Origin of the sequence: Streptomyces sp. JJ38 (assembly GCF_019303475.1) — a bacterium.
In the GTDB taxonomy this organism is placed as follows: Bacteria; Actinomycetota; Actinomycetes; order Streptomycetales; family Streptomycetaceae; genus Streptomyces.
This window is the reverse complement of sequence record NZ_JABLSI010000043.1, coordinates 1-43858: the sequence shown is the minus strand read 5'-3', so window position 1 is coordinate 43858 and position 43858 is coordinate 1. Positions and strand designations below refer to the sequence as shown.

The 43858-nt window shown below is 73.9% G+C and carries 37 protein-coding genes; 13 read left to right on the top strand and 24 right to left on the bottom strand.

The window, feature by feature from the left end:
- Positions 1-75: 75 nt before the first annotated feature.
- The 13 genes from HPT28_RS21260 to HPT28_RS21200 all read right to left on the bottom strand — a co-directional run bounded on the left by HPT28_RS21260 (position 76) and on the right by HPT28_RS21200 (position 19127).
- On the bottom strand, positions 76-1455 hold the full coding sequence (locus HPT28_RS21260; protein WP_219092775.1) for a lysine N(6)-hydroxylase/L-ornithine N(5)-oxygenase family protein: 1380 nt from the start codon (positions 1453-1455) through the stop codon (positions 76-78).
- On the bottom strand, positions 1452-3269 hold the full coding sequence (locus HPT28_RS21255) for an IucA/IucC family siderophore biosynthesis protein (protein WP_219092774.1): 1818 nt from the start codon (positions 3267-3269) through the stop codon (positions 1452-1454). The genes HPT28_RS21260 and HPT28_RS21255 overlap by 4 nt, the downstream gene beginning before the upstream one ends.
- Before the next feature lie 32 nt (positions 3270-3301).
- A complete protein-coding gene (locus HPT28_RS21250) occupies positions 3302-4570 on the bottom strand; it encodes an alanine racemase (RefSeq protein WP_219092773.1) in 1269 nt (422 codons plus the stop codon).
- Positions 4571-4711: 141 nt separating this feature from the next.
- Positions 4712-5305, bottom strand: a complete 594-nt coding sequence (locus HPT28_RS21245; RefSeq protein ID WP_219092772.1) for a GNAT family N-acetyltransferase — start codon at positions 5303-5305, stop codon at positions 4712-4714.
- Positions 5306-5371: 66 nt separating this feature from the next.
- Positions 5372-6886: a pyridoxal-dependent decarboxylase gene (locus tag HPT28_RS21240; protein ID WP_219092771.1), complete on the bottom strand. Its 1515-nt coding sequence runs from the start codon at positions 6884-6886 to the stop codon at positions 5372-5374.
- Positions 6883-8226 (bottom strand): diaminobutyrate--2-oxoglutarate transaminase family protein, encoded by a 1344-nt coding sequence (locus tag HPT28_RS21235; protein ID WP_219092770.1) that lies wholly within the window; start codon positions 8224-8226, stop codon positions 6883-6885. Before HPT28_RS21235 ends, HPT28_RS21240 begins: the two co-directional genes overlap by 4 nt.
- Positions 8227-8438: 212 nt before the next feature.
- Complete coding sequence (locus tag HPT28_RS21230; RefSeq protein ID WP_219092769.1) at positions 8439-12266, bottom strand: SAV_2336 N-terminal domain-related protein; 3828 nt, start codon at positions 12264-12266, stop codon at positions 8439-8441.
- 2 nt (positions 12267-12268) lie between these two features.
- Entirely contained in the window at positions 12269-13177 is a 909-nt protein-coding gene (locus tag HPT28_RS21225; protein WP_257579095.1) for a MoxR family ATPase, read from the bottom strand.
- Between the two features lie 125 nt (positions 13178-13302).
- Positions 13303-15507 carry a trypsin-like peptidase domain-containing protein gene (locus HPT28_RS21220; RefSeq protein ID WP_219092767.1) on the bottom strand — a complete coding sequence of 735 codons (2205 nt, stop codon included), beginning with the start codon at positions 15505-15507 and terminating at the stop codon, positions 13303-13305.
- A complete protein-coding gene (locus HPT28_RS21215) occupies positions 15494-15922 on the bottom strand; it encodes a CU044_2847 family protein (RefSeq protein ID WP_219092766.1) in 429 nt (142 codons plus the stop codon). Before HPT28_RS21215 ends, HPT28_RS21220 begins: the two co-directional genes overlap by 14 nt.
- A 54-nt stretch (positions 15923-15976) precedes the next feature.
- Positions 15977-16831 carry an ABC transporter ATP-binding protein gene (locus HPT28_RS21210; protein ID WP_219092780.1) on the bottom strand — a complete coding sequence of 285 codons (855 nt, stop codon included), beginning with the start codon at positions 16829-16831 and terminating at the stop codon, positions 15977-15979.
- A gap of 44 nt (positions 16832-16875) precedes the next feature.
- Positions 16876-17940 (bottom strand): iron chelate uptake ABC transporter family permease subunit, encoded by a 1065-nt coding sequence (locus HPT28_RS21205; protein ID WP_219092765.1) that lies wholly within the window; start codon positions 17938-17940, stop codon positions 16876-16878.
- A gap of 107 nt (positions 17941-18047) precedes the next feature.
- On the bottom strand, positions 18048-19127 hold the full coding sequence (locus tag HPT28_RS21200; RefSeq protein WP_219092764.1) for an iron ABC transporter permease: 1080 nt from the start codon (positions 19125-19127) through the stop codon (positions 18048-18050).
- A gap of 61 nt (positions 19128-19188) precedes the next feature.
- On the opposite strand from HPT28_RS21200, the gene HPT28_RS21195 reads away from it, so the two are divergent.
- Together HPT28_RS21195 and HPT28_RS21190 are read left to right on the top strand one after the other, a co-directional pair.
- The gene (locus tag HPT28_RS21195; RefSeq protein ID WP_219092763.1) at positions 19189-20205 is read left to right on the top strand and encodes an ABC transporter substrate-binding protein; all 1017 of its coding nucleotides are present in this window, start codon (positions 19189-19191) and stop codon (positions 20203-20205) included.
- Positions 20206-20463: 258 nt separating this feature from the next.
- Positions 20464-22110, top strand: a complete 1647-nt coding sequence (locus tag HPT28_RS21190) for a hypothetical protein (protein WP_257579080.1) — start codon at positions 20464-20466, stop codon at positions 22108-22110.
- Between the two features lie 51 nt (positions 22111-22161).
- Here HPT28_RS21190 and HPT28_RS21185 read toward each other — a convergent pair whose 3' ends face one another.
- Together HPT28_RS21185 and HPT28_RS21180 are read right to left on the bottom strand one after the other, a co-directional pair.
- Complete coding sequence (locus HPT28_RS21185; protein WP_219092762.1) at positions 22162-23346, bottom strand: hypothetical protein; 1185 nt, start codon at positions 23344-23346, stop codon at positions 22162-22164.
- A gap of 92 nt (positions 23347-23438) precedes the next feature.
- A complete protein-coding gene (locus HPT28_RS21180) occupies positions 23439-24218 on the bottom strand; it encodes a (2Fe-2S)-binding protein (protein ID WP_308119417.1) in 780 nt (259 codons plus the stop codon).
- Positions 24219-24380: 162 nt separating this feature from the next.
- On the opposite strand from HPT28_RS21180, the gene HPT28_RS21175 reads away from it, so the two are divergent.
- Together HPT28_RS21175 and HPT28_RS21170 are read left to right on the top strand one after the other, a co-directional pair.
- Complete coding sequence (locus HPT28_RS21175; RefSeq protein ID WP_308119416.1) at positions 24381-24800, top strand: hypothetical protein; 420 nt, start codon at positions 24381-24383, stop codon at positions 24798-24800.
- Complete coding sequence (locus HPT28_RS21170) at positions 24797-25042, top strand: hypothetical protein (RefSeq protein ID WP_219092761.1); 246 nt, start codon at positions 24797-24799, stop codon at positions 25040-25042. The genes HPT28_RS21175 and HPT28_RS21170 overlap by 4 nt, the downstream gene beginning before the upstream one ends.
- A gap of 740 nt (positions 25043-25782) precedes the next feature.
- Here the strand turns inward: HPT28_RS21170 and HPT28_RS21165 are convergent.
- The 3 genes from HPT28_RS21165 to HPT28_RS21155 all read right to left on the bottom strand — a co-directional run bounded on the left by HPT28_RS21165 (position 25783) and on the right by HPT28_RS21155 (position 27942).
- The gene (locus HPT28_RS21165; protein ID WP_219092760.1) at positions 25783-26748 is read right to left on the bottom strand and encodes an endonuclease/exonuclease/phosphatase family protein; all 966 of its coding nucleotides are present in this window, start codon (positions 26746-26748) and stop codon (positions 25783-25785) included.
- 209 nt (positions 26749-26957) lie between these two features.
- Complete coding sequence (locus tag HPT28_RS21160; protein ID WP_257579079.1) at positions 26958-27179, bottom strand: hypothetical protein; 222 nt, start codon at positions 27177-27179, stop codon at positions 26958-26960.
- On the bottom strand, positions 27154-27942 hold the full coding sequence (locus HPT28_RS21155; protein ID WP_219092758.1) for an SDR family NAD(P)-dependent oxidoreductase: 789 nt from the start codon (positions 27940-27942) through the stop codon (positions 27154-27156). Before HPT28_RS21155 ends, HPT28_RS21160 begins: the two co-directional genes overlap by 26 nt.
- A 218-nt stretch (positions 27943-28160) precedes the next feature.
- Here HPT28_RS21155 and HPT28_RS21150 point away from each other — a divergent pair, with 218 nt between their 5' ends.
- The 3 genes from HPT28_RS21150 to HPT28_RS21140 all read left to right on the top strand — a co-directional run bounded on the left by HPT28_RS21150 (position 28161) and on the right by HPT28_RS21140 (position 30174).
- Complete coding sequence (locus HPT28_RS21150) at positions 28161-28775, top strand: TetR/AcrR family transcriptional regulator (protein ID WP_219092757.1); 615 nt, start codon at positions 28161-28163, stop codon at positions 28773-28775.
- Between the two features lie 100 nt (positions 28776-28875).
- Complete coding sequence (locus HPT28_RS21145; RefSeq protein WP_219092756.1) at positions 28876-29457, top strand: TIGR03086 family metal-binding protein; 582 nt, start codon at positions 28876-28878, stop codon at positions 29455-29457.
- Between the two features lie 60 nt (positions 29458-29517).
- Positions 29518-30174, top strand: coding sequence for a class I SAM-dependent methyltransferase (locus HPT28_RS21140; protein ID WP_219092755.1), 657 nt, complete (start codon positions 29518-29520; stop codon positions 30172-30174).
- Positions 30175-30328: 154 nt separating this feature from the next.
- Here the strand turns inward: HPT28_RS21140 and HPT28_RS21135 are convergent, their stop codons facing one another.
- Entirely contained in the window at positions 30329-31252 is a 924-nt protein-coding gene (locus HPT28_RS21135) for an aminoglycoside phosphotransferase family protein (protein WP_219092754.1), read from the bottom strand.
- 139 nt (positions 31253-31391) lie between these two features.
- A complete protein-coding gene (gene pepN / locus HPT28_RS21130) occupies positions 31392-33911 on the bottom strand; it encodes an aminopeptidase N (RefSeq protein WP_219092753.1) in 2520 nt (839 codons plus the stop codon).
- Positions 33912-34082: 171 nt separating this feature from the next.
- Here pepN and HPT28_RS21125 point away from each other — a divergent pair, with 171 nt between their 5' ends.
- Positions 34083-35294 carry a macrolide family glycosyltransferase gene (locus HPT28_RS21125; RefSeq protein WP_219092752.1) on the top strand — a complete coding sequence of 404 codons (1212 nt, stop codon included), beginning with the start codon at positions 34083-34085 and terminating at the stop codon, positions 35292-35294.
- A 13-nt stretch (positions 35295-35307) separates the two neighbouring features.
- On the opposite strand, the gene HPT28_RS21120 is transcribed toward HPT28_RS21125, so the two are convergent.
- Positions 35308-35646, bottom strand: coding sequence for a chorismate mutase (locus HPT28_RS21120; protein WP_219092751.1), 339 nt, complete (start codon positions 35644-35646; stop codon positions 35308-35310).
- Between the two features lie 870 nt (positions 35647-36516).
- Here HPT28_RS21120 and HPT28_RS21115 point away from each other — a divergent pair.
- From HPT28_RS21115 to HPT28_RS21095, 5 genes are read left to right on the top strand one after another with little or no spacing between them, the layout of a single operon-like run.
- Entirely contained in the window at positions 36517-36627 is a 111-nt protein-coding gene (locus HPT28_RS21115; RefSeq protein WP_219092750.1) for a keywimysin-related RiPP, read from the top strand.
- A gap of 27 nt (positions 36628-36654) precedes the next feature.
- A complete protein-coding gene (locus HPT28_RS21110) occupies positions 36655-38520 on the top strand; it encodes a lasso peptide isopeptide bond-forming cyclase (protein WP_219092749.1) in 1866 nt (621 codons plus the stop codon).
- Positions 38521-38528: 8 nt separating this feature from the next.
- The gene (locus tag HPT28_RS21105; protein WP_219092748.1) at positions 38529-38783 is read left to right on the top strand and encodes a lasso peptide biosynthesis PqqD family chaperone; all 255 of its coding nucleotides are present in this window, start codon (positions 38529-38531) and stop codon (positions 38781-38783) included.
- The gene (locus HPT28_RS21100; protein WP_219092747.1) at positions 38780-39217 is read left to right on the top strand and encodes a lasso peptide biosynthesis B2 protein; all 438 of its coding nucleotides are present in this window, start codon (positions 38780-38782) and stop codon (positions 39215-39217) included. Before HPT28_RS21105 ends, HPT28_RS21100 begins: the two co-directional genes overlap by 4 nt.
- The gene (locus tag HPT28_RS21095) at positions 39214-41076 is read left to right on the top strand and encodes an ABC transporter ATP-binding protein (protein ID WP_219092746.1); all 1863 of its coding nucleotides are present in this window, start codon (positions 39214-39216) and stop codon (positions 41074-41076) included. The genes HPT28_RS21100 and HPT28_RS21095 overlap by 4 nt, the downstream gene beginning before the upstream one ends.
- 44 nt (positions 41077-41120) lie before the next feature.
- Here HPT28_RS21095 and HPT28_RS21090 read toward each other — a convergent pair whose 3' ends face one another.
- The 3 genes from HPT28_RS21090 to HPT28_RS21080 form a co-directional block, all read right to left on the bottom strand.
- On the bottom strand, positions 41121-41987 hold the full coding sequence (locus tag HPT28_RS21090; RefSeq protein ID WP_219092745.1) for a hypothetical protein: 867 nt from the start codon (positions 41985-41987) through the stop codon (positions 41121-41123).
- A 22-nt stretch (positions 41988-42009) separates the two neighbouring features.
- Positions 42010-42834, bottom strand: a complete 825-nt coding sequence (locus HPT28_RS21085) for a carbohydrate ABC transporter permease (protein WP_257579084.1) — start codon at positions 42832-42834, stop codon at positions 42010-42012.
- Between the two features lie 77 nt (positions 42835-42911).
- The coding region (locus HPT28_RS21080; RefSeq protein WP_219092744.1) for a carbohydrate ABC transporter permease at positions 42912-43858 on the bottom strand (947 nt) is incomplete at its 5' end.

The following is a 43858-nucleotide window of genomic DNA, read 5'->3' as shown; positions in this document are numbered from 1 at the left end:
GGGGGGGGGGGGGGGGGGGGGGGGGGGGGGGGGGGGGGGGGGGGGGGGGGGGGGCGCCGCCGCTGGTGTCGATGCTCATGGGCGGGTGGTGGTGACGGGGGCCGTCGGGGTCGTGGTGGGGGTGTGGGGGGTGGTGGGGGCGCCGAAGGTCGTCCAGGAGGTTTGCCGGGGTACGGGCAGGGTGGGGTGGCCGGTGGCGGCGTTGAGGATGGTGGCGGCCCGCCAGGCGCCGAGGGTGAGGTCGGGGGCGCCGACGCCGTGGGTGTGCATTTCGGCGTTCTGGACGTAGAGGGTGCCGGTGACGCGGGGGTCGAGGGCGACGCGGTAGTCGCCGTCGATCTGGTAGCGGCCCTGGGTGTCGAGGTCGATGAGGTCGAGGAGGGGGTCGAGGAGGGCGGGGCGCTGGGGGGTGTAGCCGGTGGCGGCGACGATGGCGTCGGTGTGGATGGTGAAGTCGCGCTGCTGTTCGGTGTGGTGGCAGGTGATGGTGTAGCGCTTGCCGTCGTGGTGCGCGGCGGTGATCTCGACGCCGGGGTGGAGGTCGGCGCGGGGGCGGCCGCCGCCGATGGTGCGTTCGTAGAGTTCGTCGTGGATCTCGCCGAGGGTTTCTTCGCTGACGCCCTTGTAGAGCTGCCACTGCTGGCGGGTGAGGCGCTTGCGGGTGGCGTCGGGGAGGGCGCGGAAGTAGTCGATGTAGTCGGGGGTGAAGTGCTCCAGGCCGATCTTGGAGTACTCCATGGGGGCGAAGGCGGGGGTGCGGGCGAGCCAGCGGGTGTGGGGGCCGCCGTGGCCGTTGCCGTCCTGGTGGCGGATGAGGTCGAGGGTGACCTCGGCTCCGGACTGGCCCGCGCCGATGACGGTGACGTCATCGAGGGTGGCGAGGGTGGTGCGGTGGGTGCGGTAGTCGGCGCTGTGCAGGACGCGGCCGGTGTGTTCGGGGGTGGTCAGGTGCTGGAGGGCGGGGGGCAGGGTGGGCTGGGTGCCGGTGCCCAGGACGAGCTGGCGGGCGGAGACGTGGCTGGTGGTGCCGTCGGCGGCCTGGTGGGTGACGGTGAAGGTGTGGTCGGTCTCGTTCCAGGTGACGGCGGTGACGTGGGCGTCGAAGCGGGTGTTGGGGAGGTTGTCGGCGACCCAGCGGCAGTAGTGGTCGTATTCGCGGCGCGGGATGTGGAAGCGCTCGGAGAAGAAGAAGGGGAACATCCGCTGGTGGTGGCGGAGGTAGTTGAGGTAGGACCAGGGGTTGGTGGGGTCGGCCATGGTCACGAGGTCGGCGAGGAAGGGCACTTGGAGGGTGGTGCCTTCCATGAGCAGGCCGGGGTGCCAGGAGAAGGCGGGTTTGCTGTCGAGGAAGAGGGTGCTGAGGGTGGGGACGCGGTCGGCGAGGGCGGCCAGTGACAGGTTGAACGGGCCGATGCCGATGCCGACCAGGTCGTGGGTGGGGTGCTGGGCTGTCACGGCTGGGCCTCCGCGAGGGGGTTGGGTAGGTCGACGTAGACGGACTGGGTGTGGACGTCGCCGACGAGTTCGTCGAGGCCGTCCACGCAGGTGAGGTAGTTGCCCTTGCAGCGCAGGGTGGGGGCGTCGAGGAGGAGGCCGAGGAGGCCTTCGGCGCCGGGGTGGGTGCGGCGGAGGGCGGTGAGGCGGGTGTGGAGGGTGGTGAGGAGGTCGGTTTCGTCGGCGAGGCCGAGGGCGCCGAAGGCGCCGACGAGGCCGAGGAGGTTGTTGATGCCGAGGTAGTAGGCGACGCGTTCGTCGACGAAGGCGTCGTCGAAGACGAGGTCGACGTCCTTGGTGGCGCCGGGCAGGAGGCGCTCGATGGTGTCCGCGTGGGAGGCGGCGAGGTAGTAGCCCTGGCTGTCGCGGTACCAGCCGGCGCGGGGCAGGCCGGTGTCGTCGAGGGCGACGAGGGTGTTCTGGTGGTGGGGTTCGAGGGCGATGCCGTAGTGGGCGTGGAGCGCGATGAGGGGGACGGCGAGCACGTCGAGGTAGCGGGTGAACCACAGGTCGGCGGCGCGCGCGGTGGTGAGGTGGTGGGCGCGGGCGGTGCGGTGGACGGCTTCGGCGAGCTGGGCGCGGTGGGCGGGCGGGGTGCCGTCGCCGGGGCCGGTGCGTTCGGCGAGGAGTCCGGCCACGCAGAGGGCGTCGTCGGGGCCGCCGTCGAAGGGGTTGTCGCGCAGGGCGGTTTCGAGGCCGGTTTCGGTGTCGCCCGGGCCGGCGGAGATCCAGCCGTGGTCGCGGAGGATGCCGAAGGCGGGGTGGTGGGCGGTGAGCCAGTCGGCGGGTCCGGCGGCCAGGAGGCGGGCGGCGCGGACGCCGAGGCGCATCTCGGAGCGCAGGTTGTTGCGGCGCGAGTTGGTGATGCGCATGCCGAGGGAGAGTTTGAGCTGGTAGGGGGCCTCGGGGCGGTGGACGGTGCGCACGGAGGAGGTGGGGTGCCAGGGGTCGCCGTGGGGGCCGAGGGGGGTGAGAAGGCCGGCGTCGATGAGCTGGCGGACGTCCGGGCGGTCGAGGATGTCGCGGGCCTGCCAGGGGTGGGCGGGGACGGGGAGGGTCCCGGCGGGGAGCCTGAGGCCGTGGGTGAGGGGGCGCAGGAGTTCGGCGGGGTGGGTGCCGTCGAGGGTTTCACCGGTGACGATGTCGGGGTGGGCGGCGAACCAGTGGAGGGGGAATGCGCCGCGCAGCTCGGGTGAGTAGGCGGCGAGCTCGGCGTCGGAGGCTTCTTCCCGGCTCTTGGGTGCGGGGTGGAAGGGGTGGCCGAGGAGAAGGGCCTGTTCGGCGTCGAGGAAGGGGGTGGGGCCGGTGGTGGCGGTGGGTTCGGCGCGTCGGGCGGTGAGATGGGCGGCGGTGCGCCGGGCGGAGCCGAGGACGCGGGCGGCGGCGTCGGCGCCGAGGTGGGGTGGCAGGCCGCGGCCGAGGGTGGTTTCGCGGATGGCGGCCGCGGCGACGAGGGCGGCGTCGGCGGGGAGCGCGGCGGTGCCGTCGGTGGTGTCGCCGTCGGCGAGGGTGGCGGGGCCGAAGCGGTGCCAGCCGGTGGCGGAGTGGTGGCGGACGGGCACGGTGAGGGTGATGCCGGTGGCGGGCAGCGGCAGGCGGAGTGCGTGCCCGGTGGGGGGTACGGGGGTGCCGGTTTCGCGGACGTAGGCGCGCAGGAGGGTCTCGGTGGCGGCGTGGTCGGCGGCCTGCTGGGCGTCCGGGGTGTCGAGGGGGTCGGGGGTGTCGAGGGGGTCGGGGGCTCCCGGGGTGTTCGGGGTGTTCGGGGTGGGCGGCATGGCGGGCTCCTGGGGGTCGGGGTGCTGCCTGGTCACAGGACGTGGCGTTCGGCCGCGGGGTGCCCGAGGAAGTTGGGCATGGCGAATTCCCAGCCGTAGGAGCCGGAGTTGGGGAAGACGACGAGGTCGCCGGCGCGGATGCGGTCGACGCGGACGTCGCGCAGGAGGGTGTCTTCGGGGGTGCACAGTTCGCCGACGACGGTGAGGGAGGCGTTTTCGGCGGTGGGGCGGGGAAGGCCGGCGGGCCAGGTGTCGACGGGCAGGACGGTGATGTTGTGGACGATGTCCCAGGAGGTGGGGAGCTGGAAGTGGTTGATGCCGCCGCGGAGCATGGCGAACCAGTGGCCGTAGGAGTTCTTGAGGTCGGTGACCTCGGCGGCGTACCAGCCGCAGTCGGCGGCGAGGTAGCGGCCGGGTTCGAGGATGACGCGGGCCCCGGCGGGGGGCGGGGTGTCGGCGATGAGGGCGCCGAAGCGTTCGACGTCGAAGGGCTTCTCGTCCTCGAAGGCGACGCCGATGCCGCCGCCGGTGTCGATCTGGCGGAGGTCGATGCCCGCCGCGCGGGCGGTGTCGGCGGCCCAGCCCACGCACCAGCGGACGTAGGCGGCGTGGGTGTCGGCGTCGAGGTTGCCGGAGGCGGCGTGGATGTGGAAGCCGACGATGTCGAGAGCGGGGAGGGTGGCGGCCTGGGCGAGGACGTCGGGGACGTCGGGTTCGGGGACGCCGAAGGCGGAGGGTGCGCCGCCCATCTGGAGGGACCCGGTGATGGGTATGTGGGCGGGGTTGACGCGCAGGGCGACGCGTGCGGTGGTGCCGAGGCGGGTGGCGATGGCGTTGATGCGGTGGAGTTCGAGGAGGCTTTCGGCGTTGATGGACTCGGCGTCGGCGCGTATGAGCTCGGTGAGGACGGAGGTGGTCTTGGCGGGTCCGGCGGCGAGAACGGAGGTGGGCGTGCCACCGGGGCGGTCCGGCCGGGCGGGGGCGGCGCCGTCGAGGGCGGTGCGGGCGAGGGCGAGTTCGCTGACGGAGGCGACCTCGAAGCCGTCGACGTGCTGGGCGAGTGCGGCCAGGACGGCCGGGTGGGAGTTGGCCTTGACGGCGTAGTAGACGGCGGCCCAGTCGGGCAGGGCGCCGCGCAGGTCGCGGGCGCGGGCGGCCGCGGTGCCCGGGTCGTAGAGGTAGCCGGACAGGGGCGCGTGCTGGTGGGCGAGTTCCGTGAGCCGGGCGCGGACGCGCTCGGGGAGCGTGGTGAGGGGGTAGGCGGCGCGGTGCTCGGCTGAGGGCGGGAGCTCGATGGACACGAATCTGCCTTGACTGGGTCGGGGGCGGGGCGGGCGGGGCCGCGCGGCGGGCGGGGTCGGCGGTGTGGCCGGGGACCGGGTCCGCGCACGGCTGTGCGGCCCGGACACGGCGGTGTGGCCGGGCGGGGGTGGTGCGTTCGTTCAGCGCAGGTCGGCGACGACCATCGTGTGGGGCCGCCAGCCGGGGTAGGGCTCGAGGGTGCCGACGCGGTGGAAGCCGTGGTCGGCGTAGCGGTCGAGGACGATGTCGTTACCGTCGGCTATGAGCGCGGCGGCGCGTTCCTCGGTGCGTTCGGCGAGGAACGCGGCGACGAGCGAGATCCCGATGTGGCCGCGGCGCCAGCGGGGTGCGACGAGGAGTTCGCACAGGCCGACGGTGCGGCCGGGGTGTTCGCGGGTGAACTCGGGGCTGGGTTCGGGGGTGAGGCCCTCCCACCAGAGGCTGTCGGTGGGGAGGGTGTAGCCGTAGAGATAGCCGGCGATCTCGTCGTCGGCTCGGGCGGCGACGAGGGCGAAGCCGGGTCGGCCCGCGTGTCGGGTGAGGCGTTCGGCGATCGGTGGGTCGCAGTGGTCGCTGAGGTCGATGGCGTCGGCGTAGACCTCCTCGTAGACGCGGGCCCAGGGGTGGGGGTCGGCGGCGACGGCCTCGCCGGTGTGGTGTTCGAGGCGCAGACCGTCGGGGAGTCGGGGGTGCTCGGGTCTGGACCTCGTCGCGGTGGCGGCGCGCAGGCTCATGCTGCCTCCTGGCTTCTGTCGTTGGACGTACCACGGAATGAATAAGTTAGGCGAGCCTAAGCTAATTCATAGTGCGGTGCTTTCCAAGCGGGCCTGCTGCGCGGGCAGCGTCACGACCGCCGCGGTGGGGGTGGGTTCGGCGCGTTCGGCGACGAGCTTGAGCAGGTCCTCCAGGTCGGCGGCGGCCGTCTGCGGGTGCAGGAGCGTGGCCTTGAGCCACAGCTTCGCCGTGCCGTCGTGGTCGGGCGCCTTGGCGCGGCCGAGGACGGCGAGGCCCTCGTTCAGGAGCTGGCGGCGGATGTCGGCGACGAGGGCGTCGCCTTCGTCGCCGGGCAGTCCGTCGGCGGCCAGCGGCCGGAACAGGACGGTGGAGATGCCGACGGGGCCGGGGCGGCGGCGCAGCGCCGGGTGGGCGTCGATCGTCTCGCCCAGCTGCCGGGCGGTGCGCACGCAGTGCTCGACGATGCCGCCGAGTCCGCTGCGGCCCAGAGCGCGCAGGGTGACGGCGATCTTGAGGGCGTCCGGGCGGCGGGAGGTGCGCAGGGAGCGGCCGAGGAGGTCGGGCAGGCCGGCTTCGGTGTCGTCGTCCGCGTTGAGGTAGTCGGCACGCAGGGACAGGGCGTTTAGGAGCTCGGCGTCGGGCACGGCGAGGACGCCGGCTGCGACGGGCTGCCAGCCCATCTTGTGGAGGTCGAAGGTGACGGAGACGGCGTGCTCGATGCCGCGCAGCGCTCCGGCGAGCTGCTCGCTGAAGAGGAGGGGGCCGCCGTAGGCCGCGTCGACGTGGAGCTCGGCGCCGTGGCGGCGGGCGGCGAGGGCGAGTTCGGGCAGCGGGTCGATGAGCCCGGCGTCGGTGGTACCGGCGGTGGCCACGACGAGGGCGCTTTCGGCGCGCTCCCCCAGTTCGGCCAGGGTCGCGTCGACGGCGTCGGGGTCCATGCGGCCGCCGGGGCAGGGGATGTGACGGGGTGCGGGCAGGCCGAGGATCCAGGCGGCCCGGTGGACACTGTGGTGGGCGTTCTCCCCGCACAGGACGTGCAGGGTGCCGGTGCCGCCGGTGGCGGCGCGGACCCGTTCGCGGGCGAGGAGGAGGGCGACGAGGTTGGACTCGGTGCCGCCGCTGGTGATGAGGGCGTCGGGCCGCTGCTCGGCCGGGTACATGAGGGCGGCGAGGGCGGCGGTGACCTCCTCCTCGATGACGGCGGCGGCCGGTGCCTGGTCCCAGGAGTCCATCGAGGGGTTGAGGGCGGAGGCGGCGAGGTCGGCGGCGGCGGCGACGGCCAGCGGCGGGCAGTGCAGGTGGGCGACGCAGTGGGTCTCGCCGGGGTCGGCGGCGCCCTGCGCGGTGGCGCGGACGGTGTCGTAGAGCGCGTCGGGGGCGCCGACGCCGTGCTCGGGCAGGACGGGGGCGAGGAGTCCGCGGGTGCGGGCGGTGACGGCGTCTGGGCCGCCGTCGGGCAGCGGGCCGCCGCGGGCGGCGGCGCCGTCGGCGAGGGCGTCGAGTGCGACGGCGGTCAGGGCCCGCAGGGCGCGCGGGTCGCCGGGGCCGGCGGCGATGGCGGTGTCGGGGTACTGGCTCATGCGGCGGGCTCCACGTCGGTGAGGGCGTCGGCGAGGCGGGTCAGAACGGTGTCGGCCTGGGTGTCGGTGAGGACGAGCGGGGGCAGGAGGCGCAGTACGCAGCCGTCCCGGCCGCCGAGTTCGAGCATCAGGCCGCGGTCGAGGCAGGCTTTCTGCAGGGCGCGGGCGAAGTGGGGGTGGCCGGGGCGGGCGCCGAGGGCGTCGGGGTCGGCGTCGGGCTGGACGAGTTCGACGCCGATCATCAGGCCGCGTCCGCGGACGTCACCGATGACGGGGTGGCGGTCGGCGAGGTCGCGCAGGGCGCTGCGGATGCGGGAGCCCAGCTTCTCGGCGTGCTCGGCGAGTTGCTCCTCGGCGATGGTGCGCAGGGTGATCTCGCCCGCGACCATGGCGAGGGTGTTGCCGCGGAAGGTGCCGGTGTGGTCTCCGGGCTGCCAGGTGTCCAGGTGGGGCCGGTAGGCGATGAGGGCGAGGGGCAGTCCTCCGCCGACGGCCTTGGAGGTGACGAGGATGTCGGGGGTGATTCCGGCGTGCTCGCAGGCCCACAGGCGTCCGGTGCGGCCGATCCCGGTCTGGACCTCGTCGACGATGAGCACGATGCCGTGGTCGGCGGTGATCCGGCGGAGTTCGCGCAGCCAGGTGTCGGGGGCGGGGATGACGCCGCCCTCACCCTGGACGATTTCCAGGATGACGGCGGCGGGGGTGGCGGTGCCGCTGCTGGGGTCGGTGAGGTGATGTTCCAGCAGCCTGGTCGTCAGGGCGGCGCCCGCGTCCCCGCCGACGCCGAAGGGGCAGCGGTAGGCGTGGGGATAGGGCAGGCGGGTGACGGGCTGGGACGCGGCGGGGCCCTGGCCGTCGGCGCCGCGCATGCGCAGCGGCCCGGAGACGGAGGCGGCGCCGAGGGTCATGCCGTGGTAAGCGCCGGTGAAGGCGATGACGCCGCTGCGGCCGGTGGCGGTGCGGGCGAGCTTGAGCGCGGCCTCGACGGCGTCGGTGCCCGCGGGGCCGCAGAAGTGCAGCTTGGCGTCGTCGCGCAGGTCTCCGGGGAGGCGGCTGAGGAGTTCGGTGCTGAAGGCGTCCTTCTGCGGGGTGATCATGTCGAGGGTGTGCAGGGGGGCGCCGGAGCCGAGTGCGCCCTGGAGGGCGGCGATGACGGCGGGGTGGTTGTGGCCGAGTGCGAGGGTGCCCGCGCCGGAGAGGCAGTCGAGGTAGGTGCGTCCGTCCGCGCCGGTGACTTCGGCGCCCGCGGCGGTGACGGGGGCGACGGGGAGCGTGCGGGCGTAGGTACGGGCGGCTGACTCACGTCGCGCTTGGCGGTCGAGGAGTTGAGCACGCAGCATCGGGCAGGCCCTTCGGTCACAGGGTGTGGGGTGCCTCGCGACGCGGAGGCCGCACAGGCAGGACTTAGGTTAGCCTAACCTTGCAGATCGTCGGTACCGGGCCCCGGTGAAATCCCCTCAACCGCGCACCGGCGGGCGCGGCTTCTCCCCGGCAGGGAAACGGCCGTCCACGACTGGTGGTTACGCCCCGGCGGCCGTGCCGGCGGCCGTCCTCAGCGGGCTCCGGGCGGCGGCTCGTCGCGCAGCAGGCGGGCGGCGAACGTGAAGGCGTCCCGGGTGCCCGGGGCGAGCAGGGAGAAGTCGATCAGCCCGCGCTCGTGCAGGCCCTGGTCGAAGGGCACCCGGACCACGGCCCGCACGAGCGGCGCGAGTCGCCGCGCAGCGGCGGCGAAGCGAACGTCCGCGCCTTCCGGGTCCCCGGAACCCTCCAGATCGCTCACGACGACGACGGCGCGGGCGGACCGGCCGCGCCCGGCCATCCACTCCAGCCGGTCCGCCGTGGCCGCCACGTGTGCGGGGCTCGTCCCCGTGGCCACCACGAGATGGTCCACCGTGCCGAACACCATCTCCGGGGTCCGCTCCCCCGGGCCGAAGGACTCCGCGCAGTCGAGGACGACGTCACCGATCAAGCGCAGGCCGCCGACGACGCTGCGGTGCAGCCGTTCCGACATGGCCGGCGCGTCCACCGGGCCTCGGCGGTGGACGAAGTCGGCTCCGGTGGAGTCCCTCAGGGAGAGCCAGGCGTACCCCGTGCCGTCGCCTCTGGGCGGATCGGGTTGCCAGACGTAGGCCGAGCTGGGAGGGCTGAGATCGATGAAGGCACGGTTCGAGGGCTGAGGGCCGTTCAGCAGGGAGCGGAACTCGAACGGCGTGACGCTGCCGTTGCCCAGCAAGCGGTACCCGACCACGCCGGTGGCCGGGGCGAAGGGCAGCATGAGGACGGGCGGGCGGCGGGACGGCGCGGCCGCGGCCGCCAGCGCGGAGGCGAGCTGCACGGCGACGGTCGAGCGTCCGCCGCCCGGGACCGCGCCGAACACGGCGGTCAACGAGCCGACCGGCAGCTCCCGCCCGTACGACGGGCGCGGCCGGAGCAGCGCACCGTCGCCAGGGCGGCCACCGCGCCGCAGCCGCCGGGCGAACCACGACGGCGGCTTCGCGGTGCCGCCCGGCAGGGTGAACCACTTGGTGCGGGGAGGTTCCCGGCGCGGTGCCGAGCGTTCGGCGGTGATGCTCGGATCCTCGTCCTCGTGCGGAACCTCCGGCGTGAAGGGGACCTGCGGCCCCGGGGGCTCGGGCCACTGCACCGGCTGGACGACCCGGGTGTGGCCCGGACGGTACACATGGGTGCCCTCGACCCAGGCGAAGGCCCGTTGGGGAAGCCACTCACGCGGCGGCATGTCGAAGGCGCCGCGCACGGTGCCGTCGCGCAACGCGGCGAGCAGGGCGTCGGCCGACATCACGGGGGCCGTTCCGGTAGCGAACGGGCCGAGCAAGGCAGCCAGCTGAGGGTCCTGGACATCGGTCAGCGGCTCGGTGTCCCAGAGGCCGGTGTGGGTCTGGCACAGCAGCAGGGCGAGCCGCCGGACGTCGTCCCCGGCCGTGGGCGTGCCCGGTCCCCCGTCCAGGACGGCGCGGTGCCAGCCGGTGATCAGCGGGCCGTCCTCGGTCAGCAGCACGTGACGCGGCATCAGACGCCCGTGCACGACACTCACGCGGTGGGCGTGGTCCAGCGCGGACGCGAGCCGCTGCCCGAGCACCAGCACGGCCGCGGCGGGCAGCGGCGCGTACCGCAGGGCGTCCCTCAGTTCGGGGGCCGGGCGGCCGTTCCGGCTCATGGCCCCGCTGACCGCCACCCACGGCCAGGCCCTGCTGAGGTTTCCGTCCAGCAGCGCGGGCAGGCACGGATGGTCGAAGCGCAGCGTCGCCATGGTCTCGGTGTGGACGAACGGGTAGGCGGTGGAGTGGATCGAGCGCGCCGTGCGGATCAGGGCGACGCGGTGGCCGTCGGCTCCGCTGTGGACGGACTCCCCGGTACGGCTCTGCCAGGTCCCCAGCAGCGTGAACGGCCCGACGGGCTCCGAACGCCTGACCTGCAGCCGGTCGTCGAACAGCCCCAGTTCCCCGTCCTCGCTCTCGAGCACCTCGGTGTAGGGGTTCACCACTCCCGTCGCCGTCTCCTCGGGCAGGTCCGGTTCGCTCTCCCAGGCCCGCTCCCCCGCCCGGGCCGCCCACGTGCGGTCGGACAGCCCGGCCAGGCCGAGGCGCTGCTGGAGCGCGGGGCTGAGCCAGGCGAAGGCCGAGCCCGTCGAGGGGAGTTCGTCGGTGCCGTCGGGGCGGCTGAGCCAGGCGGGGAAGTCCGGGGAGCGGCCCGCCAGGTGCGCGATGTGCTCGGAGACGAGGCGGGTGGACTGGATCACCTCTGCCGTCGGGACCACGTCCAGCAGCACGTCCCTGGTGGCCGGGGCGAAGGAGAACACGCGCTGCTGGGGCGGGACGTGCCGCCCCCGGGAGCCGCTCGACGCCGCCTCGGCGGGGCGGAGCAGCCCGCTGAGGAAGACCTCGGCGAGGTGGGCCGTCGTCACCGGCCGGGGCAGCGACCGGGCCACGAGCCGCATGACGGGGACGGTCAGCGGCGAGACGGCGGCGAGGTGGGCGGCCAGCCGGTAGGCGTCCGGGGAGACGGTGCGGCGGAAGTGCCGGACCTCCGCGTCCGCGCGCCCCGGGTCCCCGGCGTCGTCCGCCGCCGCCGAGCGGGCCGGGCGGCGCCCGCGGACCGGCCGGCGCTCGGCGGCCTCGGTGTCCCACAGGGACAGGGCGCCCGCTCCGCCGGAGGCCGTCAGCCGCGCCCAGTCGGCCAGCGCCGGGCCGGAGGGCTCCAGGACGGGAACGGGCACCCCGTCCGCGAGACGGCGGCCCGGCTCCTCCCCCGGCAGCCCGGCCAGCGCGTCGGAGCGGTGGACGCGCCAGGTCGCGTTGGCCGCCCCCGGGCCGGGCAGCCGCACCCGGCGGGTCACCACGGGCAGGCCGGAGCCGCGCCACATGCGGGGCGGCAGCGCGTGCACGACGGCGGCGGGGCCGTGGAGGGCCCAGCGGGAGAGCACGGCGCGCATCCCTCCGGTGCGCCACCCCGGCCCCGCGCCGTCCGAGACGACGAGCGTCATGCTCCGCCCCGTGGGGTCGGTGACGACGTCCGGGCGCACGGGCGCCGCGGCCGGATCGAAGGGCCGGGTGGTGAGCGCCGGCGGGGTGCCGGGCCGCAGCCGCAGCCCGAACAGGCGGATCTGCCGGAAGGCCCCGAGCCGCACCGCCAGGGCGCCGAGCTCGGCGCAGAGCTGCTGCCACAGCAGCATGGACACGCCGTCGTCGATGACCAGGTTGAGGTCGAGCCACCGGCTGCGGACCGGCCGCGTCACGACGTCCGGCACCCGTGAGTCGGCGGTGCGCGCGGCCGTCTCCTCCTCGTCGAGCTCCTCGACGGCCGGGTCGGCGGAGACCCGCTTCAGTGGCCGCAGCGCGCGGGCCGCCGCCAACGGCGAGGCGAGGGCGCGTGGGTGGGGGATGCGGACGGGCAGCGCCCGGGCCGCCCCCCGGCCTCGCGGTGCGGCCCCCTCCGCCGACGGCTGCGCGGCCGGCTCGGGCTCGGAGGGCTCCTGCTCCCCGGGCGGGTTCCCGGCGGCGCCTTGGGCCAGCGAGCCCGGCAGGGAGTACAGCGCGGCCCGGCCCCCGGCGTCCCCGGCGTCGGCGTCCGCCGGGTCTCCGGGATCTCCTGCGTCGGCGTCCGGGCTGTCGCCGTCTCCCGCCGCCCGCGGTAGCCGCGGTGACGGGGCGTTAGGTGACGCGGCCGTCGGGTGCGGGGGCGGATCCGTCTCCGCCCCTGCGGCGCCGGCCCGTGAGGCGTCGTCGAGCCCCAGCACGCGGGCCAGCGGCAGGGCCCTGGCCTCGGCCGGCAGCCGCTCGGCGAGCCACAGCACGTCCGCGAGCTCCTCGGCGGTCACCTCCGCACCGAGTTGGCCGAGCAGGCGCAGGAGACGGTGCGGCACGGCTACAGCGCTCCGCCGAGCCGGTGGAGGACGGCGTCGAGCAGGCCCTCGGCGTCCAGGTCCACGCCGCCCAGCCGCAGGAAGGCCGCGTTCAGCAGCTGGTCGGTGGCGAGTTCGCCCGGTGCCCGGCGGGCGAGGAAGGTCCGCACCAGGTCGTCGACGCGCGGCAGGGCCTCCTCCCCCAGGTGCGCGGCGACGATGGCGCGCAGCCGCCGCTCGTCCGGATCGGGGAGGTCAAGCCGCAGGCAACGGCGCAGGAACGCGGGCGGGAACTCGCGCTCCCCGTTGCTGGTGATGACGACGACGGGGAACTCCCGGCAGCGCACCACCCCGCGGCGTACGGGCACCGTGTCGCTGCCGCGCGCCGCGTACACCCGGACCACGTCCTCGCCCTCGGGCAGCCGGGCGAGTTCCGGGATCTCGAACCGGCCCTCCTCGAACACGGTCAGCAGGTCGTTCGGCAGGTCGACGTCGCCCTTGTCCAGTTCGTCGACGAGCAGGACGCGCGGATGGTCCCCGGGGACGAGGGCCGTACCCAGCGCGCCGAGCCGGATGAAGCGGCCGATGCCCGGGTCGGAGCCGTCCTGGTGCCGGGGGAGGTTGGCCTCGCGCAGGCGTCCGACGGCGTCGTAGCGGTAGAGCGCGTCGGCGAGCCGGGAGCGGCTGTTGACGGACCAGCGCAGCACGGGACCGAGGCTGAGCTCGTGGGCGAGGGCGTCGGCGAGCGAGGACTTGCCGGTGCCCGGGTGGCCGGTCACGAGGAGCGGTCGGCGCAGGTGGAGCGCGGCGTTGACGACGTCGCGTTCGGCGGGCCCGATGAGGTAGGGGCGGTGCTCTGGCCCGTCGTCGGCGGCCGTCGCACCGTCGGGCGCGGCGTCTTTGAAGACCCGCCAGGGCGGTGCGGGCGGCATCGGCACGCGGCGGGGCCTGCCGTCGCCGCGGAAGAGCCGCCAGCCGTCGGGGTCCCGGGCGGGTTCCCGGGCGGGGTCCCGGGTGGCGTCCTGGGCGGGGCCCTGGGCCGGGTCCTCGGCTGTGGTCATGAGACGGGTTCCTCCCAGGAGGGGTCGCTCCAGTAGGGCTCGGGGGGCGTGCGGGAGGCGTCGTCCCACACCAGGACGGGGGCGACGGCGTCCTCCCGGGGACGCCCGAGGGTGTCCGCCCGGTGAACGCGGACCCGCTCGGGCAGGTTGCGGGGGCTGCCGTTGAGCATCAGCCCGGTGAGCACGTCGGTCCGGCGCGGCGCGTCGTTGCGGTCCCACAGGACGACGGGGATGCCCTGGGTGAGGCACACCGTCTGGAGGCGCGCGCGGTGTTCGGGAGCGCAGCCGACGGTGACCCTGCCGATGCGCTGGTCGCGGTGCAGCAGCGTGTAGACGTCCGCGGCCTCGCGGTGCTCGGCGGTGACGCGGGCGAAGCCGCCGTGGGGGAAGTCGAGCGAGCGGGCCTCCCAGGCGCGGCGCCGCTTGAGGGTGGCCGTGCGCAGTTCCGGGCAGCTCACGACGACGCGGTACTCGACGCCGAGCACGGAGGGGACGCCGCCGTCGGGGTCGCCGTCGTCCCAGCCGTCCACGGGCAGGTCGAGGTCCTCGGGTTCGAGCTGGAACTCGATCAGGGGCCTGCCGCGCCCGGCGGCCGGGGACAGCTCGCGCAGCAGGACGTCCTGCACGAGGCGGGCGACGTCCTGCGGGGTGCGGGGTTCGTCCTCCGCCACGACCTGGCGCATGCCGGCGTTCCCGGCCGTGCCCGGGTCGAACCACAGGGTGCAGCGGTGCCCGCCCTGGGGTGCGCGGTCGAGCAGGACCGTCAGCCGGGGTTCGGGCGGGCCCAGCCGGAAGCGCCGGGCGCGGGCCCAGTCCTCGGCGTCCGCGCGGCGGCTCAGCAGGACGCTCTCGTGCACGCCGAGGCGCTGGGCCACGGACTCCGTCCACTCGCGCAGCTCCTCCATGCGGTTCGCCGGACACACGGCGGCGACGTGTTCGACGGCCGTGAGCAGGGCCGGGACGCGGTGGGTGGTGTCCGTGGAGCCGCTGTCGCCCCAGTAGTTCTCCAGGGCCACGACGAGGTGCTCGACGGACTCGGCCGCGGTGACGCCGGGGGCGGCCGGGGTGCGCTCGTCCCAGAACGTGGTGTTGCCCAGGGCGTCGCGGGCCGCCTCCTCCAGCAGCCCATCGGGCTCGCCGTCGAGGTGTTCGAGGAGGGAGGCGAGTTCGAGGGGCGTGAGGATGCCGGGCACCAGCGCGCCGCGGCACAGGGCGAGCAGCCGCAGGGTCTCCTCACGGGAATCGGGCGGCAGGACGTCGCTGAGGACGGCGGCGGCCCGGTGCCGGGTGAGGACGAGCTCGACGACGTCGGCCACCGTGGGCCGGTCCGTGGCGGCGGGCGGCAGGCCGAGCTCGTCGAGCACGTGGGCGATGTGGTGGGCGCGTTCTTCGGGGCTCGGCAGCAGCGCCTGCACGCACTTGCGCAGCCTCAGCCGTACCGAGGGGGCGACGAGGCGCGGCGGCGGCAGCGTGGGGTCGGCGCGTGACGGGGCGGCGTCCGCTCCGTCCGCGGCGAAGGGCTCGATCGCCTGCCAGGGCGCGACGATGGCGCGCCGCAGGACGTTCTCGCCGCGGAACGGGCCCGGAGGCGGGGACATCATCCCCAGGACGAGGCCGACGACGGCCCCTTCCGTCTCGCACCACAGCGGACCGCCGCTGTAGCCGTGGCCGATGGAGGCGCCGCGCAGCTCGCCGTCGACGAAGGCGTGGTCGTCCTGGAGGGAGCCGACGAGGCTGTCGGCGTAGCTGTAGGCGGCGCCGTCCCCGTACCAGGCGCGCACCCGCTGGCCCGGGGCCATGGGCCGCCACGGGGGCGGCTGGAGGCCCGGGTCCTCGGCGAGTTCGAGCAGGGCGAGATCCCCGGCCCAGACGAGGTCGCCCGGGGCGGCCGGGTCGCCGGGGGCGCCGACGCGGTGGGCGGCGCGCCAGCGCAGCAGGGACGCGGTGAACCCGGGCCGCTGCGGCAGGCAGGGGAACTCCACCCGCAGCGGGGCGCCGTTCGGCGTGCTCTGCTCGAACATCCCCCGTCCGAGGGCCTCGTTGACGACGTGGGCGCAGGTCAGCACGTGCCGGCCGCCCAGGTGCAGGCCGCTGCCCGCCAGTTCGCCGGAGGCGTGGCTCAGCACCGAGACCAGGGAGGGCCGGAGCGCGTCGGCCGGCGGCCGGGGGGCCGGGACCGGCCGCCGGCTACTGGGCGTCATCGTCAGCGGACTGGTCCTCCTCACGGCGCGGCCGGCCGGGCTCGCGGCCGAGCTGCCAGGTCGCCGTGACGCTGAGCGTGGCCTCGCCCTTGGCGCCGACGACGGCGAGCTTGAGGTCCTGGCCGACCCTCACGCCGAAGCTCACCGAGAGCTCGTCGGGCCGGTCGGGCACCGTGGCCGCCGTGTCACGGACCTGCTGGAGCAGGGGAACCAGCGGCGAGAGCATGGTGCGCAGGGCGCTGCCGGCGGCCGTCGCGGTGCGTGAGCGACGGCGGGCCACGGGCACGGAGCCGCCGAAGCCGGGGGCCGCGCCCTCGGCGCCCGGCGTCGGCGGCCCGCCGTCGCTCACCGGCGCGAAGACCTGCAGGGCGAGCGCGGAACCGTCGTCGAACTCGAACTCGATGAAGTCAGACACCGGTCCATTGTGTCCCAACCCGCCTGGCGTGGCAGTTGACTTGGGCAAGCCTCCTCAGTGGCTTTCGACGGGGGCGGCGGGGCGCTTCTCCCCCCTGGGGGGCGCGTCGTGGCGGCTGAGGGGGACGACGAGGGGGGCGCCGGTCTCGTCGTCGGTGCGGATGCGGGCCCGCAGCCCGAAGACGTCGGCGAGGAGTTCCTCCGTCAGCACCTCGCCCGGCTCGCCGAGCGCGGCGATGCGGCCGTCCTTCATGGCCACGAGCCGGTCCGCGTAGCGGGCGGCGAACGACAGGTCGTGCAGCACGAGGACGACGGTGCGCCCGGTGTCGCGGTGGAGTTCGCGCACCAGGTCCAGCACCTCGATCTGGTGCGCCAGGTCGAGGTGGTTGGTGGGTTCGTCCAGGAGCAGCAGCTCGGTCTCCTGGGCGAGGGCCATGGCGATCCAGGCGCGCTGCCGCTGGCCGCCGGAGAGTTCGTCGAGGGTGCGCTCGGCCAGGTCGAGGGTTCCGGTGGCGCGCAGCGCGTGCTCGACGGCCTGTTCGTCCTCACCGGACCAGCGGCGGTACCAGCTCTGGTGGGGGTGCCGGCCGCGGGCGACGAGGTCGGCGACGCTCAGCCCCTCGGGCGCCTGCGGAGTCTGCGGCAGCAGCCCGACGAGGGAGGCGACGCGGCGGGTGGGCATGGCGTGGATCGGCGTCCCGTCCAGCAGCACCCGCCCGGAGCGGGGCTTCATCAGCCTCCCGAAGGCGCGCAGCAGCGTGGACTTGCCGCAGCCGTTGGGGCCGATGACGGCGGTCACCGTGCCCTCGGGGATGTCGAGGGACAGGTCGTGGACGACGGGCCGGTCGCCGTAGCCGAGGGTCAGCTTCTCCGCGCGCAGCCGCACGGGGCGGGACGGGTCCTGGGTCATGGGGGCGGGGGCCGGGGCGGGGACGGTGCCGGTGCCGGTGTCGGTCATGAGCGGGCCTTTCCGCTGCGGACGAGCAGATAGAGCAGGTAGGGCGCGCCGAGGGCCGCGGTGAGGATGCCCACCGGAAGCTCCACGTCGCTGATGAGGGTGCGGCCGAGGACGTCGGCCCACACGGTGACGGCGGCGCCCAGCAGGGCGGACGCCAGCAGCGGGGGGTGGCCGGTGCGCATGAGGCGCAGCGCGAGCTGGGGGCAGGCCAGCGCCACGAAGGCGATGGGCCCGGTGGCGGCCGTGGCGACGGAGGTGAGCAGGACGGCGGTGAGCAGCAGGGCCACCCGGGCGCCGGTCATCCGGACGCCGAGGCCGCGGGCGGTGTCGTCGTCGAAGGCGAGCGCCCCGAACTGGTGGGAGAGCAGCAGGGCCGCGGGCAGCAGGACCGCGAGCGCCCAGGCTGCGGGTCCCGCGACGTCCCAGTTGGTGCCGCCCAGGCTGCCGTTGAGCCAGATCAGCGCGCGTCCGGCGTCGACGATGTCGGCCTTGGCCAGCAGCCAGGACAGCACGCTGGTGAGGGCCGCGTTGACGCCGACGCCGACGAGCAGGACCCGGTAGCCGCTGATGCCCTGGCGGACGGCGAGGAGGTAGACGAGGACGGCGGCGGTGAGCCCGCCGCCGACGGCCGCGGTGGGCACGCCCACCTCTCCGGCGAAGCCGCCGACAGCGCCGTTGGCTCCGCTGAACACGATGACGGTGACGGCGCCGACCCCCGCGCCGGCCGTGATGCCGAGGATGTCGGGGCTGGCCAGCGGGTTGCGGGCGATGCCCTGGAGGATGGCTCCGGCCAGCCCGAGGGAGGCGCCGACGAGGAGCCCGACGACGGAGCGGGGCAGCCGCAGCTCCCAGACGACGAGCTCGGAGATGTGGTCGCCGCCGCCGAAGAGGGCGTTGACGACCTCTCCGGCCGAGAGCGGGAAGTCTCCGCGGCCGGTGTTGAGGACGACGGCGGTGAACAGGGCGAGGGTGATGAGGACGGGGACGAGGACCGTGCGCGGGCGCCACACCGTCGAGAAGGGGCCGAGGCGCACGGGCGTGCGGCCGGGGACGCTGGACACTCTGCTCCCTTCGCTCGGGCGGGGGTTCGCCGAGTCGGGTCCGCCGCCGGGTGCGCTGTCGGGTGTGCTGTCGGTGGCTGCTGCCGCGCGGGCAGCGGGCGTGGGGCTCACAGCCGCACCGGCTTGCGGCGGCGGACGAGCTGGATGAAGACGGGCGCGCCGATGAGGGCCAGCATGATGCCGACCTGGAGTTCGCCGGGCCGGGCCACCACCCGGCCCAGCACGTCGGCGACGAGGACGAGCGTTCCGCCGATCAGCGCGGCGTAGCCGAGCACCCAGCGGTAGTCGGGGCCGGTGAAGTGGCGGCCGATGTGGGTGGCGACGAGGCCGACGAACCCGATGGGCCCGCAGGCGGCGACGGCCGCGCCGGTGAGGAGGGTGATGGCGGCCATGCCGACGGTGCGGGTGAGCCCGAGCCGGACGCCGAGGGTGCGGGCCACGTCCTCGCCGAGGGAGAGGGCGTTCAGGCCGGGTGCGTTGAGCGCGGCGAGGGCGAGGCCGAGCAGGATGAAGGGCAGGAGCTGGACGGTGAAGTCCAGGGGCCGACCGTTGACGGCGCCGACCGTCCAGAAGCGGTAGGTGTCCAGGGCCTGCCGGTCGAAGATGACCATCCCGGCCGTGAGCGCGGTGAACAGGGCGTGGGCTGCGGCTCCGGCCAGCGCGAGGGTGACGGGCGTGGCACCGCCGCGGGCGAGGGAGCCGACGGAGTGGACGAGGAGGGCGGCCATGAGCGTTCCGGCGAAGGCGAACCACACGTACCCGTAGAGGGTGGTGACGCCCAGCAGGAAGACGGCGCCGACCACCCACATGCCCGCTCCGGCGCTGAGCCCGAGCAGGACGGGGTCGGCGATGGGGTTGCGGGTGTGACCCTGCATCAGGGCCCCGGCGACGCCGAGCGCGACCCCGGCCGCGAGGGCGAGCACGGTGCGGGGCAGCCGCAGGGAGTGCACGATGACTTCGGCCTCGCCCGTGCCGTCCGGGTTCCACAGCCCGTGCCAGACCTGGCCCGGGGTCAGGGGCTTGGAGCCGAAGGCGATGCTGGCCAACAGGGCGAGCCCGAGCAGGGCGACGAGGACGAGCAGGCCCACCCACCGGGTGTGGGCGCGCTGCGCGGCGACCTCGCGCCGTCTCCGTTTCCGGAGTGGTGCAGATAGCGCTTCGATCACGATCTCCTCCGCCGTCGCCATGCTGTAGGTTAGGCGAGCCTATCCTTACGGCGCACCCCCCGTGAACGAAGGGATCCTTTTGATGAGAGCCCGCTGGCTCACGCGCGTCGGCCGCTCGGCCGGTGCCGTCACCATCGCCCTCGGCCTGTTCGCCACCGCCGCCTGCAGCAGCGACTCGGACAAGAATACGGACGACAAGGGCGGCGAGAAGAAGCCCGCCGCCTCCGACGCCGCCTTCCCGCGGACCGTCGAGCACGCCATGGGCGAGACGGAGATCGAGAAGGCCCCCAAGCGCATCGTCGCCCTGGACATGACCTTCGTGGACGCCGCGTTCGCGCTCGAGGGCAACGTCGTCGGCTACACCACCTTCACCGGCCCGGACGAGAAGCTCCCGCCCTACTTCGGCGAGGACGGCAAGACGTACGGCGCCGAGGCCGTCGAGGTCGGCACGCTCGACGAGCCGAGCGCGGAGAAGATCCTGGCCCTGAAGCCGGACCTCATCCTCTCGGCCAAGGTCCGCCACGAGAAGCTGTACAAGGACCTCTCCGGCATCGCCCCGACCGTCTTCACCGAGACCACGGGCGCGACCTGGAAGGACAACCTCCGCCTCGTCGGCGAGGCCCTCGGCAAGGAGGACCTGGCCGAGCAGAAGATCGGCGCCTTCGAGAAGCGCGCCAAGACGATCGGCGACAGCGTCCGCAAGCAGGAGGGCGGCAACCCGACCGTCTCCGTCGTGCGGTTCGTCGACGGCCCGACGCGGCTGTACAAGGAGGACACCTACGTCGGTGTCATCCTGAACGACCTCGGTTTCGGCTTCCCCGAGGACGCCCAGGGCACCGGCTTCAACGCCGACATCTCCGAGGAGCAGATCACCAGGGTCGACGCGGACGACATCTTCGTCACCTACTACCCGGACCCCTCGGGCACCGGTGAGAAGAACAAGGAGAAGTTCATGGCCAACCCGCTGTGGAAGCAGCTGAAGGGCGACGTCCACGAGGTGAGTGACATCACCTGGATGATCGCGGTGGGCCTCTACGGCGCCGAGAGCGTGCTCGACGACGTCGCCGACACCTACGGCGTGGACGCGGCCCGCGCCTGACACCGGGCGGCGGAGCCGACTTCGCGGGGCGGGGGCCGGACACCCACACGGGTGTCCGGCCCCCGCCGCGTGTCCGCACGGACCGGCTCCCGTGGACGTCACTCCGAATGAGACATTCCGCGACCGGGGATCATCAACCCGGCGGAACCAGTACGGTGTTCCCCAACGGCCAGCCACATCCGCAGACCCCACCACGCGAAGTGACCCTCACGGTACGAACCTCACGCCCACCTGCTCGAAACGCTGCGGAGCGAACCCATGGAACCTCGCGGTTACCGCATGGTGTTGTCCACGCTGAAGGACTTCGTCTCGACCTCGGCCGTAGCGGAACGTCAGCTCTACGCGTGGCTTGACGGCAAGAGGTACGACACCTCCGCCCTCGACGAGGGCCGCAACGAGATAGCACAGGGCGTCACACTCGACCGCGACTCGGCCTCCGGGCGCAGGGGCGCCTACACCCGGTGGCGCCTGCGTGAGGCCATGCCGGGCAACGAGGGCACCTGGCAGTCCACGCTCGTCGTCCGCGCCGACCACCGCGTCGGCGACCGGAACACCTGGATGCAGGTCGACGTCGAGCACCGGCCCGCAGCGCCCGAACTCGCCCCCAAGCGGGCGAAGACGCCGAAGGTCGCCGGGCTCCTGCTGGAGGCCCTGGACTGGCACGACGGTCTGGCCGAGGTCGCACGGTCACCGAAGTTCATCGAGCCGGAGGACGTCGACGAGGTCATCGAGGAACTGTGCGACCAGGACCGACGGCTTCCCATCGTCGTCGCGAGCATCCCCTATGACGTCGGCCCGGCCCGGTGGGCGGACGATGTCGTCGAGGAGGCCTACAGGTCCCTCCCGGGGCTGGCCATCATGTACGTCCTCACCCCCCGGGCCCAGCCGGCCTTCAACAGCGCGCTGGAGTACCACCCGGTGTTCGGCGGGGGCATCCGCACCTACCTGCCCGGCATCGATCCGGCCTGGCAGCCCGACGCCCAGCGGCACCCCGTCATGTCCAAGGCCACGCTCCGGGCCGACCCGCGCAAGGCCGCCTCCACCCTCGCCTCGCTCCCCCAGCGGCTCGCCCTCCGCCAGCCCCTCCCCCCGGCCCTCGACAGCCTTCCCGTCCAGCGGACCCGCCCCCGCCCAGCCCAGCACGGCTCGGACTTCCAGCGGCTGAGAACCGAGAACGAGACGCTCCACGCCATGCTCTCGGAGGCGGAGCAGACCGAGGCCGCCAACGCCGACGAGATCCGCGACCTGCGGCTCGACCGACAGCAGGCGCTCCGCCGCGCGACGGACGCCGAGGGCGAGAACGACGAACTGTACACCCAGCTCCAGCGGATGAGACGACGGGTGCGAGCGCTGGAATCCCGGCTCGTGGAGGCCGGCGCCTACGACCTCGCCTTCGCGCCGGTGGAAGAACCGACCGACTACCCGCCCACGTTCTCCGCCCTGCTGAGCCGCCTGCCCGAGCTGCCGAACGTGGCGTTCACCGGCAACCGGAAGACGACGCAGCAGCTGGACGACCAGACGGAACGCAACTGGGTCGAGACCGCCTGGGACGCTCTGCTGGCTCTCCAGGACTACGCGGTCGCCTCGGCGGCCGGAACGGCCGGGGGCGACTTCCGGTCCTGGTGCGCACGGTCGTCATCGGCCGACGCCCACCCCTTCTCCGCCGGCAAGGTGAAGATGAAGGAGTCGGACACCGTGGGCAACCGGGGGGCATGGCGGAAGCAGCGCACGTTTCCCGTCCCCCGGGAGGTGCACCGGAACGGGCGGGTCTACATGGAGGCCCACGTGCGCATCGGCGGGGGCAGCACCATCGCACCGAGGCTGCACTTCTACGACGACGGCCCCGGGACGGGACGGGTCTACGTCGGCTACCTCGGCCCGCACCTGACGAACACCCGGACGTGAACGGCGGGGGCGGGGAAGCCGTCGCGCCCCCGGCACGGAGACGCCCGCCCCTCAGGTCCGGCTGACGAACGGCCGTGAGCCGACCGTCACGAGTACCGAGACGGCGGCCAGGACCGTGATCGCGACGCCCGGCGTGAGCCACTGGGCCAGTCCCCCGGCGATCGCCGCGCCGATGCCCTGCCAGGTCATCCGGCCCGCCGACTCCGCCCCCTGAACCTGGCCGCGCACCGCCTCGGGCGTGAGCGCCAGCAGCCGTTCCTGGAGCGGCAGGGTCGCCGCGAACCCGGCACCGGCGAGGAACACCGCGAGCGTCAGCACCGGGAGCGGCGGGTGCGCCGCGAACAGCAGGAACGGGAGGGCGAGGAGCAGCCGCAGGCCGAACGCGCACCGCCGCCGTCCCTCGGGTCCGAGGAGCCGCCCGACGGCGAGGTCCCCCAGGAGCAGTCCCGCCGACCCCGCCGCCAGCAGCGCCCCCGCGTGCCGCGGGGCGTAGGAGATGAACAGGGCCTCACAGCCGACGATCAGCCCGTTGGGCACCCACAGGTTGAGCAGCAGCACCCGCCGGCCGGGGTGGGAGAAGAGCCCGGCGTTCGTCCGCCAGGTGGCGGCCAGTCCGGGGCGACGGGCGAGCCGCACGGACCGCTCCCGCACCGTCCCCGCGACGGCGGCCAGCCCGCCGGCCGCCAGGGCCGCGGCCACCACAAAGACCTGCTGGGGGCTCAGAAACCGCAGCAGCAGCGCACCGAACGCGTAGCCGAGCACGGCCATGCCGCCCGCGGTGATGTTCAGCAGCGACCGCGCGGGTGCGTAGGCGGCCGCCGGCGCGATCTCGGCCAGCAGCCCCAGCCGCGTCCCGGTGGCCAGGGACTGGAAGAACCCGACGACGAGCAGCAGCCCGAACCGGGCGGTGAGCGGCAGCCCCGGTACCGCTTGCGCGGCGACCGCGGCCAGGGACAGGCACTGGAGCGCGACGAGGGTACGGCGGGGGCGGCCGCCGTCGGCGACCGACATCAGCGTGAGCGCGCCGAGCACCGTGGCGAAGGTGACCCCGTACATGCTCACCGCCGTCAGGAACGGTGAACGGGTCTCCTGCTCGACGAGCGTGCCGAGCGCGAACCCGGAGACCGGGCCCGCCCCGGACGTCAGGGTGAAGCCGGCGTACAGCCCGGCGAACTCGCGGTCGCGGAGCAGGGCACGGTAGCCGGTGGCGGTGGAGGCAGAGGTGGGTGAAGGCATGAAAAAAGCCTCCGCGCACCCGTGTCAGGGGGCGCCGAAGGCCGACGCCCCCCATTTTACCAGCCGTGAACGGCCCTATGTTCCGGAGCCGTTCACCGCAGCCGCGGGCAGCTCGCGCACAGCCGTGCGGACGGGAACGTGTAATAGAGGCAGCAGTTGTGCCGGACGCGGCCGCCGTCGGCCCGGTACCGCGCGGCGCCGGAGAACGGCGGAGTGTCGCCGGGCAGGAGGACGTTGGCGGCCCGCGCGGCGGCCGGACGGTCGCCCAGCAAGTCCCCCAGGTAGCCGAGCCCGTCGGCGAGCTCGTCGGTGGCGACGCCCCACATGCCGCGCGGCCCCCGGCGCAACAGCGGGGTGAACGCGGTGAGCAGCGGCGCCAGGTGGGCGGCCACGGCGGCACGCAGCTCGGCGCGCAGCGCCTCCTCGTCCGGCACGGTCCGCACACCCGGCAGGGCGGCGGCCGGATCGTCGGGCAGCACGGTGATCCGCGACGGGACGAGGGCGAGGGCGCCCCGCGTCTCGTCGTAGCCGACGCCGTCGGGCTCCAGGCGTGGCACCCGGCGCTCCAGGTACCACGGCCCACTCATCGCGAGGCAGGCCACGAACGCGTACTGGTGGAGGACCTCCATGGCCACGACGTCGGGGCGGGGCGCGGCGTTCTGCGTGGCCTCCATGGCCTGCGCCTGCCGGGCGAGCACGAGGGCGCGCATCCCCTCGTCCTCGGCCAGCCTGCGGCCGGTCAGCCAGCTCTCCCCCTCGGGCGGTTCGGTCGTGACGCGCAGGATGGGGAACGCCGCCGCGAAGCGGCGGTACGTCTCGGCGGCCAGGTCGGCCACGTCGAAGAAGTCCGGTGGTGCGGTGGTGGTCGGCACGGGCACCCCTCGTTCAGCACATCAGGTAAGCCTCACCTTAGATCTTTGATCGCCGTGCGCGACACCCCCAACACGCGGAATATGCCGCACCCGACACCCCACACGCACTCCGAGCGACCGTTCGGTTACCGTACCGGCGATCGGGGGGAGTTTCTGCGCAGCGTGGGGGAAACCGTGCAACTGACCGAGCACATCCTCGCCGTCCGCGTCGGCGAAGGCGACCCGCGGGCGATGCTGGGCGAGTTCCGCCGCACCGCCGTGCTGGTGCCGCGCAACGAGGCGGGCGTGCTGGCGGGGATGTCCGGCGGCATCCAGTGGATCTACGCCTTCACCGACGAGGAACGCCTCGCCCGGTTCGCCGCGGCCCGAGGCGCTCCACCGGACGCCGAAGTCCCCTACCACGTCCTGCTGGGCGCCCGGCTCCTCGACGTCGTGGTGCCGGAGGCCGGGGTGCCCACCGGGGTGGCTCTGGACGTCGCAGACGCCGAGCGGGCGATGCTGTTTCCCCCGGTGACCGGCATCGTCCCGGACCAGGCGGCTGACCGTGAGACAGCTGACGAGATGCTGAGGGAGGGACCGTGACCACCGGAGACGAAGCCGACCTGCGGGTGGACCCGGAAACCGTGCGGCTGCTGACGCAGGGCATCAACGGCGCGATGGACGAACTGCGCGAGTTCACCTCGGAGACCAACGCGTTGCGGGGAGCCGGCTTCAACGACCTGTCGCTGACGACCATGGAGGCGGGCGGCCCCGAACTCGCGGAGGCCTTCGACGGGTTCTGCGAGAACTGGGAGTGGGGCGTGCGGGCTGACACGCCAGCCTGACTGGTCGCAAGCGAATAGACACCACTCGCACTCATTCCTGATGATATCCCTACGCAAGAGTCACCTATGTACTTTGGACTCGACGCTAGTAGTCTCACCAGCCTCGGCCCCAGATCAGTTCCACCTTCAAGGTAATAGCGTCCACGGCACCTCGCACTCCCCTCAGAACTGAATCCAACCAATCCGCTGTAATCGATACCTGCCGCGGCCGGGCATGTCCTGGGGTCTCAGGGGCGCCTGTGCGGGCGAGTCGGAGTCGGTGAGCGTGTGAGGGCCCAGCGCCAGTGGTGTCCAGCAGGGGCGGGCGATTGGGGACGCCGGTCGCGTCAAGGTGGCTACGGTTCAGGGCCGCCCAGGCGGGCCAGCCCGTAGCGCAAGGTATTGGGGCGCGCCCCTGGAACCCGACGTACTGCTGGATCAACAACTCTCGGTACCACGGCATGTCGATGAACCCGACGGGCCAAGCTGTCCTCGCCGGAACGACGGACGAGTACGCGACCATCGTCGACCGGGAGATGCTGGAGGAGGTCCGCCCCTACCGGCCGCCCAGCCGACTGGGCAACCGTGAACGGGGACGTCACCGGTTGCGTCACCTCCGAACGCGCCGCGGACCGAGTGACGTCGATCAGCTTCGCGACGGGCGAGAAGACCTCTTCCGTGGCCGTCAGCGACCACCCACAGCGGGCCCGGCTCGGGCATGTCCCGGGAGACTGGACGGGGCCGAGACGGACTGACGTCGCTCACGAGCCATGAGCCCCTTCCGCCAGGGTGATCCGGGCGGCGACCGGGAGGTGGTCGCTGCTGGTGCGGGGCAGGGTGCGGACGGCGTCGACGGTCGCCGAGCGGGCGAGGACCTGGTCGATGCGGGCCACCGGGAAGGTGGCCGGGAAACTGAAGGCGAAGCCCCGCTCGGCGGTGTTCAGGCGTGCGGTCAACGGGGCGAGGCCGCGGTCGTCGACCGTGCCGTTGAGGTCGCCCAGGAGGAGGACGGTGCGCAGCGGCTCGGCGTCGACAGCCTGGCCGAGGAGGCGGGCGCTCTCGTCGCGGTGGGCGGACGCGAGGCCGGTCGCCCGGAGGCGGATCGAGGGCAGGTGTGCGACGTAGGCCGCGATCTCGCCGTGTGGCGTGTGGACCTCGGCCCGCAGCCCGCGGTTCCAGCCCTCCGCGATGCCACGGGGCTTGATGTCCAGCGGCCGCGCGCCGGTGAGCGGGTGCTTGGACCAGAGTCCGACGGTGCCGTGGACGGCGTGGTACGGGTAGTGCGGGGCCAGGGTCTGAGCGTAGGCCGGGAGTGCCTGCGGCAGCAGTTCCTGGAGCGCGATGAGGTCGGGCTCGGCCCGCACCAGGGCTCGGGCGGTGCCGCCCGGGTCCGCGTTCTCGTCGCTGACGTTGTGCTGCACCACGACGAGGTCATGCCCGCCGTGGGCGGCGGCGGGCAGGAGCAGCCCGCCGAAAAGGTGCGTCCAGACCGCCACCGGCAGGAGCAGGGCCAGCAGCGCGGCGGCGGAGCGGCGCAGCAGGGCGAGGCCCAGTAGCACCACCGGCACCAGGCCGAGCCAGGGGAGGAAGGTCTCCGCGAGGCTGCCCACGCGGCCCACGGAGTTGGGAACGAACGGATGGAGCGCCAGCAGCCCGGCCGTCAGGACCCCGAGCGCCGCGGGTGTCCGCCCGCGCTTCCAGGCCGCGCGGGCCCACGCCTGCCGCATCGCGTGCTCCGCCGGAGACGGCCGCTCGCCCTTCGCTCTCGGCATCGTGCCGCCGCCCGTCCACTCCCACATGGCTTCCCGTTCGCTTGGTTCACTTCCCAGGACGAGTCACCGGGTGCGTTGGTTTCCGCGCGTCCGCAGCTCTCCCCTCGCGGCGCGGGGCGCACCCTCCCCCGCGGGGTGCGCCCCGCTCTCGCCCGGCCGTCGGGCTACTGCTCCGGCAGGAGCAGGCGGCGGCCGGCGGCGATACCGCCGTCGACGGGGAGCGAGACGCCGGTCAGGTAGCCGAACTCGTCGCCTGCCATGGCCAGGACGGCGGTGGCGATGTGCTCGGGGTCCGCGACGGTCCCGAGCCCGTCGACGTTGAGCTTGCCGACGGCGGCCTTGGCCTGCTCCCAGGTGGCGTCATCGAGTTCCGGGGGCCGGATCATCGCGGTGTCGGTGATGCCGGGGAGGATGGCGTTCACCCGGACCCCCCTGTTTTCCGTATTCCAGGGCCGCGGACTTCACCAGTGCCTGGATCGCCTGCTTGCTCGCCTGGTAGAGGGAGAGCCCCGGTCGGCCGACGAGGGCTCCGACGGAGGAGTTGACGATGATCTGTCCGCCGCCACCGGAGACGAGGTGCGGGATCTGGTATTTCATGGCGAGGAAGACCCCGCGGGCGTTGGTGTCCATGAGGTCGTCCCAGTCCGCCAACGAGGTCTCGTGCAGCGGCCCCTGGACCTGGACGCCGGCGTTGTCGAAGGCGATGTCGAGCCCGCCGTACCGGCGTACGGCCTCGTCGGTGAAGGCCTTGACGGACTTCGGCACACGGACGTCGGCCGGCAGGTACGTCGCCTCGCCCCCGGCGCGGCGGATCTCCCGCTCGACCTTGCGGCCGAGTTCGGTGCGTCGTCCGCAGAAGGCGACCTTGGCTCCCGCCGCGGCGAAGGCGCGCGCGGTGGCCTCTCCAATGCCGGAGGTGGCGCCGGTGATGTGGACGACCTTGCCGGCGAAGCGTTGCGCGTGCGCCCGGTCGGCGGCGGCTCGGTCCTGTGCGGCGGTGGCGGAAGCGCCGGTGGCGGCGGCCGCGGCCGGTCCGACGCCGCCGAGGGCGCCGAGGGCCGTGAACGCACCGGCGCCCACGGCGGCGCCGCGCAGTACGGCGCGACGGTCGGGGGCCGGGCGGGTGGCGGGGTCGTGCTCCTGTGACATAACTGCTCCTGGAAGGGGGCGAGTAGGGCGACGGGAGGTGACGCGGAGCCGTACGGCGTCGGCCGCACTCCGGTAGGGCGCGGCCGCCGGTACGGCGAAAGGGGCGAGGACGCGAAGCGGCCAGGTGAGGGCCGTGGCCGTAGGATGAAACGCGAGCTCGTGCTCGCAAAATGAAAATACGAGCTCTTGCTCGTGTTTGTCAAAGGTGTGGGTGAGCCATGACTGAACCAGCCCCCGAGCGGCGCCGACAGGCGAGGGGTGAACGCCGGATGGCGCAACTTGCGGATGCCGCAGCAGAGTTGTTCGCCGAGGTCGGCTACGCGAAGGCGACGACGAACGCGATCGCCGCCCGGGCCGGGGTGTCGCCCGGCACCCTCTACCAGTTCTTCCGGAACAAGGAGGCGCTGGCCGTCACGCTCGCCGAGCGGTACGAGCGGGCACTGCGCGACGCACACGAGCGGGCCTTCGACCCGGCCCTCGCGAGCCTGCCGCTGGCGGATTTCGTCGACCGGATGGTGGACCCGATGATCTCGGTCAACGTGGAGAATCCCGGCTTCAAGGCGCTCTTCGCCGGGGGTGGTCTGCCCGAGCACCTGACCGAGGCGACCCGGAACCTGCACCAGGCGGTGGTGGGCAAGATCGATGAGGTGCTGGCCGTCCGCGCGCCCGAGCTGGAGCCGGAACGGCGGCACACGACGGCGGTGGTGGCCACGCAGATCTTCGGGGCGCTGCTGGGCACGGTCCTCGCCGCCCCGGAGGCCGAGCGGGCACGCTGGGTCGCGGAGGTGAAACGGGCGCTGTCGGGCTACCTGCGGTCCGTGCCGGTGGAGTGAGGCACGCCACACGGCACTGCGCGACGGCGCGATGAGTTCCGCCCGGCCCGCCCGTCTACCTCCTCGGAGACACCGACCCATCCGAAGGAGAAGCGAGCAGATGCAGGCAGTGCTTGACCTCGGCCCCCTCACCCGGCAGACGGCGGGCTTGGCCGCCGCGGTCCGGGACGAACAGCTGGGCGGCCCGACGCCCTGCCCCGACTACGACGTCCGGGCGCTGCTCGGCCACATCCGCGGCCTGACGACGGCCTTCGCGGACGCCGGGCGCAAGCGGCTCGGCCCCACCACCGACACCTCGCCCCAGGCGGAGCTGCCCGACCCGGGTACCGACTGGCGCGAACGCCTCCCGGCCGAGCTGGCCGAACTGGCCGAGGTGTGGCGCGATCCTGAGGCCTGGACGGGGATGACCCGGGCCGGCGGCGTCGACCTGCCCGGGGAGGTGGCCGGTCTGGTCGCCGTCGACGAACTCGTCATCCACGGCTGGGATCTGGCGGTGGCGACCGGGCAGGCGTACGCTCCCGACCCGGCCGCGCTGGCCACGGCCATGGAGTTCCTCCAGCAGTCCACCAAGCCGGAAGACCGGGAGGGCATCTTCGGTCCGGTGGTGGAGCCGTCACCGGGTGCGGACGCCCTGGACCGGGCGGTCGCGCTCAGCGGCCGGGACCCCGGCTGGCGCCCGTAACGAACGGCCGGCGGCGGACGGCGGAACGGCTGCCCCGTGCGCGGATGTTAGCTTTCGCCCGTGGTGGAGCACCAGGACGAGACCAGGGCCGCCTACGACGGGATCGTCGAGCTGTACGCGTCGATGTTCGCCGACCGGCCGGAGACGCAACCGTTCACGCGGGCTATGGTCGGCACCTTCGCCGAGCTGGTGCGCGAGACGGGCAACCGGCGGGCGGCCGACGTCGGGTGCGGGCCCGGACATCTGACGGCCCTGCTGCACGACCTGGGGCTGGACGCCTTCGGGCTCGACCTCTCCCCGGCCATGGTCGTGCACGCCCGGCGGGCCCGTCCGGGGCTGTCGTTCGGCGAGGCCCGGATGGAGGCCCTGCCGGTCGCGGACGGGGCGCTCGGCGGCGTGCTGGCGCACTACTCGGTGATCCACACTCCGCCCGCGGAGCTGCCCGCGCTCCTCGCCGAGCAGGTGCGCGTCCTGGCGCCGGGAGGTCTGTTCCTGGTCTCGTTCTTCGCGACGGACGGGCCGGGACCCGTCCGCTTCGACCACAAGGTGGCGCCCGCCTTCAGCTGGCCGGTGGAACGGTTCGCCGAACTGCTGGCCAGGGCCGGGCTCGTCACGTTCGCCCGGCTGCTGCACGACCCGGGCTCCGAACGGGGCTTCCTCGACGCCCACCTGCTGGCCCGGCTCCCCCATCGCCACACCCCGCCCGATCGAGAGTGATCGCGGCCGCGCTCCGCCCGGCGTGGACGGCGTGCACAGGGCGCGGGGCACCCCCTGAGGCCGGACGGCGGCAGCCCCAGCCCATGTGCGCACGGAGCGGTTGTGGTTGTCCGCGTCTCACCGCAGCACGGTGCCGATCGGGACGCGCTCGCCGTCACCGCGTGCCGAACCAGGCCTCGGCGAGGGCGGGGAGGGTGGGTTCGGCGGGGGCCGGGAGTTCGCGCAGGTACCAGGGGAGGTTGCTGTAGACATGGAGGAGGGTGTACGCGAGCAGTTCGGCCGGTTCGAAGGTGCGGCCGTACCTCCGCGTGAGGCGGCCCAGCAGGCGCGGGTCGCCCCGGGTGACGAACAGGCCGACGGCGACGAAGTCGTAGGCGGGGTCGCCGATCATGGCGGGCTCGAAGTCGAAGCACCCGGTGAGCCGCCAGCCGTCGGGGTCGACGAGGAAGTGCTGGGCCATGGCCTCGGTGTGCAGCAGGGAGCGCCGCGGGGTGCGCGGGAGCGGGGTCGCGGCGAGGAAGTCGGGGATCTGGTCGAGCCAGCGGTCCGGGAGGCCGGCCGCGCGCTGCTGCGTGACGGCGCCGTCGCGCTGTCGGTCGAGGAAGGCGCCCCAGTCGCCGGGGCCGAGGGTGTCCGCCAGGGGCTCCGGGTCGAGGGCGTGGAGGGCGGAGAGGGCCTCGCCGATCTCGGTGACGAGGCGTTCCCGGTGGGTCCGCGGTATGCGGGGCCAGACGCGGGCCAGGTTCTCACCGGTCAGTCGGGACATCAGGACGTACCGCCAGCCGTTCTCGTAGGCGCCGTACTCGCGCACCCGAGGGGTCGGCACCGGCAGGCGTCCCTGGAGGTGGCTCAGGACGGCCCCTTCTGCCACGCCGTCTTGGGCGGCCGCGCCGGGGAACAGCTTGACTACGTGCTCCTCCCCCACGGCGTAGACCGGCTGGGAGCCGTCGGGGAAGCGGGTCAGGGGCTGGTCGCGCAGCCCGAGGCGGGCGCAGAGCGCCTCGGCTCCGGGCCGCATGACGGTCTCGTCGGGGACGACGGCGTCCCATTGTTCGTCCGTCTCCACCGGCGGCAGCATGGGGCAACTGTCGCCACCGGGACGGCGCGGGGCAACCGGGTTTCGGCAACCCAGGGATACGGCGAACCGGTTCTGGGGCCCCGGCCCGCCCGCCCCGGCCCGCCCGCCCCGGCGCGGGTGGGCGGGCCGGAGGCGCGGGTTAGCCGGCTGCGGCCTGGCGGACGCGGAGGGCGCGGGCCAGGTCGTCGAGCTGGTCGGCGAGGGGACGGCGCAGGGCGGCCGAGGGGCTGCCCTCGGCCAGGCACCGCTCCCCCAGGGCGAGCACGGCGGGCTCGGCGAGGGTACGGGGGAAGGCCGCGCTCGCCGCGAAGTGGGCGATGGACGCGCCCCGGCGGTCGGCGAGCGCGACGGCCTCGTCGAAGTACCGCTCGGTGTAGGGGCGGACGAGGTCGGCGTGCTCGGCGTGCCAGAAGCCCTGGGCCGTCGCGGTGAACAGGTAGTTGGACAGGGAGTCGGCCGGGCCGAACATGGCGTCCCAGGCGGCGGCCTTGGCCTCGGCCGTGGGCAGCGCGGCGCGGCAGCGTGCGGCGCCCTCGCGGCCGGTGGCGCTGGTGTCCCGTTCGGCCTCGGCGCGGATCTCGTCCTCCCCCACCGCGCCGAGCACGGCGAGCCGGTGGAGGGTCTGCCAGCGCAGCTCGGGGTCGAGCTCGGGACCGCCGGGGACGGTGCCGTCGGCCATCCAGCGGGCGGGCTCGGCCGGGTCGGCGGCGGTGGCGATGGCGACGCGGACGGCGGTGAGCCGCAGCCCGGGGTCGGAGCCGTCGGCCGTGCGGTCCAGCAGCTCCCGGCACAGGGCGTGCAGGGTGGCGAGGGCTTTGGGGCGGTCGGCGGCTGGCAGCAGACGGTCGGCCACCTCGGCGCGGGCGAAGGTGAGGACGGTCTGCACGATGGCGTTGTCCGTCTCGTGCGGCAGGTGGGTGCGGGCCGCCTCCAGGTACTCGCCCGGGGGCAGTTCGCCGTCGCGCACCATGTCGCGGGCGGCGTTCCACACGACGGCGCGGGCGAGCGCGTCGGGCAGGCCGGAGAGCGCGGCGCGCGCCGTCTCCCAGGAGCGGGCGTCGAGCCGGATCTTGGCGTAGGTGAGGTCGCCGTCGTTGAGCAGGACGAGGTCGGGGCTGCGGCCGGGCAGGTCGGCGGAGGTGGTGCCGGGTTCCTGCGGGACGTCGAGGTGGGTGCGCTCGCGCAGGACGAGGCGGCCGGGCTCGTCCTCGGCACGGTCGTAGACGCCGACGAGGAGCCGGTGGGGGCGGGTGCCCTCGTGCCGCACGGCGAGCCGCCAGTGGTCCGGGGCGGTGGCGTCGACCTCGGGGACGAGGGTGTCGACGCCGCTCGTGCGCAGCCAGTGCCGGGCCCAGCCGTGGACGTCCTTGGCGGAGGCTCCGGCGAGGGAGTCGAGGAAGTCGGCCAGCGTGGCGTTGGCGAAACGGTGGGCGGTGAAGTGGGCGTTGATGCCCGCGAGGAACTCGGAGGGGCCGAGCCAGGTGACGAGCTGACGCAGCGCCGAGGCGCCCTTGGCGTAGGAGATGCCGTCGAAGTTCAGCCGGGCGGAGGCGGTGTCGGGGACGGCGTCCGGGTCGGGGGCGACGGGATGGGTGGAGGGCCGCTGGTCGGCGTCGTAGCCCCAGCTCTTGCGGGCGACGGCGAAGTCCGTCCAGGTGTCCGTCCACCGGGTGGCCTCGGCGAGGACCTGGAAGCCCATGTACTCGGCGAAGGACTCGTTGAGCCAGATGTCGTCCCACCAGCGCAGGGTCACCAGGTCGCCGAACCACATGTGGGCCATCTCGTGGGCGATGACCATGCCGCGCGTCTGGCGCTGGTTGTCGGTGACGGCGGAGCGGAAGACGAACTCGTCCCGGAAGGTGACCAGGCCCGGGTTCTCCATGGCCCCGGCGTTGAACTCGGGGACGAAGGCCTGGTCGTAGGAGTCGAACGGGTAGGGCTCGTCGAAGAGCTCGTGGTAGCGGTCGAAGCAGCGGCGGGTGATGGTGAACAGCTCGTCCGCGTCGGCCTCCAGATAGGGCGCGAGGGACTGGCGCACGTGCAGACCGAACGGCAGACCGGCGTGCTCGGTGCGCACGGAGTGGTAGGGCCCGGCGGCGACGGCCATGAGGTAGGTGCTGATGGGCGGCGTCGTGGTGCACGTCCAGCGGCCCGGCCGCTCGACGTCCCGCGTGGCGAGGCCGTTGCCCAGCACCGTCCAGTTCTCGGGGGCGGTGACGGAGACGTCGAACTCGGCCTTGAGGTCCGGCTGGTCGAAGCAGGCGAAGACCAGCGGCGCGTCCGACTGGCAGCACTGGGTGTAGAGGTAGCTGCGCCCGTCGGCCGGGTCGGTGAAGCGGTGCATCCCCTCGCCGGTGTGCGAGTAGGGCATGTCCGCGACGACGCGCAGTTCGTGCTCGCCGGCGCCGAGACCCGTCAGGGCGATCCGGCCCTCCGCGTACGCCGACTCCGGCAGCGGCTTTCCGTCCAGCTCGGCGCTGTGCAGCGTGCGCGGGCGGACCTCCACGAACGTGTCGCCGCTCGCGCGGGCGGTGAACCGGACGACCGTGGTGGCGCCGAAGATCTCCTCCCCCCGGGTGACGTCGAGGTCGATCGTGTAGCGGTGGACGTCGAGGAGGGCGGCCCTGGCCTCTGCTTCATCGCGCGTCAGTACGGACATAGCCCACATCGTGCCTTACGGCGCTGACGGGGCCCACCGGATTCGGCCGCCCCAGGGGGCCGGTGACCGGGCCCGCCGGGCGCATCGCCGTGTTCACACCTGCTTGTCCGGTTCTTCGCGTGGCGAAAACGGGATTGCACGAGACGGAACGTCTCGTCTAGTATATGCCCCATGACTGCTTCCCGTCCCGCACACATCGCCATGGTCAACATCCCGGCCCCGGGCCACGTCCACCCCAGCCTGGAGGTGATGCGGGAACTGGTCGCACGAGGCCACCGCGTCACCTACGCCGTACCCGAGGAGTACGCCGAGGTCGTCCGCTCCGTCGGCGCGGAGGTCCGGCCGTACGTCTCCACGCTCCCCACCGAGGACGATCCGGCGGCCTGGGGTTCCGAGATGATCGACCACCTCGACCTGTTCCTCGACGACGCGATCCAGGCCCTGCCCCAGATCGCGGACGCGTACGCGGGCGACGAGCCCGACCTCGTCCTCTACGACATCGGCGCCTACCCGGCGCCCGTCCTCGCCCACCGCTGGGGCGTCCCGGCCGTGCAGCTCTCCCCGACGGCGGTGGCCTGGGAAGGCTACGAGCAGGACGAGGCCGTCCAGCAGATGCGCGCCGCGCTCCGGTCCTCACCCCGCGGGGTCGCCTACTACGAGCGCTTCCGCGGCTGGCTCGGTGAACACGGCCTGAACGGCACCGACCCGGACGACTTCATCGGGCGCCCCCGCCGCTCCGTCGTCCTCATCCCCCGCGCGCTCCAGCCCCACGCCGACCGCGTCGACGAGGACGTCTACACGTTCACCGGCACGTGCCAGGGCGAGCGCGGCCACCAGGGCGAGTGGAAGCGCCCGGTCGAGGCCCAGCGCGTCGCACTCGTCTCCCTGGGCTCCACCTTCACCAACCAGCCCGCCTTCTACCGCACGTGCCTCGCCGCCTTCGGCGATCTGGCCGGGTGGCACGTCGTGCTCCAGATCGGCAAGCACGTCGACGAGGCCGAGCTGACCGCTGACGGCCCGCTTCCCGGGAACGTGGAGGTGCACCGCTGGGTGCCGCAGCTCCGCATCCTCCAGCAGGCCGACCTCTTCGTCACCCACGCGGGCATGGGCGGCAGCCAGGAGGGCCTGGCCTGCGGCGTCCCCATGATCGCCGCCCCGCAGGCGGTCGACCAGTTCGCCAACGCCGACGCCCTCGTCGGCCTCGGCGTGGCTCGGCGCGTCGACACCGACACCGTGACGCCGGAAGCCCTGCGCCAGGCCGCGACCGACCTGACCACCGACCCCGCCGTGCGCGACCGCCTCGCCGCGCTCCAGGCCGAGACCGCCCGTGCGGGCGGCACCCGGCAGGCGGCCGACGTGGTGGAGGCCGAGCTCACCCGCTGAGCTCTTGCGCCTTTCAGCGCTCGGACGGCCCCGGCTCGGGGTCGTCCGAGCCGTTGGCCAGCGTCTCGTGGTGCCGGATCACCTCGGCGATGATGAAGTTGAGCAACTTCTCCGCGAACGCCGGGTCGAGCTTCGCGCTCTCGGCGAGCTCCCGCAGTCGGGCGATCTGGCGCGCCTCGCGCGCCGGGTCGGCCGGGGGCAGCCTGTGCGTCGCCTTGAGCCGCCCCACCTGCTGGGTGCACTTGAAACGCTCGGCGAGCATGTGCACCACGGCCGCGTCGATGTTGTCGATACTCGACCGCAGCTGGTCCAGCTCCGCCCGCACGGCCGGGTCGATTGTGCTGTCGCTCATGCCCCCGACCCTAGACGCCCGAAGCGGGCCCAAAGACACCCGTTCCGCTCCGTGAACGCCCCCGGACGCGGGAGGCGGGCTCACCGGGTGCGCACGCGCCTGCCCGGCCGCGTCGGGACGGGCAGGGGGCGCCCGCGAGCAGCAGGCGCGGCGGCAGCGTCCAGCGGCACGCCGACCGTCCGGTCGAGCGCGGGGCCGCCGGCCTACCCGATCCGCGGACCCCGGCCCGGCCGGGCCGACGAACGCGGGCGGTCCGCACAGACCTTCCTCGTCGGCGTCGTCGTGAGCCGCGGTAACCGGGAACGGCCCCCACGGCGAGCGGCCGGGGCGTTCGGGGTGGTCGCCGCGGCTCTTCGCCGCCGTGGGCTTCCTCCGTGCCCTCTCGCCGCACATCGCGGCGGACCCGCGCCCGGAGGCGCGCCCGGGGCCGGGCAGACCCGGCCGGAAGGCGGGAGATCCGGTGGTCCGCCGGGAGAAGCCGAACGAGGGAAGCGCGGAGTGAGAGCGGAATGCGCCCCGGCGGCGCCTCGGCGCGCAGGGGCGTGACAGCGTCGCGGAAGAGTTCACCGAACAGGTCTGACCGTGCACGTCCTCACGTTTTTTCACATATGTGTTCAGCTCCCCGCGCCGCGCCGGAGCCGTGAACGAAACGCGTGAGTAGCAGTACGACGATCTGACTGGAATTCAATTCTTATGATTTTCTGACTTTCTTGTGCGGTCTTGTCCCACCACCCCCCTGTGCAGATATCCCTGGAGTGCGCCGCTTCCCGTGCCGGTGTTCCCGACGAACCCGGTGCAGGCCGGCAGCGACCAGGACCCCTGCGCTGCCGACCAGGGAAGCGTTCGCTCAACCGCAATCCGAGGAGAGTCATGAAGAAGGCCTACGAAGCGCCGACGCTCGTCCGGCTCGGGACGTTCCGCAGGAAGACCGGGCTCCTCCAGAGCTCGGGCAACGACCGGCTCCTCCTGAGCAAGAACTGAGGGGCCGAGGGATTCCGACCCGACGCCATGACTGAACTGCACGAAAGTGCGGGGACGGGCCCCGGCGACGCGCACTTCACGGTCTTCACCGACCGGGAGGACGCGGCCGCCGTGGCCCGCTCCTTCGCCCGACCCGGAACCCGCACCCTCCCGCACCCGTCGGGCCGGCCGTGGCTGGTCGGCCGATGGCACGACGACGAGATCGTCAGCGCCCGTGTCGGACCCGCGTCCATCGCGGTCATCGGCTGCTGCCCGGTCGACGAGGAAGAGCTGCGGCGCCAGGCCGCGAAGCTGCGGGACGTCGGCGACGTGGGAGCCCTGGCACGGCGGTGGTCCGGCAGCTTCCACCTGGTCGCCGCGCTCGACGGGCGGCTGCGGGTCCAGGGCACCGCCTCCGGGCTGCGGCTGGTCTTCCACGCCGTGGTGGACGGCGTCCAGGTGGCCTCCACCCGCGCCGACACCCTCGCCGACGCCCTCGGCGAGCGGCCCGACGAGGAGCGGCTGGCGGTACGCCTGCTGTGGCCGGTGCCCTACCCGCTGTTCGAAGCGTCCCTGTGGCAGGGGGTCACCGCCGTCGCGCCGGAGGACGCGCTGATCATCGCAGCGGACGGGCGCAGCGCACGTCACTCCCGTTGGTGGACGCCGCCGGAACCGGTCCGCACCCTGGCCGACGGGGCGCCGGCGGTGCGCGAGGCCCTCGTCGAGGCGGTCGGCGCCCGCACCCGGCGGGGCGGTGTGGTGAGCTGCGACCTGTCGGGGGGACTGGACTCCACCTCGGTCTGCGTCCTCGCCGACCGGTCGCCCGCCCACGTGGTGGCCAGTACCTGGCCCGGGCGCGACCCGGCCGACACGGACCTGCACTGGGCCAGGGAGGCGGTGAAGCACCTGCCGGACGTCGAGCACGTGGTGTGGGACGCCGATGACTCGCCGCTGGTCTACGACTCCCTGCTCTCCATCGACGACCTGCTGGACGAACCCACCATCGGTGTCATGGACCGCTCGCGGGTCCTGTGCCACCTTCCCGCCATGGCCGAACGCGGCAGCCGGGTCCACCTGACCGGCATCGGCGGCGACCATGTCGCCTGGTGCTCGGAGGCGTACTACCACCGGCTGGCGCGCACCCGGCCGCTGTTCGCCGCCCAGCGCTTGCGGGGCTTCCGGGCCCTGTGGCAGTGGCCGCTCGGCGGCACGCTCCGGGCCCTGGCCGACGCCCGCCCGTACGGAAGGTGGCTCGCCGACGCCGGCGGTCGGCTGCGCGCCCCGCGCCCCGCCACCGTCACCACCAGCCTCGGCTGGGGCATGCCCCCGCGCCTCTTCGACTGGGTCACCCCCGAAGCCGGGCGCATGGCGCAGCGCGTGCTGCGCGAAGCGGCGGCGACGACCGCCCCGCTGCACCGAGACCGCGGTCTGCACGCCGATCTGGAGGCGATCCGCTCCTGCGCCCGCATCATCCGGCAGTGGGACCGGATGGCCGCCCGTGCGGGGCTGCCGATGGCCTCCCCGTTCCTCGACGACCGCGTCATCGAGGCGTGCCTGGCGATCCGTCCGAGCGAGCGGGTGTCGCCCTGGGCGTACAAGCCCGTTCTCACGGCCGCCATGCGCGGGCTCGTCCCGGAGGCGTGCCTGCGGCGTACCAACAAGGCCGCGGCCTCGATGGACGCGGCGGAGGGCCTGCGCCGGCACCGCGCCGACCTGACGGCACTGTGGGAGGGCTCCAGGCTGGAGCAGCTCGGCCTGGTCGACGGGGCGGCCCTGCGCCGCCTGGCCCAGCGGCCCTCCGCGCCCGGCCTGCAGGACGCCGCCCTCTACTCGACCATCGCCGCCGAAGTGTGGCTGCGCGGCCTGTCCCGCTCCCGTACCCCCTGGGCACCTCCCGCCACGGCAGAAAGGTAGCCACACCCATGACACTGCGGTTCGCCTCCGGCGTCTCCACCGCGGAGACCGACTACGGCACGGTCCTCCTGGACGAACGCAGCGGCGACTACTGGGAGCTCAACCCCACCGGCACGCTCGTGGTGAAGACCCTGCTGGGAGGCGGTGACGAAGCCGCGGCCATCGCCACGCTGGAGAGTGAGTTCGACATCGGCGCTGCCCAGGCCAGACAGGACGTCGAGACCCTGGTCCGGCAGCTGCGGGAAGCGGGGCTGGCCGAATGACGACACCGAGCGCCCTGGTACGGCCCCACGACGTCCCCTTCGGCCGACGGCTGGCGGCCCGCTGCGTGTTGCTCCCCGCCCTCGTGCTGTCGCTGCTGCCACCCCGCCGGATCCGCGCCGTGCTCGGGTTCGTACGCCGGGGGGCGGTGCCCGCGACCGCCGCCCGGGCGAAGGGCGCGCGGGACGCCCTGTGCGCGGTCAGCCTGCGCTGCGCCGGGCCGAAGGGCTGCCTGCCCCGCTCGTTGGGAGCGGCCCTGCTGTGCCGGCTGACGGGCACGTGGCCCACCTGGTGCACAGGCGTGCGCGTCGTGCCGCCGTTCACCGCGCACGCCTGGATCGAGGCCGACGGCCGGCCCGTGGACGAAGGCGTACCCGACGACTACTTCACCCGGCTGATGTCCGTGCCGCCGGTGGGCGGGCCGACGAGCCGATGACCGGTGCCACGGCCGCGGAGTGCGGGCAGACGCCGTCCGGCGGTGACCGGTCCACGCGGACCGCGGTCCTGACGATGTACCGGCTCACCGTCGGCCACCGGGCCGCGATCGCCACCGCGGCCGCGTTCACCCTCGTGGGCTCCGCCCTCGGGCTGGCCCAGCCGCTCGTCGCCAAGCACATCGTGGACCTCGGCGGGCACGGGGGCGCCTTCTGGCCGCTGCTGTTCCTTCTGGCCGTCCTGTTCGTCACGGAGGCCTCGACGGGAGCGGTGGGGCGGTTCGTCCTGGAGCGCATGGGCGAAGGCGTCGTCCGGGGTCTGCGCCACAGCCTGGTGGCGCGGCTGCTGCGGCTGGAGATGAAGGAATACGGCCGGCACCGCAGCGGGGATCTGATCGCCCGGGTCACCACCGACACCACCCTGCTCAGGGAGGTGGTGTCCCAGGCCCTCGTCGACCTGGTGACCGGTGCCCTCGTCGCGGCCGGGGCGATCGTCCTCATGCTGTGGATCGACCCGCTGCTGCTCCTGCTCGTCACCCTCACCGTGGGGATCGCCGCCGCGGTCGTCACGTCTCTGCTCAAGGGCATCCGGGCCGCGTCCGAGCGCATGCAGAGCTCCGTCGGAGCGATCGCCGCCGACCTGGAACGCGCCCTCGGCGCCCTGCCGATGGTCCGGGTGCACCGCGCCGAGAGCCGTGAGGCGGCCCGCATCGGGCAGCGGGTCGAGGCCGCCTACACCTCGGGCGTACGGACGGCGAAGCTCGCCGCCATGATGAGCCCGGCCGTCGAGCTGGCGGTCCAGGGCTCGTTCCTCATCGTCCTGGTCATCGGTGGACTGCGCGTCACCGGCGACGCCAGGTCCCTCGGCGACCTGGTCGCCTTCCTCCTCTACGCCTCCTACCTCGTGCTGCCGCTCTCCTCGGTCTTCCGGGCCGTCGGGCTCATCCAGCGCGGCATGGGCGCCTACCAGCGCATCGAGCAGGCCCTCACGCTGCCCGCCGAACCCAGGGCGGCGTCCCCCGCGGTGCGCGCCCGGGCACGCGGACCCGCGCGTCCCCCCGTCCCCGGCGAGCACCCGGCCCTCGCCCTGCGCGACGTCCGCTTCGGCTACGACCCGCGGCAACCCGTCCTGCGCGAGGTGTCGTTCAGCGTCCCGCACCGGCGGCAGGTCGCCCTGGTGGGACGGTCCGGGGCCGGAAAGAGCACGATCTTCGCCCTGGTCGCCAGGTTCTACGAGCCGGACGCCGGAGTCCTGCTGTTCGACGGGCAGCCCGCCACCGAACTGAGCCGGGCCGCGTGCCGCGAGCGGATCGCCGTCGTGGACCAGAACGCCCACGTCGTCCACGGCACGCTGCGGGACAACATCACGTACGCCGTGCCCGACGCCACCGACGCCGAGATCCGGCACGTCGTCGGACTCACCCGGCTCGAGGCGGTCGTGCGGCGCCTCCCCGGCGGGCTGTCCGGCGTCGTCGGCGAGCGGGGTGGCACGCTGTCAGGAGGGGAACGCCAACGCGTCGCCCTGGCCCGCGCCCTCCTCGGCCGGCCGTCCCTGCTTCTCCTGGACGAACCCACCTCGCACCTCGACGCCATCAACGAGAGCGCCCTCACCACCGTCATGAAGGACGTCGCCCGGGAGTGCGCCGTGCTGGTGGTCGCGCACCGGCTCTCCACGGTCCAGCACGCCGACCGTATCGTCGTCCTGCGGAACGGCCGCACGGACGCCTCCGGTCGTCACGAGGAACTCCTGGCCAGCAGCCCCCTCTACCGGGACCTGGCGGCGGGACAGATGCTCCGGCCGGGCACCGCCCGGCCCTCCGCGGCCGCGGCTCCCCGCACATCCCGGCACCGGCCGCTGTGACCCGTGACGCCGCGCGGCGGGCGCCGCCCGCACGGCCCGGCGGCTCAGGTGTCGCAGGCGAGGAGGGAGCCGCAGAGGGTGCAGCGGGCCTGGAGGGGGCCGCGGGCGGTGGGAAGGCGGAGGCGCTGGAAGCAGGTGGGACAGGGGAAGGCCACCTTGCCGGGGGTGAGGGTGTAGGGGGCGGAGGGGGAGGCGGTGCCGCGGCGGCGGTCGTGGGTGTAGCGGCGGCGGGCTGCCCAGCCGGCGGCGGCGAGCGGCGGGCGGCGGGTGTCGGCCGCGGCTTCCTTGCGGCCTGTCGTGTAGGCCTCGTAGGCCTGGGGGCTGGTGAACCAGACGGCCGGGTCCTCGGCGAAGGCGTCGGCGCGCTTGGCGAGGACGTAGCCGAACTCCTCGGGGGTGAGGTAGCCGAGCTTCTGGGAGGTGAGGGCGTCCTGGCGGAAGGCGTCGAGGAGGAGCCAGCCGGCGCCGAGGTAGGTCGTCGCGGTGTCGGTGAGGATCTCGTTGGCGGGGGTGCCGGTGAAGGCGAGGTCGAGCCGGTGGAGGGCGACGTGCATGATCTCGTGGGCCAGGGCGGCGCCGATGTCGCGGCGATGCTGTTTGAAGCGGGCGTTGAGCTCGATGAAGTACTCGGAGCCGGCGGCCAGCTCGACGGTGGCGGCGTGCTCCATGTCGCGGAAGCCGACGATCATACGGGCTTCGGGGAGGTGCAGGTGCCGGACGAGGGCGGCGGCGGTGCGCTGGACGGCGGAGTAGAGCTCCTCGTCGTCGTCGATGGCGACGTCGACGGGGAGGATGCTGGTGTCGAACTGGGTGATGCCGTCGGCGGACAGGCGTCGGTGGAGCGCGGTGAGGGCCTCCCGCACCGTGTCGAGGTGGGGGAAGCCGCGTTCGACTCGGTCCGCGGTCGTCACGCCGTCAACTGTAGTCGGACGTTCAGCCCTTGACCGCACCCGTGGTGAGACCGGTGGCCAGGCGGCGCTGGGCGAGCACGAAGAAGACGAGCACCGGCAGGGTGATGAGGGTGGAGCCGGCCATGACGGGGCCCCAGTCGTTGCCGTGCTGGCCGAAGAAGCGGTGGAGCCCGACGGCGGCGGTGAACGTGGACTCGTCCTGGAGGAAGGTGAACGCGAAGACGAACTCGTTCCAGGCGACGATGAACGAGAACACGCTGGTGGCGACGAGGCCGGGGGCGACGAGGGGCAGCAGCACGGAGCGGAACATGCGGGGCCAGGAGCAGCCGTCGAGGTAGGCGGCCTCCTCCACCTCCCTGGGCACGGCGGCGACGAAGCCGCGCAGCATCCAGATGGCGAAGGGGAGGGAGAAGGCGAGGTAGACGACGGTCAGGCCGATGAGGCTGTCGAGCATGCGCAGGTTGCGCATCTGCACGAACAGGGGGATGACGAGGGCCTCCAGCGGGACCATCTGGACGACGAGCACCATGACGAGGACGGTGGTGCGCAGCCGGAAGGTGTGGCGGGCGACGGCGACGGCGGCGAGGAGGGCGAGGAGCCCGGCGAGGAGGATCGTGCCGAGGCCGACGAGGGCGGAGTTGAGGAGGAAGCGGCCGAAGCCTCCGGCGTCGAGGACGAAGCGGAAGTGGTCCCAGGTGAGACCGGAGGGCAGGAGGGCGGCGCCCCGGGTGTCGGCGCGCGGGTCGAGCGCCGAGGTCACCATCCAGTACACGGGCAGGACGGTGAAGGCGAGCAGGGCGGCGGTGGCGAGCGCGGTGCCGTAGCGGGCGGCACGGCCGGGGCGCAGGGGGCGTGCCGTGGAGGCCGGGCGTGGGGGGCGGGCGGCGGGGGCGGGGCGCAGGGGGTGCGCGGCGGGGCCGGGGCTCACAGGTTGCGGCCTCCCTCGGGGTCGTTGTCCGCGAACAGGGCCCGTACGTAGCCGACGGTGATGCCGAGGAGCAGGAGGGTGAGGAGGACGGCGATGGCGGCGCCCATGCCGTACTGGCGCTGGGCGAAGGACTCGACGTAGGACCACACGCCGAGGTTGAGGACGTCGGGGTTGGCGCCGTTGCCGCCGGGCATCAGGTAGAGCTGCACGAAGACCTTGAAGTCCCAGATGGTGGAGAGGATGACGACGACGAGGAAGACGGGCTTGATGGAGGGCACGGTGATCGTCCAGAACCGCTGCCAGGCGCTGGCCCCGTCGACGATGCCGGCCTCGGTGAGTTCGCGCGGGATGGTGAGGAGCCCGGCGAAGACGGTGACGGCGACGAAGGGGAAGCCGTGGTGGACGACGTTGAGGGTGGCGATGGCGTAGAAGGTGAGGCGCCCGGTGAACCAGTTGGTCTCGGCCGGGTCGATGAGGCCGAGGCCGCCGAGGAGCCCGGCGACGGCGCCGTCGAGGGGGTCGAAGAGCCAGATCCAGACGTAGGTGCCGGTGACGGCGGGCATGGCCCAGGCCATCATGATCGTGCTGGCGGTGATGTTGCGCCACAGGGGGCCGAGGCGCTGGAGGAGCAGGGCGACGAGGGTGCCGAGGGCGACGGTGAGGGTGACGCAGACGGCGGCGAAGACGACGGTGTTGGGCAGGACCGTGGTCCACAGGTAGGAGGTGCCGAGGATCTCGGTGTAGTTGTCGGCGCCGTTGAAGTTCGTGCGGCCGGAGACGATCTCCCGGAGGCCGTAGTCCTGGAAGGACATCCACACGACGCGCCCGAGGGGCCACAACAGGAGGGCTCCGACGGCCAGGAGCGCGGGGGCGAGCAGGATCCAGGGCCGGGCGCGGGCGCGGCGGCGGGCGGCCCGGGCGCTGCGGGCGGCGGCGCGGGCGG

Coding starts and splice junctions, on each gene's coding strand:
- HPT28_RS21190 (WP_257579080.1), top strand. CDS start 20,464: ATGGAACCTCGCGGTTACCGCATGGTGTTGTCCACGCTGAAGGACTTC.
- HPT28_RS21165 (WP_219092760.1), bottom strand. CDS start 26,748: ATGCGGCAGGCGTGGGCCCGCGCGGCCTGGAAGCGCGGGCGGACACCC.
- HPT28_RS21125 (WP_219092752.1), top strand. CDS start 34,083: ATGACTGCTTCCCGTCCCGCACACATCGCCATGGTCAACATCCCGGCC.
- HPT28_RS21100 (WP_219092747.1), top strand. CDS start 38,780: ATGACGACACCGAGCGCCCTGGTACGGCCCCACGACGTCCCCTTCGGC.
- HPT28_RS21155 (WP_219092758.1), bottom strand. CDS start 27,942: ATGTCACAGGAGCACGACCCCGCCACCCGCCCGGCCCCCGACCGTCGC.
- HPT28_RS21160 (WP_257579079.1), bottom strand. CDS start 27,179: ATGATCCGGCCCCCGGAACTCGATGACGCCACCTGGGAGCAGGCCAAG.
- HPT28_RS21110 (WP_219092749.1), top strand. CDS start 36,655: ATGACTGAACTGCACGAAAGTGCGGGGACGGGCCCCGGCGACGCGCAC.
- HPT28_RS21185 (WP_219092762.1), bottom strand. CDS start 23,346: ATGCCTTCACCCACCTCTGCCTCCACCGCCACCGGCTACCGTGCCCTG.
- HPT28_RS21145 (WP_219092756.1), top strand. CDS start 28,876: ATGCAGGCAGTGCTTGACCTCGGCCCCCTCACCCGGCAGACGGCGGGC.
- HPT28_RS21150 (WP_219092757.1), top strand. CDS start 28,161: ATGACTGAACCAGCCCCCGAGCGGCGCCGACAGGCGAGGGGTGAACGC.
- HPT28_RS21115 (WP_219092750.1), top strand. CDS start 36,517: ATGAAGAAGGCCTACGAAGCGCCGACGCTCGTCCGGCTCGGGACGTTC.
- HPT28_RS21210 (WP_219092780.1), bottom strand. CDS start 16,831: ATGACCCAGGACCCGTCCCGCCCCGTGCGGCTGCGCGCGGAGAAGCTG.
- HPT28_RS21095 (WP_219092746.1), top strand. CDS start 39,214: ATGACCGGTGCCACGGCCGCGGAGTGCGGGCAGACGCCGTCCGGCGGT.
- HPT28_RS21105 (WP_219092748.1), top strand. CDS start 38,529: ATGACACTGCGGTTCGCCTCCGGCGTCTCCACCGCGGAGACCGACTAC.
- HPT28_RS21135 (WP_219092754.1), bottom strand. CDS start 31,252: ATGCTGCCGCCGGTGGAGACGGACGAACAATGGGACGCCGTCGTCCCC.
- HPT28_RS21255 (WP_219092774.1), bottom strand. CDS start 3,269: ATGCCGCCCACCCCGAACACCCCGAACACCCCGGGAGCCCCCGACCCC.
- pepN (WP_219092753.1), bottom strand. CDS start 33,911: ATGTCCGTACTGACGCGCGATGAAGCAGAGGCCAGGGCCGCCCTCCTC.
- HPT28_RS21225 (WP_257579095.1), bottom strand. CDS start 13,177: ATGCCGCCCGCACCGCCCTGGCGGGTCTTCAAAGACGCCGCGCCCGAC.
- HPT28_RS21240 (WP_219092771.1), bottom strand. CDS start 6,886: ATGAGCCAGTACCCCGACACCGCCATCGCCGCCGGCCCCGGCGACCCG.
- HPT28_RS21245 (WP_219092772.1), bottom strand. CDS start 5,305: ATGAGCCTGCGCGCCGCCACCGCGACGAGGTCCAGACCCGAGCACCCC.
- HPT28_RS21120 (WP_219092751.1), bottom strand. CDS start 35,646: ATGAGCGACAGCACAATCGACCCGGCCGTGCGGGCGGAGCTGGACCAG.
- HPT28_RS21220 (WP_219092767.1), bottom strand. CDS start 15,507: ATGACGCCCAGTAGCCGGCGGCCGGTCCCGGCCCCCCGGCCGCCGGCC.
- HPT28_RS21200 (WP_219092764.1), bottom strand. CDS start 19,127: ATGGCGACGGCGGAGGAGATCGTGATCGAAGCGCTATCTGCACCACTC.
- HPT28_RS21235 (WP_219092770.1), bottom strand. CDS start 8,226: ATGCTGCGTGCTCAACTCCTCGACCGCCAAGCGCGACGTGAGTCAGCC.
- HPT28_RS21195 (WP_219092763.1), top strand. CDS start 19,189: ATGAGAGCCCGCTGGCTCACGCGCGTCGGCCGCTCGGCCGGTGCCGTC.